General features: G+C 69.2%; 56 protein-coding genes (2 of these 56 cut by a window edge). 25 read left to right on the top strand and 31 right to left on the bottom strand.

The genetic code is table 11. The features are described from left to right. Positions 1–513, top strand: partial view of a GntR family transcriptional regulator gene (locus KHC23_RS06460; protein ID WP_213370643.1) — the 3' portion only. Its footprint begins 162 nt before the window's first position; the window shows 513 of its 675 coding nt (coding positions 163–675); the start codon falls outside the window, past its left edge; the stop codon is at positions 511–513. A 67-nt stretch (positions 514–580) separates the two neighbouring features. Here the strand turns inward: KHC23_RS06460 and KHC23_RS06455 are convergent, their stop codons facing one another. Beyond that, complete coding sequence (locus KHC23_RS06455; protein ID WP_213370641.1) at positions 581–1,384, bottom strand: gamma-glutamyl-gamma-aminobutyrate hydrolase family protein; 804 nt, start codon at positions 1,382–1,384, stop codon at positions 581–583. Between the two features lie 214 nt (positions 1,385–1,598). Here KHC23_RS06455 and KHC23_RS06450 point away from each other — a divergent pair, with 214 nt between their 5' ends. The 3 genes from KHC23_RS06450 (at position 1,599) to KHC23_RS06440 (ending at position 3,876) form a co-directional block, all read left to right on the top strand. Beyond that, positions 1,599–2,150 carry a prolyl-tRNA synthetase associated domain-containing protein gene (locus tag KHC23_RS06450; protein WP_213370639.1) on the top strand — a complete coding sequence of 184 codons (552 nt, stop codon included), beginning with the start codon at positions 1,599–1,601 and terminating at the stop codon, positions 2,148–2,150. A gap of 76 nt (positions 2,151–2,226) precedes the next feature. Further along, positions 2,227–3,138: a thioredoxin gene (gene trxA / locus KHC23_RS06445; protein WP_213370637.1), complete on the top strand. Its 912-nt coding sequence runs from the start codon at positions 2,227–2,229 to the stop codon at positions 3,136–3,138. Positions 3,139–3,198: 60 nt separating this feature from the next. Beyond that, complete coding sequence (locus KHC23_RS06440; RefSeq protein WP_213370635.1) at positions 3,199–3,876, top strand: LON peptidase substrate-binding domain-containing protein; 678 nt, start codon at positions 3,199–3,201, stop codon at positions 3,874–3,876. Positions 3,877–4,032: 156 nt separating this feature from the next. On the opposite strand, the gene KHC23_RS06435 is transcribed toward KHC23_RS06440, so the two are convergent. The 10 genes from KHC23_RS06435 to KHC23_RS06390 all read right to left on the bottom strand — a co-directional run bounded on the left by KHC23_RS06435 (position 4,033) and on the right by KHC23_RS06390 (position 15,451). Beyond that, entirely contained in the window at positions 4,033–7,227 is a 3,195-nt protein-coding gene (locus tag KHC23_RS06435) for an efflux RND transporter permease subunit (protein WP_213370633.1), read from the bottom strand. After that, complete coding sequence (locus KHC23_RS06430) at positions 7,227–8,489, bottom strand: efflux RND transporter periplasmic adaptor subunit (RefSeq protein ID WP_213370631.1); 1,263 nt, start codon at positions 8,487–8,489, stop codon at positions 7,227–7,229. The genes KHC23_RS06435 and KHC23_RS06430 overlap by 1 nt, the downstream gene beginning before the upstream one ends. After that, positions 8,486–9,223: a TetR/AcrR family transcriptional regulator gene (locus KHC23_RS06425; RefSeq protein ID WP_213370629.1), complete on the bottom strand. Its 738-nt coding sequence runs from the start codon at positions 9,221–9,223 to the stop codon at positions 8,486–8,488. Before KHC23_RS06425 ends, KHC23_RS06430 begins: the two co-directional genes overlap by 4 nt. Before the next feature lie 151 nt (positions 9,224–9,374). Then, positions 9,375–9,887, bottom strand: a complete 513-nt coding sequence (locus KHC23_RS06420) for an RNA pyrophosphohydrolase (RefSeq protein WP_213370627.1) — start codon at positions 9,885–9,887, stop codon at positions 9,375–9,377. Positions 9,888–9,976: 89 nt separating this feature from the next. Beyond that, a complete protein-coding gene (locus tag KHC23_RS06415; RefSeq protein ID WP_246544300.1) occupies positions 9,977–10,423 on the bottom strand; it encodes a hypothetical protein in 447 nt (148 codons plus the stop codon). A gap of 172 nt (positions 10,424–10,595) precedes the next feature. After that, positions 10,596–11,945, bottom strand: coding sequence for a S41 family peptidase (locus tag KHC23_RS06410; RefSeq protein ID WP_213370625.1), 1,350 nt, complete (start codon positions 11,943–11,945; stop codon positions 10,596–10,598). Next, positions 11,942–13,282 carry a murein hydrolase activator EnvC family protein gene (locus KHC23_RS06405; RefSeq protein ID WP_309299192.1) on the bottom strand — a complete coding sequence of 447 codons (1,341 nt, stop codon included), beginning with the start codon at positions 13,280–13,282 and terminating at the stop codon, positions 11,942–11,944. Before KHC23_RS06405 ends, KHC23_RS06410 begins: the two co-directional genes overlap by 4 nt. 51 nt (positions 13,283–13,333) lie before the next feature. Then, complete coding sequence (gene rlmH, locus KHC23_RS06400) at positions 13,334–13,816, bottom strand: 23S rRNA (pseudouridine(1915)-N(3))-methyltransferase RlmH (protein WP_213370623.1); 483 nt, start codon at positions 13,814–13,816, stop codon at positions 13,334–13,336. Between the two features lie 7 nt (positions 13,817–13,823). Next, a complete protein-coding gene (gene rsfS, locus KHC23_RS06395; RefSeq protein ID WP_213370621.1) occupies positions 13,824–14,237 on the bottom strand; it encodes a ribosome silencing factor in 414 nt (137 codons plus the stop codon). Between the two features lie 215 nt (positions 14,238–14,452). Then, on the bottom strand, positions 14,453–15,451 hold the full coding sequence (locus KHC23_RS06390; RefSeq protein WP_213370619.1) for a LysR family transcriptional regulator: 999 nt from the start codon (positions 15,449–15,451) through the stop codon (positions 14,453–14,455). A 101-nt stretch (positions 15,452–15,552) separates the two neighbouring features. Here KHC23_RS06390 and KHC23_RS06385 point away from each other — a divergent pair, with 101 nt between their 5' ends. Then, on the top strand, positions 15,553–16,224 hold the full coding sequence (locus KHC23_RS06385) for a L,D-transpeptidase (protein ID WP_213370617.1): 672 nt from the start codon (positions 15,553–15,555) through the stop codon (positions 16,222–16,224). 28 nt (positions 16,225–16,252) lie between these two features. Here the strand turns inward: KHC23_RS06385 and KHC23_RS06380 are convergent, their stop codons facing one another. Together KHC23_RS06380 and KHC23_RS06375 are read right to left on the bottom strand one after the other, a co-directional pair. Then, positions 16,253–16,876 (bottom strand): nicotinate-nucleotide adenylyltransferase, encoded by a 624-nt coding sequence (locus KHC23_RS06380; protein WP_213370763.1) that lies wholly within the window; start codon positions 16,874–16,876, stop codon positions 16,253–16,255. Between the two features lie 47 nt (positions 16,877–16,923). Further along, positions 16,924–18,282 carry a glutamate-5-semialdehyde dehydrogenase gene (locus tag KHC23_RS06375; RefSeq protein ID WP_213370615.1) on the bottom strand — a complete coding sequence of 453 codons (1,359 nt, stop codon included), beginning with the start codon at positions 18,280–18,282 and terminating at the stop codon, positions 16,924–16,926. 230 nt (positions 18,283–18,512) lie between these two features. Here KHC23_RS06375 and KHC23_RS06370 point away from each other — a divergent pair, with 230 nt between their 5' ends. The 10 genes from KHC23_RS06370 to KHC23_RS06325 all read left to right on the top strand — a co-directional run bounded on the left by KHC23_RS06370 (position 18,513) and on the right by KHC23_RS06325 (position 26,037). Beyond that, a complete protein-coding gene (locus KHC23_RS06370; RefSeq protein ID WP_213370613.1) occupies positions 18,513–19,346 on the top strand; it encodes a YihY/virulence factor BrkB family protein in 834 nt (277 codons plus the stop codon). A gap of 121 nt (positions 19,347–19,467) precedes the next feature. After that, positions 19,468–19,926, top strand: a complete 459-nt coding sequence (locus tag KHC23_RS06365) for a baeRF12 domain-containing protein (RefSeq protein ID WP_213370611.1) — start codon at positions 19,468–19,470, stop codon at positions 19,924–19,926. A 116-nt stretch (positions 19,927–20,042) separates the two neighbouring features. Continuing rightward, the gene (locus tag KHC23_RS06360) at positions 20,043–21,005 is read left to right on the top strand and encodes a hypothetical protein (RefSeq protein WP_213370603.1); all 963 of its coding nucleotides are present in this window, start codon (positions 20,043–20,045) and stop codon (positions 21,003–21,005) included. A gap of 88 nt (positions 21,006–21,093) precedes the next feature. After that, on the top strand, positions 21,094–21,570 hold the full coding sequence (locus tag KHC23_RS06355; protein WP_213370601.1) for a TspO/MBR family protein: 477 nt from the start codon (positions 21,094–21,096) through the stop codon (positions 21,568–21,570). A gap of 48 nt (positions 21,571–21,618) precedes the next feature. Next, on the top strand, positions 21,619–21,822 hold the full coding sequence (locus tag KHC23_RS06350) for a twin transmembrane helix small protein (protein WP_213370600.1): 204 nt from the start codon (positions 21,619–21,621) through the stop codon (positions 21,820–21,822). A gap of 10 nt (positions 21,823–21,832) precedes the next feature. Continuing rightward, positions 21,833–22,450, top strand: coding sequence for a cob(I)yrinic acid a,c-diamide adenosyltransferase (locus KHC23_RS06345; protein ID WP_213370598.1), 618 nt, complete (start codon positions 21,833–21,835; stop codon positions 22,448–22,450). A 9-nt stretch (positions 22,451–22,459) separates the two neighbouring features. Further along, positions 22,460–23,179: a rhomboid family intramembrane serine protease gene (locus tag KHC23_RS06340; protein WP_213370596.1), complete on the top strand. Its 720-nt coding sequence runs from the start codon at positions 22,460–22,462 to the stop codon at positions 23,177–23,179. Positions 23,180–23,388: 209 nt separating this feature from the next. After that, a complete protein-coding gene (locus tag KHC23_RS06335; RefSeq protein WP_213370594.1) occupies positions 23,389–24,150 on the top strand; it encodes an electron transfer flavoprotein subunit beta/FixA family protein in 762 nt (253 codons plus the stop codon). A 14-nt stretch (positions 24,151–24,164) separates the two neighbouring features. Beyond that, positions 24,165–25,109 (top strand): electron transfer flavoprotein subunit alpha/FixB family protein, encoded by a 945-nt coding sequence (locus KHC23_RS06330; protein ID WP_213370762.1) that lies wholly within the window; start codon positions 24,165–24,167, stop codon positions 25,107–25,109. A 46-nt stretch (positions 25,110–25,155) separates the two neighbouring features. Then, positions 25,156–26,037, top strand: coding sequence for a 3-hydroxybutyryl-CoA dehydrogenase (locus tag KHC23_RS06325; protein ID WP_213370592.1), 882 nt, complete (start codon positions 25,156–25,158; stop codon positions 26,035–26,037). A 255-nt stretch (positions 26,038–26,292) separates the two neighbouring features. Here KHC23_RS06325 and KHC23_RS06320 read toward each other — a convergent pair whose 3' ends face one another. Together KHC23_RS06320 and tlpA are read right to left on the bottom strand one after the other, a co-directional pair. Next, entirely contained in the window at positions 26,293–27,255 is a 963-nt protein-coding gene (locus KHC23_RS06320) for a DMT family transporter (RefSeq protein ID WP_213370590.1), read from the bottom strand. 106 nt (positions 27,256–27,361) lie between these two features. Further along, positions 27,362–28,156, bottom strand: a complete 795-nt coding sequence (tlpA, locus tag KHC23_RS06315; RefSeq protein WP_246544297.1) for a thiol:disulfide interchange protein TlpA — start codon at positions 28,154–28,156, stop codon at positions 27,362–27,364. A gap of 26 nt (positions 28,157–28,182) precedes the next feature. Here tlpA and argH point away from each other — a divergent pair, with 26 nt between their 5' ends. Continuing rightward, positions 28,183–29,565 (top strand): argininosuccinate lyase, encoded by a 1,383-nt coding sequence (gene argH / locus KHC23_RS06310; RefSeq protein ID WP_213370588.1) that lies wholly within the window; start codon positions 28,183–28,185, stop codon positions 29,563–29,565. 220 nt (positions 29,566–29,785) lie between these two features. On the opposite strand, the gene KHC23_RS06305 is transcribed toward argH, so the two are convergent. The 4 genes from KHC23_RS06305 to KHC23_RS06290 all read right to left on the bottom strand — a co-directional run bounded on the left by KHC23_RS06305 (position 29,786) and on the right by KHC23_RS06290 (position 32,855). Then, positions 29,786–30,457, bottom strand: a complete 672-nt coding sequence (locus KHC23_RS06305; RefSeq protein WP_213370587.1) for an amino acid ABC transporter permease — start codon at positions 30,455–30,457, stop codon at positions 29,786–29,788. A gap of 13 nt (positions 30,458–30,470) precedes the next feature. Next, positions 30,471–31,142 carry an amino acid ABC transporter permease gene (locus KHC23_RS06300; protein ID WP_213370585.1) on the bottom strand — a complete coding sequence of 224 codons (672 nt, stop codon included), beginning with the start codon at positions 31,140–31,142 and terminating at the stop codon, positions 30,471–30,473. Positions 31,143–31,154: 12 nt separating this feature from the next. Further along, positions 31,155–31,931, bottom strand: coding sequence for an amino acid ABC transporter ATP-binding protein (locus tag KHC23_RS06295; RefSeq protein WP_213370583.1), 777 nt, complete (start codon positions 31,929–31,931; stop codon positions 31,155–31,157). A gap of 72 nt (positions 31,932–32,003) precedes the next feature. Continuing rightward, a complete protein-coding gene (locus tag KHC23_RS06290; RefSeq protein WP_213370581.1) occupies positions 32,004–32,855 on the bottom strand; it encodes a substrate-binding periplasmic protein in 852 nt (283 codons plus the stop codon). 301 nt (positions 32,856–33,156) lie between these two features. On the opposite strand from KHC23_RS06290, the gene KHC23_RS06285 reads away from it, so the two are divergent. From KHC23_RS06285 to KHC23_RS06275, 3 genes are all read left to right on the top strand, one after another. Continuing rightward, positions 33,157–33,939 (top strand): SDR family NAD(P)-dependent oxidoreductase, encoded by a 783-nt coding sequence (locus tag KHC23_RS06285; protein ID WP_213370579.1) that lies wholly within the window; start codon positions 33,157–33,159, stop codon positions 33,937–33,939. Between the two features lie 63 nt (positions 33,940–34,002). Beyond that, entirely contained in the window at positions 34,003–34,392 is a 390-nt protein-coding gene (locus KHC23_RS06280; protein WP_213370577.1) for a Rid family hydrolase, read from the top strand. A gap of 27 nt (positions 34,393–34,419) precedes the next feature. Then, entirely contained in the window at positions 34,420–34,944 is a 525-nt protein-coding gene (locus KHC23_RS06275) for a hypothetical protein (protein WP_213370575.1), read from the top strand. A 73-nt stretch (positions 34,945–35,017) separates the two neighbouring features. Here the strand turns inward: KHC23_RS06275 and KHC23_RS06270 are convergent, their stop codons facing one another. The 9 genes from KHC23_RS06270 to KHC23_RS06230 all read right to left on the bottom strand — a co-directional run bounded on the left by KHC23_RS06270 (position 35,018) and on the right by KHC23_RS06230 (position 43,845). Further along, a complete protein-coding gene (locus KHC23_RS06270; RefSeq protein ID WP_213370573.1) occupies positions 35,018–35,902 on the bottom strand; it encodes a hypothetical protein in 885 nt (294 codons plus the stop codon). Positions 35,903–35,908: 6 nt separating this feature from the next. Continuing rightward, positions 35,909–36,622: an SDR family oxidoreductase gene (locus tag KHC23_RS06265; protein ID WP_213370571.1), complete on the bottom strand. Its 714-nt coding sequence runs from the start codon at positions 36,620–36,622 to the stop codon at positions 35,909–35,911. 17 nt (positions 36,623–36,639) lie between these two features. Continuing rightward, positions 36,640–37,920, bottom strand: a complete 1,281-nt coding sequence (locus tag KHC23_RS06260) for an acetoin dehydrogenase dihydrolipoyllysine-residue acetyltransferase subunit (protein ID WP_213370569.1) — start codon at positions 37,918–37,920, stop codon at positions 36,640–36,642. A gap of 30 nt (positions 37,921–37,950) precedes the next feature. Further along, positions 37,951–38,925, bottom strand: a complete 975-nt coding sequence (locus KHC23_RS06255) for an alpha-ketoacid dehydrogenase subunit beta (RefSeq protein WP_213370567.1) — start codon at positions 38,923–38,925, stop codon at positions 37,951–37,953. 1 nt (position 38,926) lies between these two features. After that, positions 38,927–39,907 carry a thiamine pyrophosphate-dependent dehydrogenase E1 component subunit alpha gene (locus KHC23_RS06250; protein ID WP_213370565.1) on the bottom strand — a complete coding sequence of 327 codons (981 nt, stop codon included), beginning with the start codon at positions 39,905–39,907 and terminating at the stop codon, positions 38,927–38,929. Between the two features lie 95 nt (positions 39,908–40,002). After that, on the bottom strand, positions 40,003–40,899 hold the full coding sequence (locus KHC23_RS06245; protein WP_213370563.1) for an ornithine cyclodeaminase family protein: 897 nt from the start codon (positions 40,897–40,899) through the stop codon (positions 40,003–40,005). 8 nt (positions 40,900–40,907) lie between these two features. Next, on the bottom strand, positions 40,908–42,155 hold the full coding sequence (locus tag KHC23_RS06240) for an NAD(P)/FAD-dependent oxidoreductase (RefSeq protein WP_213370561.1): 1,248 nt from the start codon (positions 42,153–42,155) through the stop codon (positions 40,908–40,910). Between the two features lie 31 nt (positions 42,156–42,186). After that, the gene (locus KHC23_RS06235; RefSeq protein WP_213370559.1) at positions 42,187–42,924 is read right to left on the bottom strand and encodes an SDR family oxidoreductase; all 738 of its coding nucleotides are present in this window, start codon (positions 42,922–42,924) and stop codon (positions 42,187–42,189) included. A gap of 240 nt (positions 42,925–43,164) precedes the next feature. Next, a complete protein-coding gene (locus KHC23_RS06230; RefSeq protein ID WP_213370557.1) occupies positions 43,165–43,845 on the bottom strand; it encodes a GntR family transcriptional regulator in 681 nt (226 codons plus the stop codon). Positions 43,846–44,081: 236 nt separating this feature from the next. Between KHC23_RS06230 and KHC23_RS06225 the strand changes: the two genes are divergently transcribed. The 4 genes from KHC23_RS06225 to KHC23_RS06210 all read left to right on the top strand — a co-directional run bounded on the left by KHC23_RS06225 (position 44,082) and on the right by KHC23_RS06210 (position 48,921). Beyond that, a complete protein-coding gene (locus KHC23_RS06225; protein WP_213370555.1) occupies positions 44,082–44,870 on the top strand; it encodes an aspartate/glutamate racemase family protein in 789 nt (262 codons plus the stop codon). 41 nt (positions 44,871–44,911) lie between these two features. Then, positions 44,912–46,234 (top strand): NAD(P)/FAD-dependent oxidoreductase, encoded by a 1,323-nt coding sequence (locus tag KHC23_RS06220; RefSeq protein WP_213370554.1) that lies wholly within the window; start codon positions 44,912–44,914, stop codon positions 46,232–46,234. Positions 46,235–46,319: 85 nt separating this feature from the next. Then, positions 46,320–48,365, top strand: a complete 2,046-nt coding sequence (locus KHC23_RS06215; RefSeq protein WP_213370552.1) for an oxidoreductase — start codon at positions 46,320–46,322, stop codon at positions 48,363–48,365. A gap of 13 nt (positions 48,366–48,378) precedes the next feature. Beyond that, entirely contained in the window at positions 48,379–48,921 is a 543-nt protein-coding gene (locus KHC23_RS06210; protein ID WP_213370550.1) for a hypothetical protein, read from the top strand. A 95-nt stretch (positions 48,922–49,016) separates the two neighbouring features. Here the strand turns inward: KHC23_RS06210 and proC are convergent, their stop codons facing one another. Beyond that, complete coding sequence (gene proC / locus KHC23_RS06205) at positions 49,017–49,841, bottom strand: pyrroline-5-carboxylate reductase (RefSeq protein WP_213370548.1); 825 nt, start codon at positions 49,839–49,841, stop codon at positions 49,017–49,019. A gap of 139 nt (positions 49,842–49,980) precedes the next feature. After that, on the bottom strand, positions 49,981–52,233 hold the full coding sequence (locus tag KHC23_RS06200; protein ID WP_213370547.1) for a heavy metal translocating P-type ATPase: 2,253 nt from the start codon (positions 52,231–52,233) through the stop codon (positions 49,981–49,983). A gap of 78 nt (positions 52,234–52,311) precedes the next feature. Between KHC23_RS06200 and KHC23_RS06195 the strand changes: the two genes are divergently transcribed. After that, positions 52,312–52,746: a MerR family transcriptional regulator gene (locus tag KHC23_RS06195; protein ID WP_213370545.1), complete on the top strand. Its 435-nt coding sequence runs from the start codon at positions 52,312–52,314 to the stop codon at positions 52,744–52,746. A 24-nt stretch (positions 52,747–52,770) separates the two neighbouring features. Here the strand turns inward: KHC23_RS06195 and KHC23_RS06190 are convergent, their stop codons facing one another. Continuing rightward, the gene (locus KHC23_RS06190) at positions 52,771–53,694 is read right to left on the bottom strand and encodes a LysR family transcriptional regulator (RefSeq protein ID WP_213370543.1); all 924 of its coding nucleotides are present in this window, start codon (positions 53,692–53,694) and stop codon (positions 52,771–52,773) included. 115 nt (positions 53,695–53,809) lie between these two features. On the opposite strand from KHC23_RS06190, the gene KHC23_RS06185 reads away from it, so the two are divergent. Continuing rightward, a protein-coding gene (locus KHC23_RS06185; RefSeq protein WP_213370541.1) for a CoA-acylating methylmalonate-semialdehyde dehydrogenase crosses the window boundary here: on the top strand, positions 53,810–55,285 show its 5' portion. 15 nt of this gene lie beyond the right edge of the window; only the first 1,476 of its 1,491 coding nucleotides appear in the window; the start codon lies at positions 53,810–53,812; its stop codon lies beyond the right edge, outside the window.

The raw sequence follows: 55,285 nt of genomic DNA, 5'->3' as shown, positions 1-55,285 counted from the left end.
TCCATGCCGGTGCGCGAGGCGCTGCGCCGGCTGGTGGCCGAGCGGGCGCTGGTGCTGCTCGACAATCGCCGCGTCCGGGTGCCGGAAATGACCGCCCGTCGCTTCGAGGAGTTGATGGCGGCGCGCACCCTGCTGGAATGCGAGGCCGCCGCGCGCGCGCTCGCCGGGGCGAACGACGCCTTCATCGCCCGGCTCGACGCGCTCAACGCCGAGTCCGACGCGGCGGTGGAAGCCGGCGACACCGAGGCGATGATCGAGACCAACCTCGCCTTCCATGCCGCGCTCTATGGTGGGCGGGCGGACAATGTGCTGCTGCCGCTGATCGAATCGGTGTGGCTGCAGATCGGCCCGTTCATGCGCATGGCGCTGGCCGACCTGGAGACCCATTACCCCGTGGACCGCCACGCCCAGGCCCTCACGGCGCTGCGGGCGCGCGACGAGCCGGCGCTGCGCCGCGCCATCGAGGCCGACATCCGCGACGGCATCGGCCATCTCCTGGCGCAGTTGGGGTAGGCGGCGCGCCTCCCCCAACGTCATCCACGGGTCAGGCCCGGCGATGACGTCGGGTGAAAACCCGGCCTCAGCCCGTCGCCTTCAGCCGGGCCCCGCCGCGCCGGCGCTCGGCCGCCAGCCGCGCCGCCGCGCCGAAGGCGGTGAAGATGCCGCTGGACAGCTTGTCCTGCCAGAAGCGCCATTCCGGGTGCCACTGGATCGCCATGTTGAAGCCCGGCGCGTCCGGCACCCGGAACGCCTCGATGGTGCCGTCGGCCGCCTGCGCCTCCACCACCACGTCCGGCGCCAGCCTCGCCACGCCCTGGCCGTGCAGCGAGTTCACCCGCCAGCTTGTCGCCCCGGCGAGGCTCGCCAGCAGCCCGTCGGCGGCCAGCATCACCTCGTGCGCCGGGGCGTACTGGCCCTCGATGTCGAGGCCGGAATCCTCCCGGTGGTCGAAGCGGCCGGGCTGCTCGTAAAGCTTCTGGAACAGCGTGCCGCCCAGCGCCACGTTCATTTCCTGGAACCCCCGGCACACCCCGAACAGCGGCACGCCGCGCTCCAGCGCCGCGCGGATCAGCGGCAGCGAAATGTCGTCGCGGTGCGGGTCGGCCGGCAGCGGCGGGTCGTGCGGCAGATCGCCATAATGCTGTGGCCCGACATTGGAGGGGCTGCCCGGCAGGAACAGCGCGTCGACCGTATCGAGGATCTCCTCCACCACCGCGCGCTCGGGCGCCATGTCGGCATCCACCGCCGAGACAGTGCCGGGAAGGAGCACCGGCATCGCCTGCGCGCCGCGCGCGACGGCGTAGATGTATTTCTCCGTGACGCCATGGACGATGTGGCCGCCGAGGGCCTTCACGTCGCTGATCACACCGATGACTGGACGCATGATGTCTCCCGCACTGTGCCCGCCAGATGTGGGCCCGCGCCCCGGCGGCTGTCAACGGCGGTTCCGCGCGCGCCCGCCCTGCATCCGGCGCGGGGGCCGGCGGCGCCGGCCCGCGCCGTGCCGTCGACAGCACGGCGTCGACGCTTGCGGTCGCCCCTCCGCCCGCATTAGAACGCGCGGGCTCCCTTCCTCCCGCACCGGCCGCGACCGTCCCATGACAGCCCACACCTCTGCCCCGCTTTCGCGCGACGACCTCCTCGCCCGGCTGGACGAACTCGGCATCGCCACACGCACGGTCGAGCACCCGCCGCTGTTCACGGTGGAGGATTCGCAGGCGCTGCGCGGCGACATCGCCGGCGGCCACACCAAGAACCTGTTCCTCAAGGACAAGAAGGGCAATCTCTTCCTCGTCGTGGTCGAGGAGGAGACGCGGGTCGATCTCAAGAGCCTGCACGGCCCGCTCGACGCCGCCGGCAAGCTCTCCTTCGGCAGCGCCGAGCTGCTGGAAGAGGTGCTCGGGGTGAAGCCCGGCGCGGTCACCGCCTTCGGCCCGGTCAACGATGTCGCGGGCCGCGTCACCGTCGTGCTCGACGCCGGGCTGATGGCCCATGACGAGATCAACTGCCACCCGCTGGTCAACACCGCCACCACCACCATCCGCCGCGACGACCTGGTGCGCTTCCTGCGCGCCACCGGCCACGAGCCGCTGATCCTGCCGGTGCCCCGCCGCGGCGAGGCGGGCGAGGCGCCGGCGCCCGCGGGGTGAGCGCCGCCCCGTTGCATTCACGACGGCACGGACCATCTTAGAGCGCGAGTACGCGCACCCATTGCGAGGACGACAGATGTTGCTGAACCAGCCCTCCTCTCCCGCCGCCAATGGCGACGATGTGGTGATCGACGTCACCACCCAGAGCTTCATGAAGGAGGTCGTCGAGGAATCGCGCCTGCGTCCGGTGCTGGTCGATTTCTGGGCTCCGTGGTGCGGCCCCTGCCGCCAGCTCACCCCGGTCATCGAGAAGGTGGTGCGCGCCGCCAAGGGCAAGGTCCGCCTCGCCAAGATGAATACCGACGATCACCCCGCCGTGGCCCAGCAGCTCGGCATCCAGTCGCTGCCCACCGTCTATGCCTTCGTCAACGGCCAGCCGGTCGACGGCTTCATGGGCGCGCAGCCGGAGACCCAGGTCAAGGCGCTGGTGGACAAGCTGGTCGCGGCCTCCGGCGGCGGCAACGACACCGCCGACATCCTCGCCAGCGGCGAGGCGGCGCTGGCCGAGGGCGACCTCGTCGGGGCGGCGGAGATCTTTGCCGCCGTGCTGGGCGAGGAGCCGGCCAATCTCGCCGCCATCGCCGGCCTCGCCCGCACCGAGCTGGCCGCCGGCAACCTCGAACAGGCCAAGGCCACCCTCGCTCTGGCGCCCGAGGCCGGCGCCACCGACAGCGCCCTCGCCGCCGTCCGCGCCGCCATCGAGCTGGAAGAGGCCGCGGCCGCGCTGGGCGACGTGAAGGAACTGGAGGCGAAGGTCGCCGCCAATCCGCTCGACCATCAGGCCCGCTTCGACCTCGCGGTGGCGCTCAGCGCCCGCGGCAAGCGCGAGGAGGCGCTGGACCATCTGCTGTCCATCGTGCGCAAGGACCGCACCTGGAACGATGACGGCGCGCGCAAGCAATTGGTGCAGTTCTTCGAGGCGTGGGGCCCGACCGACGAGCACACCCTTGCCGGCCGCCGCCGGCTGTCCTCTCTGCTGTTTGCCTGAGCCTCCGCCCCGCGCGGGCGCGAGACCTGTTGCAACGCGCCACCCCCCGCAAGGAACGCAATGGCGATCAACAATCCCTACACGGCCCCGTCCGAGCTGGCGTCCATCATCCCGCTCTTCCCGCTCGAGGGGGCGCTGCTGCTGCCGCGCTGCCAGCTGCCGCTCAACGTGTTCGAGCCGCGCTATGTCGCCATGATCGACGCCGCGCTGGCCGGTAACCGGCTGATCGGCATCATCCAGACCGCCCCGGAGCCGGCGGCCCTCTCCGTGCCGGGCGCGCCGGAGATCGTCGGCGTCGGCTGCGTCGGCCGCATCACCGAGATCGCCGAGAGCGGCGACGGGCGCTACCTGCTCAACCTCAGCGGCATCGCCCGCTTCAGGGTGGTGGCAGAAGTCGATTCCGGCACCCCGTTCCGGCAGGCCCGGGTCGATTACGAGCCGTTCCGCGACGATTTCACCCCCAATGCCGGCGCCGAGGGGGTCGACCGCGGCACGCTGCTGCGCACGCTGGCCGACTATCTCGACGCCAACCGGCTGGAAGCCGACTGGAAGAGCATCAAGGACGCGCCCAACGAGGCGCTGGTCAACGCCCTCGCCATGATGGCCCCCTTCGGCCCGCGCGAGAAGCAGGCGCTGCTGGAGGCGCCGAGCCTCGCCTCGCGCGCCGAGATGCTGATCGCCGTCACCCAGATGACCATGGCCCGCACCGGCGGCGAAGGCGACGGCACGCTGCAATAGCCCCCGTGTCCCGGACGCCTGAAGCGAAGCGGAAGGCGAGCCGGGACCCCGCGCAAGACGCTTCGGCGTAAACCTCTTCGCAGCCACGACGGTTCCCGGCCCCCTGTGCCCCGGGACAGCACCGGGGGGATGAGGGTGGATGTGGGGAAACGCCCCCTATTCCGCCGCCAGGGGCGGGCGCGGGGTCGAGTGCGGGCCGGCATCGACAGCGTGGAGGCCGGGCCGCGCCACCGGGGCCTGCTCGTCCGGTTCGTCCCGCGCGCCGATGAAGCGGCCGAAGATCCGCACCATCAGCCGGCCCAGATCGTCCATCAGCGTGAACACCGCCGGCACGAACACCAGCGAGAGCACGGTGGAGGCGATCAGCCCGCCGATCACCGCGATCGCCATGGGCGAGCGGAAATCGGCGCCTTCGCCAAGGCCGATGGCGGAAGGCATCATGCCGGCGACCATGGCGATGGTGGTCATCACGATCGGCTGGGCGCGCTTGCGGCCGGCCTCGATCAGCGCGGTGGTGCGGTCGACCCCCGCATGCACCGCCTCGATGGCGAAGTCGACCAGCAGGATCGCGTTCTTGGTGACGATGCCCATCAGCATCAGGAAGCCGATCACCACCGGCAGCGTCATCGCGTTGTTGGTCAGCAGCAGGGCGATGAAGGCGCCGCCCACCGACAGCGGCAGCGCGATCAGGATGGTGATCGGCTGCAGCACATTGGCAAACAGCAGCACCAGCACCGCTAGCACCATCATCACGCCGGCGCCCATGGCGGTGGCGAAGCCGCCAAACACCTCGCCCATGATCTCGGCATCGCCGGATTCCGTCAGCACCACGCTGGCCGGCAGGTTCTTGGCGCCGGGAAGCGCATAGACCTCCGCCAGCGCCTCGCCGAGCTGGGTGTCGCCGGCGAGGTCGGCCTCGATGGCGACGCGGCGGGCGCGGTCGTAGCGGTCGAGGCTGGAAGGCCCGGTGCCGAACGAGATGTCCGCCACCGCCGAGAGCGGCACCGAGGCGCCGGCGGCGGTGCGCACCTTCAGCGTCTCGAAGGTGGAGAGGTCGCCGCGCGCCGCTTCGTCGAGCTGCACCCGGATCGGCACCTGGCGGTCGCCGGCGGAGAACTTGGCAAGGTTCTGCGACACGTCGCCGAGAGTGGCGATGCGCACCGTCTGGGCGATGTCGGACACCGAGACGCCGAGTTCCGCCGCCTCGGCCAGCTTCGGCACCACCCGCAGCTCCGGGCGCTCCAGCGCCGCCGAGGTCTGCACGTTGGACAGGCCCTTCACCTGCTCGCGGATCTCGCGTTCCAGCTCCAGCGCCGTCGCCTCCACCTGGGCGCCGTCGGAGCCGGAGAGGATGACGGTGAATTCGCGCCCGCCCGGGCCGGCGCCGCCGGAGGCGCCGAAATTGAAGCGCAGGTCGGGAATCCGCGCGATCTCCTCGCGCAGCCGCATCTCGAACTGCTTCTGCGTCTCCTCGCGCTCGGCGCGCGGCACCAGATTGACGATGACCGTCGCCTTGCGCACCTCGCCGGCGCCGTCGGCCGGGCCACCGGTGGAGCCGGAACCGGCGGTGGCGAAGACGCTGGCGACCTCGGGCTGCGCCTTCAGCTTCGCCGTCACCTCGTCCACCACCCGCCGCGTCGCCTCCAGCGTCGCCCCCGGCGGCAGTTCCAGCGCGATCACCGAGCGCGACACGTCGGAATTGGGAATGAAGCCGGAGGGCAGCAGCGTGGACAGCCACATCGAGCCGATGAACAGCAGGATGCCGGCCGCGACGGTGAGGAAGCGGTGGCGGATCGAGCGGTGCAGCAGCCCGACATAGAACCGCATCAGCAGGCTGTCGGGCGTCTCGCGATGGCCGTGGTCGCGCAGGAAATAGGCCGCCAGCATCGGGGTGAGCAGCCGCGCCACCAGCAGCGAGAACAGCACCGCCACCGCCACCGTGATGCCGAACTGGCGGAAATACTGGCCGGCGATCCCGCCCATGAAGCTGACCGGCAGGAACACCGCCACGATGGTCAGCGTGGTCGCCACCACGGCGAGGCCGATCTCGTCGGCGGCGTCGATGGCGGCGCGGTAGGGCGACTTGCCCATGCGCATGTGGCGCACGATGTTCTCGATCTCGACGATGGCGTCGTCGACCAGGATGCCGGTCACCAGCGTGACGGCGAGCAGGCTCACCCCGTTCAGCGAGAAACCGAGCATGTCCATCACCCAGAAGGTGGGCAGGATGGAGAGCGGTATCGCCGTCGCCGAGATGACGGTCGCCCGCCAGTCGCGCAGGAACAGCATCACCACGATCACCGCCAGCACCGCGCCTTCGATCAGCGTGTGCATGGCGGAGGTGTAGTCCGCCTGCGTGTACTTCACGGTGGAATCGATCATGGTGATCGCGACGTCGGGGTGGCGCGCCTCCAGCGCGCGCAGCGCCGCCTCCGCCGCGTCCGCCACCACCACATCGGAGAAGCCCTTGGCGCGGTAGACGCCGAAGGCCACCACCGGCTTGCCGTCGAGCCGGGCGAAGATGCGCGGCTCGGCCGCCCCGTCGGTCACCGAGGCGAGATCGGCGAGGCGCACGTGACGAGACGATCCGCCCTCGCTTGCGGGCAGCGCGATGCGGGTCTCGGCGAGGTCGGCCACCGTGGTGGCGCCGCCCAGCGTGCGCACGGATTGCTCCTGCGTGCCGATCTCGCCGCGGCCGCCGGCAAGGTCGACATTGGTGGCGGCGAGCTGGCGGTTGACGTCCGCCGCCGTCACGCCCAGCGCCGCCAGCTTGTCGGGGTCGAGCGAGATGCGGATCTCGCGGTCGACGCCGCCCTCGCGCTTCACCTGCGCCACGCCGCGCACGCCCTGCAAGGCGCGGATCACCGTGTCGTCGACGAACCAGGAGAGCTCCTCCGGCGTCATCGCCGGCGCCGAGGCGGCATAGGTGACGATGGCCATGCCCTCGACATCGACGCGCTGCACCAGCGGTTCCTCGATATCCTGCGGCAGGTCGGTGCGCACCTTGGTCACCGCGTCGCGCACGTCGTTCACCGCGCGGTCGACCTGCGTCTCGAGCTGGAACTCGACCACGGTGAGCGAGGTGCCCTCGGTGATGGCGGAGCTGATGTGCTTCACCCCCTGCACGCCCGCCACCGAGGTCTCGATGATCTTGGTCACCTGCGATTCGAGCTCGCTCGGCGCCGCCCCCGGCTGGGTGATGGTGACGGAGACGATCGGCACGTCGATGTTCGGCATGCGGGTGATCGGCAGCCGGTCGAAGGTGTAGAGGCCGATCGCGGTCAGCACCACGAACAGCACGATCGAGGGCACCGGCTTGCGGATCGCCCAGGCGGAGATGTTGAGAGCCATCAGACGCCGCCCTTCGCGGTCTCGGTCGGCAGCGGCACCGGCGTCACCCGGTCGCCGTCGCGCAGGAAGCCGGCGGCGCGGGCGACGACGCTCTCGCCCTCGCGCACCCCTTCGGCGATCTCGACGAAGCCATCGCCCTTGAGCCCGATGGACACCGGGCGGTGCCGCACCGTGTCGCCCTCGACCACCAGCACGAACGCGCCTTCGGGCGCGAACTGCACCGCCGATTGCGGCAGCGCGACGCCGTCATGGCGGGCGATCTCGATGACGCCGCGCGCATAGGCGCCGGGGCGCAGGCCCGGATCGTCCGGCAGCGCCACCGCGACGCGGGCGAGGCGCGTGGCCGGGTCCACCTTGGCGCCCACCAGCCGCACCGAGCCGTCGAGCGGTGCGTCGAAGCCGGCCGGCGTCACCGCCACCTTCAGCCCGGGCGTCACCCGCGGCAGCGCGGATTCGGGCACTTCGGCGTCGAGGTCGATGGCGCCGTCCTTGACGATGCGGAACAGCGGCTCGGCATTGGCGGACAGGACGATGGCGCCGATGCGGGCCGAACGCGCCGAGACGATGCCGGCCTGCGGCGCCTTGATCTCGGTACGGGCGAGCCGCACCTCGATCTCGTCGCGGGTGGCCTTGATCTGCGCCGCCTCGGCCTCGGCGGCCGTCACCATCTCCTGCGCCGCCGTCACCTGCGCGCTGGAGACCTTCACCGCGCGCTCGCGCTGGTCCAGCACCTCCTGCGAGGTGGCGCCGGTCTTGATCAGGGTGCGCGCGCGCTCCACCGCGGCTTCCGCCTCGGTCAGCTGCGCCAGCATCTGCTGCAGCTGCGCCTTCTGCTGGGCGATGGAGGCCTGCGCCTTGGCGGCGTTGGCGGTGTTCTGGGCGAGCAGCGTCTCCAGCATGTCGCGCGACAGCCGGGCCAGCACCTGGCCCTGCTCCACCCGGTCGCCCTCTTCGACCAATATGTCGGTGATCTGGTAGCCGTCGATCTGCGGCCCGACCATGATCTCCTCGCGCGCCACCAGCGTGCCGGTGACGGGCAGGTTCTCCACCACCTCGCGGCGCGCGGCCGGCACCACGGTGATGGTGATGCCCTTGACCTCGTTCGGCGACGGCAGCGCGACCTCCGCCTGCGCCGGCTCCGACAGGCTCAGCCCGGCGGCGATGCGGTCGCGGAAGGCATAGCCGGCAAGGCCCACGACCACGGCGGTCATGGTGAGGGCGAGCGTCACGCGCCCGCGCAGGGATGGCGGCTTCACGGTCATGGTGTGCGGTCCGGGGAAAGAGGGGGCGTCGCGGCGGGCGCCAGCATGCGGGCGATGAGGCCGGCCAGCGCCGGCATCATCTGGACCAGCGGCAGGCCGGGCTCGAAGCTGTTGCGCAGCACCAGCCCGTCGCCGATGGCATTGAGCATCAGCATGGCGATGTCGGGGTCGATCGAGGCGTCGATCTCGCCCCGCGCCTGCGCGGCGACGAAATGGGCGCGGATCGCCGCGTTCATCTCGTCCTCGACGGCATCGAAGGTCGGCTTCAGCGCCGGGTTGCGCGCCGCCTCGGCGTAGATCTCCGGCCCGAGTTCCAGGCACACCATCGGCGTCTGGCCGCCGAACATCACTTCGGCCATGCGGGCCAGCCCGTCGACGAAACTGGGCGCGCTCTCCAGCAGTGCGAGGCAGTTCATCCGCATCGCCCGCTCCTCGTCCACGATGGCGATGATGATCGCCTCCTTGGACGGGAAATAGCGGTACAGCGCGCCCGGGCTCATGCCGGCTTCGGCGCAGATCTGCTGCATCGAGGTGCCGTGGAAACCGGCGCGGGTGAAGCAGGCAATGGCGGCGTCCAGCACCCGCCGGCGCGGATCGCGGCGCGCCCCGACGGCCGGCTCGGCGCCCGAATCCGGCACGGCTTCGGCCGGACCGGCACGGCGCGGCGACGCCGGCTTTGCGGCCGGTTTGGCAGGCGGCTTGGCCGATTGGAAGCGGGGGGTGAGCGCGGGCATGCACTTTCCATCTCTGGAGCGAACGTTCGTTCGCATTTAGACACGCGCCGAGAACGAGTCAAGAACGAACGTTCGTTCTCAACGTGTCCAAAGGTCATATACGTGGGGAGGTCCGTGGCGACCGGGCGGCCGGGCGACCGGCGGTTCGACCTTATTCCGCCATCGCCACCAGTGGCTGGAACTCGCGCACCACCTGTTCATAGACCGGGCGCTTGAACGGGATGATCAGTTCCGGGGTACGCTCCAGCAATTCCCAGCGCCAGGCGACGAATTCCGGCTTGTGATGGCCCCCGCCGGGATGGTGGACATCGATCTCGTCGTCCGCGCCGGTAAAGCGCAGCGCGATCCATTTCTGCTTCTGCCCGCGATAGCGCCCCTTCCAGGCCTGCCGCGCCAGCGGCTCGGGCAGGTCGTAGCCGAACCAGTCGGCGGCGGCGGCCAGCGGCTCCACCGAGGAGACGTTGGTCTCCTCATAGAGTTCGCGCAGCGCCGCCTCTTCCGGGTTCTCGCCCTCGTCGATGCCACCCTGCGGCATCTGCCAGGAATGCTGCCCGTCGACCTGCTCCGGGCCGCCGACACGCTGGCCGAGGAAGACCAGCCCCTCGGAATTGACGAGCACCACACCCACGCAGGGACGGTAGGGAAGCTGGTCGAAAGGGATCATGAAGCCACCGTCGGAGTTGGAACGCACGCGTCGGCACGATCATAGGCGAGGATGGCATCCCTGCGTAGGCCGCCGTGGCGGTCACCCGCTCACGGGGTTAACGTGGTCGCCTCGCCCTCGCCCCCGCCGGCGAAATGCGCCGCGTCGGCGGTGTCGAGCGGGCTGGTCCGCGACATCACCTCGCGGCGCCCGGTGGCGCCGTCGAAGACGGTGATGCTGTCGTCATCGTCGGGCCCGAGGCTCGGCCGCAGCGTCGGCATGTCGGCGGCGACGCCCATGGTCGGGAACCCGTCATCCCCATGCGCGAAGGGCGCGGCCTGCGGGGCGAGCGGCTCGCCGGGCCGGAAGGCGTAGGCGGCCACGGCGAGGCTGACGACCGACAGCGCCACCACTCCGAAGAAACCGACCGCCGCGTAATGGCGCGCGCTGTCGCGTCCGTCGTCATGGCCGGGCAGCGTCGCGCCGGACGGGAGTGGCTCCGGCGAACCGGAAGTCAGCCCGGAGGAAGCGTTGCGGGATTCGGTCACGCTGTTCATGGCCGCCTTTGTCGCCGCCGACCAAGGCGGGATCGCGGCAGAAACGGGCAGACGCGGCGGCAGTGCGAAAAAGCGAGGGCCCGCTCTCGTCGAGAGCGGGCCCTGTTGCCTCGATGACACAGGCAGCGGCAAACCCGCCGCCGTGCCTGGTCGCTGCGGTGCCCGGTCGCCGTCAGTTCGGGACGGCGGCCTTGGGGTCGGCCGGGTAGGCGGCGTTCTTCTGCACGCCCTCGATCAGGTCGATCGCCAGCTTGAGCTGGGTGTCGTCCTTCGGCTCCGGCGGCACATAGGCCGGCGAGCCGGTCTGCTCGTCGTCGCCATTCTTCAGATGGCCCTTCAGCGAGGCCTCGCCGCGCGTGGTCTCGACGCCGGCGGCCTCGGCCTTCTCCTTCACGTCCTGCGGCACGTCCTGCACCAGCTCGATATCGGGCTTGATGCCCTTGGCCTGGATCGAGCGGCCGGACGGCGTGTAGTAGCGCGCCGTGGTCAGCTTGATCGCGGCATTGCCGGAAACCGGAATCACCGTCTGCACCGAGCCCTTGCCGAAGGAGAGCGAGCCGAGCACGGTGGCGCGCTTGTGGTCCTGCAGGGCGCCGGCGACGATTTCCGAGGCCGAGGCCGAGCCGCCATTGACCAGCACGATGATTGGCTTGCCCTCGGCGAGGTCGCCCGGCCGCGCGTTGCGCCGCTCGGTCTGCTCGGGGTCGCGCCCGCGGGTGGAGACGATCTCGCCACGGTCGAGGAAGGTGTCGGAGACGTCGATCGCCTGGTCCAGCAGCCCGCCCGGATTGTTGCGCAGGTCGATGATGAAGCCCTTGAGCTTGTCCTCGCCGATCTGCTTGGTCAGGTCGGCCACCGCCTTCTTCAGGCCTTCGCCGGTCTGCTCGCTGAACGAGGTGATGCGGATATAGCCGATATTGTCGTTCTCGACCCGGGCGCGCACCGACTTGATGTTGATGATGTCGCGGGTGATCGACAGTTCGATCGGCTTGTCCTGGCCCTTGCGGACGATGGTCAGCTTGATCGGGGTGTTGACGGCGCCGCGCATCTTGTCGACGGCCTGGTTCAGGGTCATGCCCTTCACCTCCTCGCCGTCGAGCTTGGCGATGAGATCGCCGGCCTGCACGCCGGCCTTCGCCGCCGGGGTGTCGTCGATCGGGGCGACCACCTTGACCAGCCCGTCCTCCATCGTCACCTCGATGCCGAGCCCGCCGAACTGGCCGCGGGTCTGCACCTGCATGTCGCGGAAATCCTTCGCGTCCATGTAGGTCGAGTGCGGATCGAGCGAGGACAGCATGCCGTTGATGGCGGCCTCGACCAGCTTCGAATCCTCCGGCTTCTCGACGTAGTCGGCGCGCACGCGCTCGAACACGTCGCCGAACAGGTTCAGCTGGCGATAGGTGTCCGAGGCGGCCGCCATCGCCTGGGTCGGCTGAAGCAGCAGCCGCGGCTGGGTGGCACCGACCGCGATCAGGGCGCCGGCCGCCGCACCGAAGAGAAATACTGACGTCCTACGCATCATCCGCGTACCTTCTCGCTTTCGCTCGTCGCCCACCATGGCGTTGGATCGATCGAGTTTCCATCCTTGCGGAACTCGACGTAGAGAATGGGTTGGGCGGTTCCAAGGCCGGCCGACGACACGAGCTGGGGACCGCGCCCCATCACCCCCACCGGCTCGCCGGACAGCACGAACTGACCCAATTCCACAGTGATCTTATCCATTCCTGCCAAGAGAATATGGTATCCGCCGCCGGCATTGATGATCAATAGTTGTCCGTAGGAGCGGAAAGGCCCGGCATAGACCACCCAGCCATCGCTCGGCGAGGCTACCTGGGCCTCGATGCGGGTGCCCAGCGACATGCCTTTTTCCTGGCCGCCATAGCCGTCCTCGGCGCCGAATGCCTTCAGCACCGCCCCGCCGACCGGCATCGGCAGCAGCCCCTTGGCGTCCTCGAACGGCACGCCGGGGGCCAGCCGGCCGGGGTTCTGCAAGGCCGCCAGCCGGTCGGCCGGCCCTTGCCCGGCTTGCGTTTGCGCCGCATCCTGGGCCGCCTTGCGGGCGGCCGAGACCTCGGTCTCCATGCGTTCCATCAGCTCGCGCACATTGCCCGCCTCGGCGGCCAGCGCGGCGGCACGGGTCTTCTCCTCCTGCAGCGCCGCCTCGCCCTGCCGCAGCGACTTCTTCTTCTCCTCGATCAGCGCCGCGGTGCGCTGGCGCTCACCGGCGAGGGAGAGTTTCAATTCTGCGAGAGCGTCGCGTTCGCGGGCGCTGTCCTGCCTCACCCGCTCCTGCGCGGCGAGTTCGCTGGCCAGCAGGTCGGTCTCGGCCTTCAGCTCCGGCAGCACGGCGCCGAGCAGCATGGCGGAGCGGATCGACTGCAGCGCGTCGTCCGGGCGCACCAGCAGCGCCGGCGGCGGCCGGCGGCCGAGCCGCACCAGCCCGCCCAGCACCTCGGCCAGCACGGCGCGGCGGGCGTCGAGCGATTCCCGGATGTCGTCCGCCTCGCGGCCGAGCTGGAGCAGGCGCTGCTCGCTGACGTCGAGCTTGGCCTCGGTCTCGCGCACCCGTATCGCGGTGTCGAGCAGGGCCTCGTTCAGCTTGGCGCGGTCGCCCTCCAGCGCCTTCACCTCGGAGGCGAGGCGCTGCTGGGCGGCGGTCGACTGCTTCAGCTCGGCGTCGAGCTGTTCGATGCGCTGTTTCGGCGCCGGCTGGTTCCCGGCATCTGCGGGCGCGGGCGTCTGGGCGCGGGCGGGCGCCGCCCCGAGCCCCGCCATCCACAGCGCGGCGGCCAGCAGCGCGGCGCCGGCGCGGAGGCGCAGGTGTCGGCGGGTCGGCGAAGCGGTGCGGCGCGCGGGCATCGGACTAGGAGGGGCCGGCATGGTTAAGGTGAGGTTAGCGCCGGGCGCCCCTCAGGCCTTGTGATAGGGGTGGCCTGCGAGGATCGTCGTCGCGCGGTAGATCTGCTCGGCCATCATGACGCGGACCAGCTGGTGGGGAAAGGTGGCGCGGCCGAAGGCGATCAGGCGGTCGGCGCGCCCGCGCACCGCCTCGCTCAGCCCGTCCGCCCCGCCGATGACGAAGGTGAGCTGGCGCGCGCCGTAGTCGCGCAGCGCGGCGAGATCGGCGGCGATCTGCTCGCTGGTCATCTCCGCCCCGCGCGGGTCGAGCGCCAACACCGCCCCGGCCTCGGGCAGCGCGGCGATCAGGCCCGCGCCCTCGTCGGCCATGCGGTCCTCGGGGCGGCGGGCGGCGCTCTCATGGATCTCGATCACATCGGGGCCGGAGAGGCCGAGCGACCTTCCGCCCTTGCCGGCGCGGTCGAGATAGCGCGCGCACAATTCTCTCTCGGGACCGGCCTTGAGCCGGCCCACGGCAACGATCAGCAGACGCAAGACGCTGTCAGCCGCGCGTCATCTTCGCCGGACCGCCGGGCACGGCGGCCGACCACATCTTCTCGATGTTGTAGAACCCGCGCACTTCCGGCTGGAAGACGTGGACGATGACATCGCTCGCATCGATCAGCACCCAGTCGCAGGCCGGCAGGCCCTCGACGCGCACGCCCTTGGCGCCAAGGCCCTTGAGCGCCTCGACGAGGTGCTCGGCGATGGCGCCGACATGGCGCTGGGAGCGGCCGGAGGCGACGACCATATAGTCGGCGATGGTCGTCTTGCCGCGCAGTTCGATGGACACGACGTCCTCGGCCTGGTCATCATCGAGACGGGCGAGAACGAGGGCGAGCATCTCCTCGGCGTCGAAGCGCGCGTCGGAGACAGGTGCAGTCGCCGGGCTGGTGTCGGCCGCTGCAAGCGCCATGATGGACAGGGGTCCTGATCCTCTCGTCATATCCGCACAGGCGGACCTTCCGCCCCGTGCCTGGGCGTTAAGGATAATGCGGATGGGGCCGATCTTCAACCGGGGGGTGGAGAGGGGAAGCAGGATGGCGGGTCGCCCGCCTGGGGCAAGACGCGCAGTGGGCGAGACGCTGGCGCTCCGCGTCACCGGCCCCCATGGCCGCCGGTGCGCGCCGGCTATCCCATGGAGGGCGTCATCGGCGTGCTCGGCTCGGGCGCGACACGGTGCTCGCTCGAAGCGGTGGGCGCGGATTGCTCCGCCTCGTGCCGGACGGCGAGGCCGTCGATCGAACGAAGCGCCGGCACGGCGAAGTCGGTGAAGGCCCGCACCACCGGGCGCATGAAGCGGACAGAGGGATAGGCGAGGAACGCCTCCGTCGGCCGGACCTCGTAATCGGGCAGAATGCGGACGAGGCGGCCCTCGGCCAGTTCGTCGGCAACCAGCAGCCGCTGCACCGGGCCGGCGGCATGGCCGGACACCAGCGTGGAGGCGATGACCTCGGCGCTGTTGGTGCGCAGCACCGGGGTAACCGGGACATCCACCATCGCGCCCGTGCTGTGGCGCAGGGAGAGCAGGTCGCGCGGCGCCGGCAGCCGCGCACCGATGACGACGCCGGCCTGCGAAAGCTGGCCCAGATCCTCGATCGGACCGCGCCGCGCCAGATAGGACGGCGCGGCGACAAGGATGCGCTCGATCCAGCCGAGATGGCGAATGATGAGATTCTGGCCGGAGGGCCGGCCATAACGTAGCGCCAGGTCGAAATTCTCGTAGATCAGGTCGATGTCGCGATTTTCCAGGATCAGGTCCACCGCCACCGCCGGGTGCTGGCGCTGAAACGCCATCACGAGGCCATGGACATGCTTGGCGCCGATGCAGGTGGGCGCATGAATGCGCAAATGGCCCTCGATCGCGCCCATGTCGCGCCGCACGCCCTCGAGCGCCGCATCGATGGTGATCAGCGCCTCGTGGCTGCCCTCATAGAGCGCCTGCCCCTGCGCGGTTGGCCGCACGACACGGGAGGATCGCTCCAGCAGCCGGGCGCCGACATGGCGTTCGAGATTGCGCAGGTGCTTGGTCACCGCGGGTTGCGAAATGCCGAGATCGCGCGCGGCGGCGGTGACGGAGCCACGCTCGACGGTGCGGACGAAGGCGCGCAGGGCGATGGCAAGGTCCATTCCATATCCAACGGCTATGATGTGTATTCCACTATAACCAATAGACGTAGTGCTTGCCAGCTGGCTTGATCCCCGCCGCTTCGGGCAGGATGGGAAGACAGATGAGACTCACGAGACGGGCGGCCCTGGCGGGACTGCCCTTTGCGCTGGCGGCGTGCACAAGGCCGGATAGGCCACGCCTGGACAACGCCGCGTCGCAGTTCGGCTCGCCCTTTTTGTCGATGTACGCGCCCATCGACACCGAACCCTTTCCCATTCCGGCGATCGAGCCGGATCAGGTCGCGCCCGAGTTCCTGCGTCGCGAAGTGAGCTACCGCACCCGCGAGCAGCCGGGCACCATCGTCGTCGACCCGGCGGAGCGCTATGCCTATCTCGTCCTCGAACACGGACGGGCGCTGCGCTACGGCATCGGCGTCGGCAAGGAGGAAGGCTTCAACTTCCGCGGCGAGGCGATCATCGCGCGCAAGGCGGAATGGCCGGGCTGGCGCCCCACGCCGGACATGATCAAGCGCGAACCGGAACGTTACGGCCCGTTGCGCGAAGGGCTTCCCGGCGGCAGCGGCAACCCGCTGGGCCCGCGCGCGCTCTATCTCTACCGCAACGGCCGCGACACCTATTACCGGCTGCACGGAACGGTGGAGCCCTGGACCATCGGAACCATGGTCTCCTCCGGCTGCGTCCGGCTGCTCAACCAGGACATCATCGATCTCTACCGGCGCGTTCCCGTCGGAACCCGCGTCGTGGTGCTGCCGGCGGGCGCGGCCCCGGCGTGAGGCGCGGTCCGGCCTCACGCGTTCCCCCTCACCCCCCTTCCCTCAACCGCGTCGACGACAGCGGCGATTTCAGCCCGTGCAGAAAAACCCAGGCCGGCGGGCGCATCGTTGCCAGCGCGCCGGCCTCGCTCTCGCGCACCCGCCGGCGGGCCAGCGCGGTGGCGGCGGGGCTGGCCATGGCGGGGAAGGTGCAGCCGGGGCGGTCGATCACCGCGATCGGCACACGCGCGGCGATGTCGCGCCAGTGCTGCCAGCGGTGGAACGAGGCGAGGTTGTCCGCCCCCATCAGCCAGACGAAATGCACGCGGGGAAAGCGCCGCACCAGCGCGTCCACGGTGTCGTAGCTGAAGCGGGTGCCGAGCCCGGCCTCCAGCCCGGTCGGCAGCAGCGCCGGGTGGGCCGCCACCGCGCGCGCCTGCGCCAGCCGCGCGGCCAGCGGGGGCAGAGCGCGGTTGTCCTTCAGGGGGTTGCCGGGCGTCACCAGCCACCACACACGGTCGAGCCGCAGCTTTTTCAGCGCCAGCAGGCTGGCGGCGCGGTGCGCCTCATGCGCCGGGTTGAAACTGCCGCCATAGAGCCCGATGCGCATGCCCGGCGCCAGCGGGGGAATGCGGGCGAAGGGCGCGGGCGGTGCCGCGCCGGAGCCCCGCACCCCGGCCCTCTCCCCGGCGGGGAGAGGGGGAGCGTCGGCGCCCTCGCTCACGGCCGGATCTGGCCGGTGCCGCGCACGCGGTATTTGAACGAGGTGAGCTGCTCCGCGCCCACCGGGCCGCGCGCGTGCATGCGCCCGGTGGCGATGCCGATCTCGCCGCCGAAGCCGAATTCGCCGCCATCGGCGAACTGGGTCGAGGCGTTGTGCACCACGATGGCGGAATCGACCTCATTGAGGAACCGCTCGGCCACCGCCGCATCCTCGGTCAGGATGGCGTCGGTGTGGTGCGAGCCATGGGCCTCGATATGGTCGATGGCGGCGCCCACCCCGTCCACCAGCTTCACCGCGATGACGGCGTCGAGATATTCGGTGCGCCAGTCCTCGTCGGTGGCCGGCGTCACCCGCTTGTCCACCGCCTGGGTGGCGGCGTCGCCGCGCACCGCGCAGCCGCCGTCGAGCAGCATGGTCACCAGCGGGGCGAGCAGGCGGGCGGCATCGGCGCGGTCGACCAGCAGCGTCTCGGCCGCCCCGCACACGCTGGTGCGGCGCAATTTGGCGTTCTTGACGATGGCGAGCGCCTTGTCGAGGTCGGCGCCCTTGTCGACATAGACATGCACCAGCCCTTCCAGATGCGCGAACACCGGCACCCGCGCCTCCGCCTGCACCCGGGCCACCAGGCTCTTGCCGCCGCGCGGCACGATCACGTCGAGATGGCCGTCGAGCCCGGCCAGCATCGCGCCCACCGCCGCGCGGTCGCGGGTGGGAACGAGCTGGATGGCGTCTTCGGGCAGGCCGGCGCTCGCCAGCCCCTCCACCATGGCGGCATGGATGGCGCGCGAGGAATTGAAGCTGTCCGAGCCGCCGCGCAGGATCACCGCATTGCCCGCCTTCAGGCACAGGCCGCCGGCATCGGCCGTCACATTGGGCCGGCTCTCATAGATCACGCCGATGACGCCGAGCGGGGTGCGCACGCGCTCCAGGCGCAGCCCGTTGGGCCGCTCCCAGCTCTCGGTGACCTTGCCCACCGGGTCGGGCAGCGCGGCGATCTCCTCCACCGCGCGGGCGGTGCCCTCCAGCCGGGCCGCGCTCAGCGTCAGCCGGTCGAGCATGGAAGGGCTGATGCCGGCGGCCTGCGCGGCCGCCACGTCCTGCGCGTTGGCGGCGAGGATGGCGGGGGCGTGGGTGCGTATGGCGCGCGCGGCGGCCATCAGCCCGGCTTCCTTCACCGCCGCCGGGGCCAGCGCCAGCGTGCGGGCGGCGGCACGGGCGCGGGCGCCGATCTGCGCCATCACCGCCGCCACGTCCTGCGCCGACACGTCCTGCGGCCCCTCCCCCGGACGCGGCGCCGGCGCGCCGAGAGTGATCTCGGTGGCGGTGGCGGCGCGCAGCGGCGTGGAGGCGGTCATGGCTTCACCCAGCAAGGTTCATCGGGGGGTCATCAAACGGGCGCCCTGTCTAGCACAGCCGGGCCGATGAGCGCCAAAGCGAAAATGGCGGTCGCCGCCGGTCTTTGCCAGAGCGCGGCGGCGGGGATTGCGGGCGCGGTTCGCATTTGCGACTTGCCATTTGCCCCTTGGCGTCCGATGTCACCACTGAACCCGCCCACCGATCCGCATCCGCGAGGAGACCGGAGCCCTTGTTTCGCGCCTTCGACATCGCCTGGGACGCCTTCTGGCGCTTCGTCGAGGACGACGGCTGGGCCATTGCCAGCCACATCGCGCTCTCCGCGCTGATGTCGCTGTTTCCATTCCTCATCTTCGTCACCGCGCTGGCGGCGTTCTTCGATTTCAAGAACCTCGCCGACGAGACGGTGCAGCTGATGCTGGAGGCCTGGCCCGCCCAGGTGGCCGACCCGATCGGCCGCGAGATCCGCAACGTGCTGACCCAGGTGCGCACCGACGTGCTGACCATCGGCGTGGTGCTGGCGATCTACTTCTCCTCCAACGGCATCGAGAGCCTGCGCATTGGCCTCAACCGCGCCTATGGCATGCGCGAGGCCCGCTCCTGGTACTGGCTGCGCCTCGAATCGATCGGCTATGTCGTGGTCGGCGCGGCGGGGCTGCTGGCGCTGTCCTTCCTGGTGGTGCTGGGCCCGGTGCTGTGGCTCGCCGCCGTGCGCTACGTGCCGGCGCTGGAGCCGTTCGGCTGGGTCATCACCTTCCTGCGCTACGCCGCCACCTCGGCGATCCTGATCGTGGCGCTGGTGGTGGCGCATATGTGGCTGCCGGCGGGAAGGCGCACGCTGGCCGAGGTGGCGCCCGGCATTCTGGTGACGCTCGGCCTCTGGCTCGCCGCCGGCGCCGCCTTCGGGCGCTACCTCTCCGAATTCGCCGGCAATTACGTCACCACCTATGCCGGCCTCGCCTCGGTGATGATCGCGCTGGTCTTCCTCTACACCACCGCCTCGATCTTCGTGTATGGCGGCGAACTCAACGCCGCCATCCGCCGCGCGCGGGAAGGCCGGCTCTAGGCCGCCCTCGCCGGGCCCGGGGGAACCTCCCCGCCCTCCCGCCACTTGACCAAGGTCAAGGCGCCCGGGCGCGATCCCGGTGCCCTATGGCGCGGTGAGTTGAGACGGCAAGGAGGCTCGCATGAGCACCAGCTACGACAAGATCAGGATCGAACAGGGCGCGTGGGTCGTCGTCTGCGACGGGCGCAAGGCGCTGATCCTGTGCAACAAGGGAGACGCCACCTTCCCCAATCTGCGCACCCATGAGGTGCACGAGCAGGAAAACCCGCCGACCCGCGAACAGGGCACCGACACGCCCGGCCGCGTGCACCAGTCCGTCGGCGCGGCGCGCTCCTCGGTGGAGCCGACCGACTGGCAGGAGGAGGGCGAACGCGCCTTCATGCGCCTTCTCGCCGAGAAGCTGGACGCCGCGGTGACCGCGGGCGAGGTGAAAGCGCTGGTCATCGTCGCCGCCCCGCGCGCGCTCGGCGCGCTGCGCCCGCATCTGTCGAAGGGCGTGCAGGACATCATCGCCGCCGAGGTCGACCGCGACATGGTCAAGCTGCCGGTCTACGAGATCGAGAAGCATCTGGCCGCCTGAACCGGCGCCGATTCCCTCGCGGGTGAAAGAAGAATACCATTCCCCGCCGCCGGCATATCCGGCGGCGGGTTTCGTTTGGCGGGGCCATCGCGGAGGCAGGGACAGCGGGGCGGGGCATGTGGGATTTCTCGATCGCGACCACGCTCTCGCTGGTGCTGCGCACCTGGCCGTTCGTGTTGCTGCGCCTTGTCGTCTATGCCGCCATTGCCGGGGGCTTCGTGGCCGGCACCGGGCTCGGGGCCGGCACCGGCTTCGCCATCGGCCTCGCCTTCGCCGGTGACGGCCCGGCCACCGGCGGGCTGATCGGCGCGCTCGCCGGCTTCGGCCTGGCCTGCGGCGTGCTGTGGTGGGTGCGGCAATATCTGGTCTATCTGGTCAAGGCCGGCCATGTGGCGGCGATGGACGCGCTGCTGCACGGCCGGGTGCTCCCCGGCGGCCGGGCGCAGATCGACTACGCGCTCGCCATGGTGAAGGCGCGCTTCGTCGCGGTGAACGTGCTGTTCGCCATCGACCTGCTGATTCGCGGCGTGGTGCGGGCGCTGGTCGGGCTGCTCAACCTGCTCACCTTCTGGATACCCGGCTTCCGCGCGCTCAACGCCTTTCTCGACGCGGTGCTGAAAGTGGCGCTCGGCCTGGTCGACGAGATCATCCTCGCCCTCATCATCCGCCGCGCCGACGCCCCGCCGGCGCAGGCGGCGCGGGACGGGCTGGTGCTCTACGCCCAGAATGCCGGCCCGCTGGTCCGCAATGCGGTGTTCATCGCGCTGTTCGAATATGTGGCGGCGGCGCTCATCTTCGTGTTCCTGCTCGGCCCGGCGATCGGCCTCGCCTATGCGCTGCCGGGCCCGCTGTCGGGCTTCGGCGTCGTGTTCGCCTTCATCGCCGCCTGGGCGCTGAAGGCGGCGCTGCTCGAACCCCTGTCGATCGCCGCCCTGCTGCAGGCCTATGACAGCGTCACCGCCGGGCAGAGCCCGGACCCGGAATGGACCGCCCGGCTCGACGGCGCCTCCCGGGCCTTCCGCGACCTTGCCGCCACCGCGCCGGCGGCGAACCCGCGCGCCCCCGGCCGGCCGGGGTGAACCGATGGCACCCGCGCACGTAATGTCGATGGAAGTCCCCGCGCACCGCCGCCACCCGCACGGCCGGCCGCTGCCCTGAAGGAGCGCCATGAAGACCCTGTCCTTCTTCCGCCTCGTCCTCGCGGTCGGCCTCTGCCTCGCCGTCGGCGCGGTCGGCTCGCTCGCCACCGCGCCGAAGATTCCGACCTGGTACGCGGCGCTGGCCAAGCCCGCCTGGACCCCGCCCGACGCCGCCTTCCCCGTCGCCTGGACCATCCTCTACGTTCTGATGGCGGTGGCGCTCTGGCGGCTGTGGCAGTTGCATACCCCCTCGCCGGCGCGGCGCGCCGCCATCGGCCTGTGGTTCGCGCAACTGGCGCTCAACGCGGTCTGGTCGCCGGTCTTCTTCGGCATGGAAGCGCCGGGCGCGGCGCTTGTCGTCGTGGTCGCGCTGTGGCTCGCCATCGCCGCCACGATCTGGGCCTGCGCGCGCATCGACCGCATGGCGGCGGTGCTGCTGGTTCCCTATCTGGCGTGGGTGTCCTATGCCACCGCGCTGAATGCTGCCATTGTCACCCTGAACTGAGGCGCCCTCCCGAATGTAGCCCGGGCCCGGGCGCCGCTGGAGAATTCGATGGAACTCGTCACCATCGCCAAGTTCATCGTCCTGCCCATCGCGCTCGGCGCGGTCGCGCTGGTGCTCGTGCTCGGCCTCGCCAACATGGCGCGCGGCGGCTCGCCGCTGGTGTCGCAGAAGCTGATGCAGTGGCGCGTGCTGCTGCAGGCGGTGGCGCTGTGCTTCGTGCTGCTCACCATCGTCCTGATGAACCAGAGCTGAGCCGGGCATCATGGTCGTCCTCAACCGCATCTACACCCGCACCGGCGACGACGGCACCACCGCGCTCGGCACCGGCGAGCGGCGGCCGAAATACGATCTGCGGGTCGCCGCCTACGGCACGGTGGACGAGACCAACGCGGTGATCGGCGTGGCGCGCCTGCACACCGGCGCCGCGCCGGTGCTGGCCGACATGGAGGCGATGCTCGCCCGCGTCCAGAACGACCTGTTCGACCTTGGTGCCGACCTCGCCACGCCCGAGACCGGCGAGGATCTCGGTTATGAGCCGCTGCGCATCGTCGCCTCGCAGGTCGACCGGCTGGAGCGCGACATCGACACGCTCAATGCCGGCCTCAAGCCGCTGCGCTCCTTCGTGCTGCCGGCCGGCACCCCGGCGGCGGCGCATCTGCATGTCGCCCGCACCGTCTGCCGCCGCGCCGAGCGGCTGGCGGTGGAGCTTTCCGGCACGCTGGGCGAGTTCGTCGCCCCGGAGGCGATGAAATACCTCAACCGGCTGTCCGACCTGCTGTTCGTCATGAGCCGCGTCGCCAATGCCCGCGCGGCAGGCGAGGCCGGCGGGGAAATCGCCGGCGACGTGCTCTGGGTCCCGGCGGCGGGGCGGGGCGACTGAGCGCGGACCATGCTCATCCCCTTCAACGACGACAACCCGCTGGAGGGCATCGCCCACGCCTATGTCACCTGGGCGCTGATCGCGGTGAACGTGCTGGTGTTCGTGCTGGTGCAGCATGGCTACCGCGCCGAGATCGACATTCCCTCCGCCTTCGGCTTCGGCGCCATTCCCGCCGTGGTGACGCATGCGGCGGTGCTGCCGGACGAATATGTCCGCCTGCCGGCCGAGCTGACCCTCGTCACCTATATGTTCCTGCATGGCGGCTGGCTGCATCTGGGCGGCAACATGGCCTTCCTCTGGGTGTTCGGCGACAATGTCGAGGACGCGCTCGGCCATGCCCGCTTCCTGCTGTTCTATGTGCTGTGCGGCGTCGCTGGCGGGCTGGCACATTCCCTCGCGGTGCCTGATTCGGCCTCGCCGCTGGTCGGCGCCTCGGCGGGCATTTCCGGGCTGGTCGGCGCCTATCTCATGCTGCACCCCAATGTGCGCCTCTGGGTGCTGATGTTCCTGCGCGTGCCGCTGCGGGTGCCCGCCATCTGGCCGCTCGGGGCGTGGATCGGCTTCCAGCTCTGGAGCCTCATCATGTCCGGCGACGAGGAGACGGCGTGGTGGGCCCATGTCGCCGGGCTGCTCGCCGGCGCGGTGCTGATCGTGTTCCTGCGCCGGCCGGGCGTGCCGCTCTGGGTGACGACGCGCGACGGCACGCCGGACGGACGCCCGCCGGTCTGAATCGGGCCGGGCGGGGGTGCGCCGGCGTTGACAGTGCCCGGGCCGAAACCTAGTTTGCCGGCGCTTTTCGCAGGCCGCTCCCGCCGCCCAGGCTCCGCCCCCAAGCGCCTTTTCCCGGCTTCTTGCGCGGCCTTGGCAAGCGGCGCCGCCTGCCCCAACGCGGCTGCCAGAGGCGGGGTCACGACCCGCGCCCGAGGGGGAGACAGGTGATGAAGATCCTCGTGCCCGTGAAGCGGGTGGTCGACTACAACGTCAAGATCCGGGTCAAGGCCGACGGCTCCGGCGTCGAGCTGGCCAACATCAAGATGTCGATGAACCCGTTCGACGAGATCGCCGTCGAGGAGGCGCTGCGCCTGCGCGAGGCCGGCACCGCCAGCGAGGTCATCGCCGTCTCCATCGGCCCGGCAAAGACCGACGAGACCATCCGCACGGCGCTGGCCATGGGTGCCGATCGCGGCATCTGGGTGAAGACCGAGGAGGCCGGCCAGGGCAACACCGTCGAGCCGCTCACCGTCGCCAAGCTGCTCAAGGCCATCGTCGAGGCCGAGGGCCCCTCGCTCGTCATCCTCGGCAAGCAGGCGATCGACGACGATAGCAACCAGACCGGCCAGATGCTCGCCGCCCTGCTCGGCTGGCCGCAGGCGACCTTCGCCTCCAAGGTGGTGGTCGGCGACGGCACGCTCGACGTCACCCGCGAGATCGACGGCGGGCTGCAGACGCTAAGGCTCGACCTGCCGGCGGTGCTGACCACCGATCTGCGCCTCAACGAGCCGCGCTACGCCTCGCTGCCCAACATCATGAAGGCGAAGAAGAAGCCGATCGAGCAGAAGAACGCCGCCGAACTCGGCGTCGACCTCGCCCCCCGGCTGGAAATCCTCTCCACCACCGAGCCCTCGGGCCGCACCGCCGGCATCAAGGTGGCGTCCGCGGCCGAGCTGGTCGGTCATCTCAAGCAGGCCGGAGTGCTCTGACCATGGCCGACATTCTGCCGACCCTCCTGTTCGCCGAACATGACGATGCCAGCCTGAACCCGGTCACCGCCCGCGCGCTCACCGCCGCGCTGGCGCTCGGCGCCCCGGTGCATGTGCTGGTGGCGGGCGAGAACGCCCAGGCCGCCGCGCAGGCCGCCGCCCGGCTCGACGGCGTCGCCGAGGTGCTGCTCGCCGACGGCCCGGCCTTCGCCCACCGCCTCGCCGAGCCGGTGGCGGCGCTGGGCGTGGCGCTGGCCCCGGCCTATGGCGCGCTCATCGCCCCCTCCACCGCCGTCGGCAAGAGCGTGATGCCGCGCATCGCCGCGCTGATCGACGTGATGCAGGTCTCGGACGTGATCGCGGTCGTCGCCCCCGACACCTTCGACCGGCCGATCTATGCCGGCAACGCCATCCAGCGCGTGCGCGCCACCGACGCCACCCGGGTGCTGACCATCCGCACCGCCGCCTTCGCCGCCGCCGGCGAGGGAAATGCCGCCCCCCTGCGCACCCTCGACCTCGCCGAGCCCTCCGCGCATTCGCACTTCGTCGGCGAAGACATCGCCGCCAGCGCCCGCCCCGAGCTCACCGCCGCCCGCATCATCGTCTCCGGCGGCCGGGCGCTCGGCTCGGCGGAGAAGTTCCACGAGATCGTCGAGCCGCTGGCCGATGCGCTGGGCGCGGCGGTCGGCGCCTCGCGCGCCGCGGTGGATGCCGGCTACGCCCCCAATGACTGGCAGGTCGGCCAGACCGGCAAGGTGGTGGCGCCCGATCTCTATGTCGCGCTCGGCATTTCCGGCGCCATCCAGCACCTCGCCGGCATGAAGGATTCGAAGGTCATCGTCGCCATCAACAAGGACGAGGACGCGCCGATCTTCCAGGTGGCGGATTACGGCCTGGTCGGCGATCTGTTCGAGATCGTACCCGAGCTGAAGGCCGAAATAGCTAAGGCAAAAGCCTGACGGGACACTATACTGCCGCCTCCGCAGGGGCAGAACGGACGCAGCAATGGCTTTCGAGATCAAGCGCATCGGCATCATCGGCGCCGGCCAGATGGGCAACGGCATCGCGCATGTGTGCGCGCTCGCCGGCTATGACGTGGTGCTGAACGACCTCGAGGCGGACCGCATCAAGTCCGGCCTCGCCACCATCAATGGCAACATGTCGCGGCAGGTCTCCAAGGGCCTCTATGCCGAGGACGAGAAGAAGGCCGCGCTCGCCCGCATCCACGGCACCGACCAGACCGCCGACCTCGCCGATGTCGACCTCGTCATCGAGGCGGCGGTGGAGAAGGAGGAGATCAAGCGCCGCATCTTCAACTCGATCTGCCCGTTCCTGAAGCCGGAGGCGATCCTCGCCACCAACACCTCGTCCATCTCCATCACCCGCCTCGCCGCCTCCACCGACCGGCCGGAGCGCTTCATCGGCATTCACTTCATGAATCCGGTGCCGCTGATGCAGCTGGTGGAGCTGGTGCGCGGCATCGCCACCGAGGACGAGACCTTCGAGCTGTCCAAGGGCTTCATCACCCGGCTGGGAAAGACCTATGCGGTGGCGGAGGATTTCCCCGCCTTCATGGTCAACCGCATCCTGCTGCCGATGATCAACGAGGCGATCTACACGCTCTATGAGGGCGTCGGCTCGGTGGACGCCATCGACACCGCCATGCGCCTCGGCGCCAACCACCCGATGGGCCCGCTGCAGCTCGCCGATTTCATCGGGCTGGATACCTGCCTGTCCATCATGCAGGTGCTGCATGAGGGGCTGGCCGACAGCAAATACCGCCCCTGCCCGCTGCTGGTGAAATATGTCGAGGCCGGCTGGCTGGGCCGCAAAACCCAGCGCGGCTTCTACGATTATCGCGGCGAAAAGCCGGTGCCGACCCGCTAGAGGCGGGGCACGCCGGCACGGTGAGAGAGCCCGTCACGGGGCGCGAGACGCTTTCGTGCAACTGTGCGCGCGCCCCGTCATCCTGAGGCGCCCGGCATCGCCGGGCCTCGAAGGATGCAGAGGGGTGCAGCCTGTGGGCCTCAGCCAGACAGCGGCACGGCTCTGCGTGCTTCGAGGCCGGCCTTTGGCCGGCACCTCAGCATGACGGGGGGACAGCGCTCACGGCGCGACCCGTTGTGGCGGAAATACCGCCCCCTACCCCATCTTCCCCCTCACCCACCGCGCCGGCCTTCCGTCGATCGCCGCCAGCCCCAGCGCGATGATGGCGAAGCCGGCGAATTCGCGCGGCTCCAGCGCCTCGTCCAGCACCAGCGCGCCGAGCAGGATCGCGCTCACCGGCACCAGAAACGTCACCAGCGAGATGTTGGTCGCGCCATTGCGCCCGACGATGCGGAAATAGAGGATATAGGCGAGGCCGGTAGAGAGCACGCCGAGGCCGAGCAGCGCGCCGATCACCGGCAGCGAGGGCGCCGGCAGCAGCCAGGGCCGGTCGATCAGCGCCACCGCCGGCAGCAGCAGCAGGCTGGAGCTGGCGAGTTGCGCCATGGCGATGCCCAGCGGCGGCAGATGGCGGAAGCGCCGGGAATAGACGGCGGCGAAACCATAGGACACCGTCGCGCCGATGGCGGCGAGCTGCGCCGGCAATTGGTGGCCGCCGAGCTGGCCGAGCAGCGCCGGCCCCATCATGACGGCGACGCCGAGAAAGCCCAGGCTCACCCCGACGAGCTTGCCGACGGTGAATTTCTCGTCATGGGTGAAGGCCTGCGCCACCAGCACGGTGAACAGCGGCGTGGCGGCGTTGAGAATGGAGGAAAGCCCGCTCGGCAGGTGCTGCTGCGACCAGGCGATCAGCCCGAACGGGATGATGTTGGCGATCACCGCCAGCACCATGAACTCAGCCATCAACCGCCGGTTCAGCGGCAGGTGGACGCCGCGCGCGCGGGCGATGACCCACAGCGCCAGCGCGCCGATGGCGACGCGCGTCAGCACCATGGTGAGCGGGGGAATTTCCGCGATCGCCACCTTGCCGAAGAAGAAGGAGCCGCCCCAGATCAGCCCCAGCAGCGCCAGCGCGCCCCAGTCGGACGGCGCCATCGGCAGGGGGCCGGCGAGCGAGGTGGCGAGCCCGGTGCGGTGGACGGGGCTCGACGCGGTCATGGCACGCTCCTGCGGGTGGGAGCGGCCTTTTAGTCCTTCCCGAGCGCCGGCGCCACCCGATTCGGACGCGCGCCCGCGGCGCCGTGGCGCCGTCCTCGCGGCGCTCTCATCGCGGCGGCGTCGTCGCCGCCTCGGCCAGCGCCGCCTGCACCAGCGCCTTGGCGTCGGGGCTCGCCCATTCCGCCGGGCCGGCGATATGGCCGATCTCGCAGCCCTGCGCATCGATCAGCATCGTGGTGGGCAGGCCGAAGCCGCGCCCGACCACGCGCAGATCCTGGAACGCCTGCGCCTTCGGGTCGGTGTAGAGGGTCAGCGTCTTCAGCCCGGTCTCCTCGAAGAAGGCCTTCGGCTTGGCGGCGTCGCGGGTGTCGATGTTCACCGTCACCACCTCGAAGCCGGGCGCGTCCGGGCCGCCCTCGCGGCCGAGCGCGGCCTGCAATTCGTCCAGCGCCGGCATCTCCTTGCGGCACGGCACGCACCAGGTCGCCCAGATGTTCACCAGCTTCAGCCCGTCGCCGCCGACCTGCGACAGCCGGGTCGGCTGGCCGTCCGGGCCGAGAAAGGCGAGGTCGGGGATACGGGTCGGCCTCTCAGTCGGGGTGAAGGCGGCGAGTTCGCCGGTGGCGAGCGAGGCGAGGCGCTTGCCGGTCTCACTGGCCACACGACACTCATCGTCCACCTTGCCGGGCTCATCGGCCACATCGGCCACGCCGGCGGGCGGGGACGCGCCGGGTCCGGTGGCAATGGCGTTGCGCGCCCCGCCCCCGATCCCGTATACGCCTGCAAGCCCGGCAGCGGCGCCCGCCACCAAGGCGGCCGCCAGGATGAGGGCGAAGCGGCCGGTGCGGCGCGGCGAACCTTCGCCCGTCGGTCCGCTCGCGTCCTCAGGTCGTTCGGTCATGGCCGTCCTCGCGGAGAAAGTTAAGCATGAGCAACAAGATGTGGGGCGGCCGTTTCGAGACCGGACCCGACGCGATCATGGAGGAGATAAACGCCTCCATCGGTTTCGACCAGCGCCTGTACGCGCAGGACATCGCGGGTTCGAAGGCGCATGCCTCGATGCTGGCGGCCCAGGGGATCATCGACAAGGCTGATGCCGAAAAGATCGTCGCCGGTCTAGACACGATCCTGTCAGAGATCGATTCGGGCGATTTCACCTTCCAGCGGGCGCTGGAGGACATCCACATGAACGTGGAATCCCGCCTCGCCACCCTGCTCGGCCCCGCCGCCGGCCGCCTCCACACCGCCCGCTCGCGCAACGACCAGGTGGCGACCGATTTCCGGCTTTATGTGCGCGACACCATCGACACCCTCGAAGCGCAGATTCTTGATCTGCAGCAAGCACTTGCCGAGAAGGCGCTGCTGCATTCCGGCACCGTGATGCCCGGTTTCACCCATCTGCAGACCGCGCAGCCGGTTACCTTCGGCCACCATCTGCTGGCCTATGTCGAGATGCTCGGGCGCGACCGCGGGCGCTTCAACGACGCGAGGGCGCGGCTCAACGAGTGCCCGCTCGGCGCCGCCGCGCTGGCCGGCACCTCGTTCCCGATCGACCGCTTCGCCACCGCCAGGGCGCTCGGCTTCGACCGGCCGACGGCGAATTCGCTCGATTCCGTGTCCGACCGCGATTTCGTGCTGGAAACGCTGGCGGCCGCCTCGATCTGCGCCATGCACCTCTCCCGCTTCGCCGAGGAGATCGTGATCTGGACCTCGCCACTCACCGGCCTGATGAAACTCAGCGACCGCTTCACCTCCGGCTCCTCGATCATGCCGCAGAAGCGCAATCCGGACGCGGCCGAGCTGGTGCGTGCCAAGATCGGCCGAATCGCCGGTGCTTTCAATGGCTTGCTGATGGTGATGAAGGGCCTGGCGCTGGCCTATGCCAAGGATATGCAGGAGGATAAGGAGGGCACGTTCGACGCCCTCTCCACACTCTCGCTGATGATCGCGGCGACCAGCGGCATGGTCCGCGACATGGTGCCGGACGAGAAGCGGATGAAGGCGGCGGCGGGTTCCGGCTATTCCACCGCCACCGACCTTGCCGACTGGCTGGTGCGGGTGCTCGGCCTGCCCTTCCGCGAGGCCCATCACGCCACCGGTCGCATCGTCGCTCTCGCCGCCGCCAAGGACGCACCGCTGCACAAGCTCAGCCTCGCCGAGATGCAATCGGTCGAGCCGCGCATCACCAAGGACGTGTTCGGCGTGCTGTCGGTGTCGAAGTCGGTGGCGAGCCGCGTCTCCTATGGTGGCACGGCGCCGAAGAACGTGCGCAGCCAAGCCAAGCGCTGGCTCAAGCAACTGGCGAAGTAGCCGGGCTCCGGCCTCCATTTCCTGAGGAAATGGGCCGGGAGCCTTTATGCACCCGCGTCGTCCCGGAGCGGCCGCAGGCCACGTCCGGGACCGTGACGATGATGTCGAGGGCCATCCCGGCCCGCCGCTTCCGATGGCGGCCGGGAGAGCCATCTTCCGGGGAGCTTGTCGAACGGGGGCCAGCCATTTTCGAGCAAACTGGGTCCCCCTCCGCCTTGGCCTACAGCCGCATGCGGCTGAGATAGCTGCGTTCATAGAAGGTGACGGTGCGCGTCACCGAAAAGGCAATCACGAAATAGATCAGCGCCGTGGCGGTGAGTATCTCGATCGGACGGGCGGTAGCGTCGGCGATCATCTGGCCCTGATACATCAGGTCCGCCATGCCGACCGCCGAAACCAACGCACTCTCCTTGAACAACGTCACGCAGTTGGAAAGCAGCGTGGGCACGGCGCGCATCACCGTCTGCGGCAGGATCACATAGGGCACGCTCACCCGCGCGGGCAGGCCGAGAGCGACGCAGGCATCGCGCTGCTCGGAGCCGATCGCCTTGAGCGCCGCGCGAAAGCTCTCGCTGGAGATGGCTCCCATATAGAGCGACAGGGTCAGCACGGTGGAGAAGACGTTGCCGAGTTCCATCCCGAGGAGCGCCGGAAGGCAGAAGAAGAACCAGAACAGCTGGATCAGCACCGGTGTGCCGCGGAATATCTCCACATAGACGGTAGCGATCACTTTCAAGACCGGGTGGCCCACCTGCCGCACCACGCTGACCAGGAAGCCCAGCGCGAGGCCGAAAGCAAGACCGACCGCCGTGAAGTACAACGTGTTGCCGAGGCCGATGAACAGCGCCAGGCGGTAGTCCCATAAGAAGCCGAGGGCGGCGGTGATGTTCATGTCGTCCTTCCCCTCAGGCCAGGCGCGAGCGCAGGCGCCGCTCGCACAGGCCGACGACCTGCGAGAGGGGGACCGAAAGCGCGAAGTAGATGAAGGCGACCGTCGTGTAGATTTCGATCGGGCGGTAGGTCTGGGTGGCCAGCGTCTTGCCTTCATACATGAGATCGGCAATGGCCACGATCGCGACCAGCGAGGTCTGCTGCAGCAGGCCGATGGTGTTGGTGAGCAGCACCGGAATCGCCATCAGCACCGCCTGCGGCAGGATCACGTAGATCGTCTTTTTCAGTGGAGACATGCCGAGCGCGGTGCAGGCGTCGTAATGCGATGAGGGAATGGACTGGATGGCAGCGCGATAGGCCTCCGCGTTGAAGGCGGTAATGTTCATGCCAAGCGCCAGTATGGCCATGTAGAACGGATCGTAGAAGACGCCGAAGAAGAACGGAACGCAGTAGAATATCCAGATGATCTGCACCAACGCCGGCGTGCAGCGAAACAGTTCGATGAACGCGACGGCCACCCAGCGCAGCGGCGCGATCCGGCTCATCACCATCTGGCAGACCACAAACCCGCCGACGAGGCCGATAACGGCGCAGATCGCGGTGAGCTGGAGCGTGACCGAAAGCCCGGCCATCAGCGGGTCCCAGTTCGCGGTGATGACCGAGAAGTCCCAGGTATAGCGGCCCATCGTCTCGACTCCTCAGGAAATGGTCTCGACGTGAAGAACCTTCTTCAGGAAATCCGCCGTCCGCGGTTCGCGAGGATTGGTGAACATCGTCGAGGGCGGCGCGTCCTCGATGATCCGGCCATCGGCGGAAAAGATGACCCGCGTGGCGATGCGTTTGGCGAACCACATATCGTGGGTGACGATCATCATCGACATCTTCTGCTCGGCGAGCTCGAGCATCAGGCCCTCCACCTCGGTGACCAGCTCGGGGTCGAGGGCGGAGGTCACCTCGTCGAACAGCATGATCTTCGGATCGAGCAGCAGGGCGCGGGCAATGGCGACGCGCTGCTTCTGCCCGCCGGAGAGCATTCCCGGAAAGGCCCCGGCCTTGCTCTCCAGGCCAAGCCGCCCCAGCAGCTGCATGGCGCGCTGCGTCGCGCTCGACCGGCTCTCGCCGCGTGCGCGCATCGGCGCCAGGATGAGGTTGCCGAGCACGGTGAGGTGCGGGAAAAGGGTATAGTGCTGAAACACCATCCCGACCTTGTTGCGGACCGGGATGTCGACGAAATTGTCCTTGTGGGATTTCGGGTTGGCTTCGATGTAGCGCACGCCTTCGAGTTCGATACGGCCATGGTCGATCTTCTCCAGGCCCATCACGCAGCGCAGCAGCGTGCTCTTGCCGCTGCCGCTCGGGCCGATGACGACCACACGCTCACCGGCTTCCATCTGGAAATTGATGTCGTCGAGGACGACCAGATGCCCGCCGAACGACTTGCGCAGGCCTTGCACGTTCAGGAAGCTGGACGACATGCCGACCCCTCTTTCTCATGTTGAGAGACGGACGGCACCTCCGGGCGCCGTCCGCTCCAAAAGCACTTCAGTTCACTTCGCGCCGGCGAGATACACTTCGCTCCAGTGCTTCAGCGATTCGTCGACGACACCGAGCGACACCTTCTCTTCCAGGAAGATGTTGAGCACCTGGATGTCATGATAGGTCAACTGCGGCGGCAGGCCGAAGGAGATGCCCTGCTTCATCAGCGCGGGGTGGGCCTCGAGAAGACCGACCTTGTCCGAATTGGCGGTCTGCAGCAGCAGGTTGGTGGTCGAGTCGGCGCCAGCGACGTCGACGCGGCCGGAGAGCAGCGCGAGGTTGAGGCCGTTGGCGTCCGGCAAGCGAACGATCTGCGCCTTCTTGAAGCGCTCGGTGACCTTGTGGTCCTGCGCCGAGCCGGACATGACGCCGATGCGCATGCCGGGCACATCGAAGGTCGAGAGATCGGCGGCCGGGTTCTTGGTCTTCTCGCTCGCCAGCAGATAGGCGAAGTTCATCTCGTCATAGCCGGCGATGCCGCTGTAGTTGATGACGAGGGCGCGGGCCGGGGTCCGGTTCAGCGCCGGGGACATGTCCCACTTGCCCGCCTGCAGGCCGGCGACGATGTTGTCCCAGGTGGTATCGACAAACTCGACCTTCACCTTGAGCACGTCGGCGAACTGCTTGCACAGGTCGAGATAGGCGCCGCCATACTCGCCGGTCTTCAGGTCCTTCATGACATAGGGCGGGGAGATCGCCGAGGCGCAGCGCAGCACGCCGCGCTTCTGCACCTCCGACCAGTAGCCATTGGCATGGGCGGGCGCCGCCTGCAGCCCGGCGACGATGGCCAGGCCGAGGGCGGCCGCGCCGATGCCACGCGTGCCGAGCCGTGCAAACTTCTTCCAAACGCGAGCTAAAGTCATTTGTGTTCCCCTTTGTGGATGCCGAAATGCGCGCGTGATGTCCGTTGCAGGCGGACGATCAGGTTTCGATGCTCTTTTTGTTATATCGTATAAATCTTACGCGCCCTGTCAAACAGAGATTTGGCGACAAGACGGCACTTCGGAAACATCCATCTAACCATTTGATAAATATGAAATATAATGAACTTCATTGCGTCAACACACGTTCCCTTCGGCCGGGCGCCGCCGGGGAATGTCTCGGTTTGCCCTTGCCTCCATCGGCACTTATGTAATTTGTTATATAATCATGGAGGATCCAGACATGCAGCGTCACAAAGGCCGGCGGGTGTTGATCACCGGAGCCGGGAACGGCATCGGCGCGGCGACGGCCCGCTTCTTCGCCGGCGAGGGCGCCCGTCTCTATCTGATTGATAGCGACGCTGAGGCTCTCGCCGCCGGCCTTGCCGGCCTGCCGGGGGGAACCGAGGCCTTGAGCCGTGCCGCCTCCGTCACCGACGAGGTGGCGATGGCCGCCGCGGCCGACGAGATGGCGGCGGCGTTCGGCGGCATCGACGCGGTGGTGAACTCGGCCGGCGTGGTGGTGGTCGAACCGGCGCTGGAAGCGCGAACCGACACCTTCCGTAAAGTACTCGACGTCAACCTCGTCGGCACCTGGATTGTCTGCCAGGCCGCGGCGCGCCACATGGCCAGGGCCGGAAGCGGTTCCATCGTCAACATAAGCTCCGTCTACGGTTTCCAGGGCGCCCCCAACCGCACCGCCTATTGTGCGTCCAAGGGGGGCGTGGTCAATCTCACCAACTCACTGGCGGTGGAATGGGGCCCGCTCGGCATCCGGGTCAACAGCGTGGCGCCCACCGGCACCCGCACCCCCATGGTTCAGGACCTGATCGACCGCGGCATCTACGATGTCGACGCCGTCTCGCGCCGCACGCCGCTGCGCCGCATCGCCGAGCCGGAGGAGATCGCCGCCGCCTGCGGGTTCCTCGTCAGCGACGAGGCGCGCATGACCACCGGCCATCACCTCGGGGTCGATGGCGGCTGGCTCGCCAATGGCTTCCTAACGGCACCCAGCGCGGCCGTCTGATCGTTCGGCAAATTCTTCCACGGGTCCTCGCCTGAGGGCCACCTTCTCCATGGAGAACCCCAAATGGTAAAGCGTCAGAACATCTCCTCCGGCTCGCAATTCGAGCAGCTTTACGGCTATTCCCGCGCCGTGAAGGCCGGCGACACGCTGTATATTTCCGGCACCATCGGCATGGACTATGCCGCCGGGAAGATGCCCGAGGATGCGGTCGGCCAGGTGCGCCAGATCATCAAGAATTTCGAGCTTCCGCTGGCGGCCGCCGGGGGATCGCTGAAGGACATCGTGCAGATCACCACCTATGTGTCGGCGCCGGAGATCTTCAAGGAGGTCGGCCCGGAACTCGGCGTGATCTTCAAGGACGTGCTGCCGACCAACGCCGCGCTGGTGGTGGCCTTTCCGGTCCCGGGCGTGCTGGTCGAGATCGCGGCGACCGCCGTGATCGGCTGCGAGTGATCGGCTGGGAACGGACGGAGACGGATCATGTGTCAGTCCTGCCATTCGGGCCTGCCTTTGCGTTTCGAGGTCGTCGACGAGGCCGGCATCGTCGCCGCGGCGACCGCCGCCCATGAGAGCGGGCAGGCCTGGCACTTTCACGTGCTGGCGCCCGGCTGCACCTTCAGCCCGAAGCCCGGTGCCTACACCTTCCTGCTGGAGCTGACGGACGCGAAGCGGGCGCTCTGCGCCTATTATGACGACAGGCCGACGGCGGTGAACAAGCAGTTGCTGCCGCTGCTGCATGGCGTCGACGCGCTGGCCGAGAAGAAGGCCGGCGCCGGCCTCTCCGACGAGGACGAGGCGCTGCTGGCGACCATCGAGGCGGCGGCCAAGGCCGGCACCGGCTGGCACCACCATATGATGTTCCCGGCCTGCGGACTGAACACCTCGGACGGCAAGTGGCGGCTCTTCGTGGAGATCGCCGGCAGCGAACCGAAGCTGCGCGACTATGCCGAGGAGCCCTCGCTTGTGCTCAACCGCATCGAGCGCCTCTATTTCGGCCTCACCTGACCGCGCGCCACGAATTGAAAACGGGCGCCTCCCATAGGGAAGCGCCCGTTCTCGCCCGCAGGAGCGCGTGGGCTCAGCGCAGATCCTGCCGGGCAAGCGCCGCAAGGGTCGCCTCGTTGAGGGCGTTCCAGGGAATGAAGGTGTCGAGCCAGGCGGCTGCGCGGCCGGTGAACAGCACCAGTTCCTCGATCAGATCGTCGATATCCTCCTCGCCGAGCAGCGCCTTGGCGTCGTCGAGCACCTTGCCGATGGCGTGCAGGGCGCAGAATCCGTCGATCCGGGCGTTGAAGGCATCGATGAGGAAGGCCAGCACGCCGGCGCGCTCGCCCGGGCCGATGCCGCAAGCCGGGCTGCGCAGGCGCCAGATCAGCTCGTGCAGCTTGCGCAACTCGCCTTCCGCCATGGCAAGCGGGCCGTAGGGGATCATCATGCCCTGCCGGCGCAGCAGCCCGAGAATCTCCTCCGGCGGCGCCTGCCACATCGCCTTGCGCGCCGTGCGCAATGCGTTCAGCCCGGGCGAGGCGAAGGGCTTTTCCGGCAAGGCCAGCGCCAGCGCCGCCGCGTCGGCGGTGAGTTCGGCGCGGAGCGGCTGCTGGCCATGGTTTTCGACCACGCGGCGGCCGTAAGCCTTCAGCCAGCCGATATCGCCGGTGAGCCGGCCGAGCACCGACACCTGCGCTTTCTCAGCCTGCAGATCGCCATAGATCAGCTCCAGGAACTGGCGTTCCGGCCAATAGAGGAAGGTGCCGGCCGGCAGGGTGAGGATATCGGCCGGCTTCTCGATGTCGGCCACGACAGGCGCGTGCCAGAAGATGTGCTGGCCGGCGATCTTGGCGCAGTGGATGTCGAGCGTGGCCGGCAGATGGGCGATGACCTTGCCGATCGTCACCGGTGCGAACTCGGGATAGAGCTCGATCTCGTGCGCGACCCCGTCGAGGGTGAAATAGAGCGAAGACATGTGAAATTACCCCTTGGAGAAATGCGCGCCGCCGACGACCTGCCGGGTCGGCATCATCTCGATGGTGCTGAGGTCGACGCCCGCCGGGCTGTCCAGAATGTGCAGGATGGTCGCGGCGACATTGTCCGGCTCAAGACATTGATAGCCGTCGTAGAACTCCGCGTCCGCGCCCAGCTGTTCATGGATGCCGGTCCGCACCCGGCCGAGCAGAATCTCGCTGACGCGGATGTGGTTGTCGCGCAGATCCACCCGCAGATTGGCGGACATCGCGTGCATCGCCGCCTTGGTGGCGCTGTACAGCGCCGGGCCGGTGCCGGCAACCGTGCCGCAGATCGAGCCCAGCAGCACGATGGTGCCGGCATCGGCCGCCTTCATCGCCGGCACCACGGCGCGCAGCACGTTGACGGTGCCGAGAATGTTGGTGACGACCAGCTTCTCGGCGACCTCGATCGGGGTCTCGTGCAGCGCAAGCTGCGGGCCGAGCAGGCCGGCGCCATGGACCAGCACGTCGGCTTTTTCCACGGACAGCGCCGCGAGGGTCGCCGCCGCATCGCAGATGTCGAGCGTGCGGGTGCGGCAGCCGGTGCGGGCGGCAAGCTCGGCGAGGGTGCCCGCATTGGTGCCGAGGGCGAGCGTGTCATAGCCGGCCTCGCAGAGCCGCGCGACGATGACGCGGCCGATGCCGCCGGTCGCGCCGGTCACAATCGCTGTCGCTCGCATGTCGCCTCCGCTCGGCTTCACCCCGCGCTGCGGGCGTTCTGTAGGACCAGCCGCGCGACCGTCGCGGCAGCTTCGACATGGGGCATGTGCCCGACATTCGGAAGCAGGTGGATTCCCGCCTGCGGGCCGGTGCCGAGAGCATGGCGCATCGGAATGATGCGATCGCCTTCGCCCCAGATGATCTTCTGCGGCACCGCGACCCGGCGCAGGGCGCAGCGCATCTCCACCGCCTGCGTGCCGTCCGGGAAGATGCGGCCGGCCAGAGCCGCCTGCGCCTGCCGAAGCGCGTCGCCGCGCCCGTTCAGCGCGGCCTGCACATAACCGGGGGTCACGATGGTCGGGTCGGCGAAGAGGCGCAGCAGCCACGGCTTGAGGCTTTCCGCCCGCGTGGCACGGCAGAAGCCGCTGATGAAGTCACCGTCGATGTCGGGGCCGAGGCCCGCCGGCGCGATCAGGGTGAGCGAAAGCGGGGCCAGCCGGCCCGCCTCCGCCAGGGCGATGGCAACCGCCCCGCCGAGGGAATGACCGACGAGATGGCATTGCTCGATGCCCGCCCCGGCGAGTGCCCGCGCCACCGCAAAGGCGAGGCCCTCCAGACTGCCCGCCCCGTCCATCGCCGGCGAACGGCCGTGACCGGGCAGGTCCACCAGCACGGCGGGAACCTCGACGCCAAGGGTCGCCAGCAAGGGCTGCCAGGAAAAGCTGTCGGCGCCGAAGCCGTGCAGGAACACGAACGGCGTGCCCTCCCCGCTGCCGCGGCGGGTGAGGCTGACGCCGGCGCTCACGGAGGCGCTCGCGGTCGTGCCGGCTACTGGCCTCTCGGCAGGCACAGCGACGACGGCGTCGACGTCGCGCAGCTTGATCCGGCCTGAGGGGCTCGAAGCGACAAGGCCGGCGAGGTCGATGCCCCGGCTGGCCGCGACGCGGCGGGCAAGCGGGGACGCGTTGATCCGCTCCCCCCCCGCCGCGGCGACGTACGCCTCAGCGGGCACCGCAGCAGGGGGAGCGGCAGGAGGAGCGGTCTGCGCAGCGCTCACCGCCGGGGCCGCCGTGTCCGCGCCGTCCTCGCTCAGGGTGCCGAGCACCGTGCCGATGGCGACCTCCTCGCCGATCTGCGCCCGGATGTCGCTGAGAATGCCGGAGACCGGGGCCTCGATCTCGGTGGCCGCCTTGGCGGTCTCCACAGTGACGACGAGTTCGCCTGCCTTGACGCTCTCGCCCTTCTTCTTGTGCCAGGCCACCACGACGACGGATTCCATATATTCGCCGCCAGCACCGACGACGGTGATATCGGTCACGGCAAGATCCTCCCCTTCAAGACCGCCCCCTCATTTCAGCGTGGCGCGGGCGGCATCGGCGATGCGCGCGGCGTTCGGCAGGACGGCGAGTTCGAGCGGCTCGCTGTAAGGCACCGGCATGTCCGGCAGGGTCACCCGCGCCACCGGCGCATCGAGGTCGTCGAAGGCGAAGTCCATGATGGTGGCGGAGAGTTCGGCGGCATAGCCGCAGAAGCGCCAGCCCTCATTGACCACCACCGCATGATGGGTCTTGGCGATGGAGGCGGTGATGGCGTCGAGATCGAGCGGGCGCAGGGTGCGCAGGTCGATCACCTCGGCGGAAATGCCGTCCTGCGCCAGCAATTCAGCCGCCTTCTGGCTCTCCAGCACCATGCGCGAGGTGGCGAAGATGGAGATGTCGGCCCCCTCGCGCACCGTCTTCGCCTTGCCGATCGGCACGGTGAAATCAGCGTCGTCGGGCACCTCGTCGCGCAGATTGTAGAGCAGCTTGTGTTCAAGGAAGACCACCGGCTGGCTGTCGCGAATGGCCGATTTCAGCAGCCCCTTGGCGTCGGCGGGGGTCACCGGCGCCACCACCTTGATGCCGGGAATGTGGGCAACCAGGGAATCGAGGCTCTTGGAGTGCTGGGCGCCCGCCCCCGCGCCGCCGCCGCCCTGGGTGCGCAGCACGAAAGGCATGGTCACGTTCGGCCAGAGATACTCGTAGATCGACGCCTGGTTGATCAGCGCATCGAGCACCAGCGGCATGAAATCGGCATACATGATCTCCAGCACCGGGCGGGTGCCGGTCATGGAAGCGGTCACCGCCATCGCAGCCAGCGTCTGTTCGGAAATCGGCGTGTCGCGCACCCGGCTTTCGCCGAATTCCTCCATCAGGCCCTTGGTGACCTTGAACACCCCGCCATAGCGGGCGATGTCCTCGCCGAACAGGAAGACGTTGGAATCGCGCTGCATTTCCTCGCGCAGCGCCCGGTTCAGCGCCTCGGCATATCGCATCATCGCCATGTCAGACAGCCTCCGGCGCGGTGGCATAGGGGGAGCTGCGGGTGAACAGCTCGAAGCTCGGCAGCGGGGCGGCGAGGGCCTCCTCGACGGCGGCGTCGACCTCGCCGGCGGCCCCGGCCTCGACCGCGTCGAGGCGTTCGGCCCCGACCGCGTCGAGAAGCGCCCGGCGGCTCACCGCTAGGGGATCGCGCCGGCTCCATTCGGCAAGGTCGGCCGCGCTCTGGTAGCCGCCCATGTCGGAGGTGGAGAAGCCCTGCATGCGGTAGGTCTTGGCCTCGATCAGGCTCGGCCCCTCGCCGCGGCGGGCGCGCTCCACCGCCCGCGCTGCGGCCCGGTACATCGCCACCGTGTCGTTGCCGTCGACAATCTCGGCCGGCATCGCATAGCCGGCGGCGCGAATGCTCAGATCCGCCACCGGCGACTGGACGCTGTGGTGGACGGTGAGACCGAACTGGTTGTGCTCGAGGATGAAGATGACGGGCAGCTTCCACAGACCGGCAATGTTCATCGATTCATGGCAGATACCGGTCTGGGCGGCGCCGTCGCCGAAGAAGCACATGGCGACATCGGCCGTTCGGCGGACCTGGATCGACAGCGCCATGCCGGTGGCGGCCGGGATGGAGCCGCCGACGATGGCGTTGCCGCCGATCATCCCCTTGTCCCTGTCACCGATCAGCATGTGGCCGGCGCGCCCGCCGCAGGTGCCGGTGGCGCGGCCGAGAATCTCGGCGGCCACGCCGCGAATGTCGACGCCCTTGCCGATGTAGTGGGCATGGCCGCGATGGGTGCTGGTGACGAAATCGCCGGCGCCCAGCACCGCGGTCGCGCCGACGCCGACGGCTTCCTGCCCGTCGCAGCGGTGGATCGGCCCGCGCGTTTTGCCAGCCTTGTGGAGTTCGCCGAGCCGCTCCTCCAGCCGGCGCACGACGGCCATCTTGCGATGCATCTCAAGCTGTTCGTCGGTGGATGGCGAATTCTTCATCTGCGAACCTCCGATGCCGTCCTGACATCGTTACACGATATATGTTGTAACATTTTTACTGACAAGTCGACGCCCTTGCAGCGGACATCCCCCGATCAGCCGTTGAGGGCGCCGAGCACGAGGTCGGCCGCGACGGCGTCCTCAGTGGCGATGCCGACGGAGATGAACACCGTCGTCCTGGCGATATCGACCTCGGCCGTGCCGGCGAGCACCTCGCCGAGCTCGGCATGGATGCTGGCGCCGGACAGCAGGATGTTGCCAGATTCCTGGCTTGCCGCGTCCCGCGATTCCACCAGCACGACATTGTTCATCACGGCGTCGTCGAGTTCACGCCCGTCGAGGCCATTCCAGCCGACCGCGCTCACATGGGCGCCGGGCTTGAGCCATTCGCCCTTCACCACCGGCTCGCGGGCGGAGGTGGTGGTGGCGATCACGTCGGCGCCGCGCACCGCGTCTTCGGCGCTCGCATAGGCGGTGGCGCCGATCTCGGCGGCAAACGCCTGCGCCTTCTGGAAGTCGCGCGCCCAGACGCGGACCTCATCGAACGCGCGCACCCGCCGCATGGTCTCATAGTGGCCGCGGGCCTGGATGCCACTGCCGATGATGGTGAGCACCCGCGCCTGCGGGGCGGCGAGGCGCCGCGCCGCCATGGCCGAGACGGCGGAGGTGCGCATCTGGGTGATATAGGTGCCGTCGAGCACGGCCCGGGGCATGCCGGTCCAGCGGTCGAACACCACCACCACGGCATTGTGGCTCGGCAGGCCCCTGTCGTGATTGCCAGGATAGTTGCCGACCAGCTTGACGGCGAAGACGTCGGTCACCGCCGGCATCAGGCACATGTCGCCGCCGGCCTTCTCGTCGATCACCCGCATCCGCACAGGCTGGATCGAGGCGCCGGTGGAAAAGGCGATGAGGGCCTTTTCCATGGCGTCGATCAGGGCGTCGATGTCGAGCACGGCGGCGATCTGGTCTCGGTCGTAATAGGGGAGCATCGCGTCCTCTAGAAGCGGGCGGGCGAGAAGGGTGTGATGTCGATCGGCGGCATGCGGCCGGCGGCGATATCGGCGACGATCGCGCCCGTTATGCAGCCGCTCGACATGCCGACATGCTGGTGGCCGAAGGCCAGGATGATGTTCGTTGTGCGGGTCGAGCGCCCGATCACCGGCAGCGCATCGGGCATGGAGGGGCGAAAACCCATCCAGGTCGATGACGGCGCCTCCCGGATATCCGGCAGGAAGCGTCTGGCGGTGCGGTCGAGATAGGCGTGGCAGGCCGGATTCGGCGGCTTGTCGAGGCCCGCCAGTTCCACCATGCCGGCGCAGCGCAGCCCATCGCTCATCGGCGTCATGGCGAAGCCGGCAGTGGCGCTGGAGCAGGTGCGGCTGATGATGCCGGCCTGCTTGCCGAACATGACATGGTAGCCCCGCTCGGTCTCCAGCGGCAGTTTCTCGACCGCGCCGCCGAACAGACGGCGCGCCTGCGCGCCGGCGGCGAGGACGGCCTGGTCGTAAATTCCGTCCTGCGTGCCGGCGACGCGGATCCTGCCGTCCGGGCGGGCGTCGAGCGTGCGCACCTCGTCGCGCAGGAAGCACCCGCCATTGGCGCGGAAATGGCGCACGAGCGTCGCGCAGACCTCGACCGTGCTGAGGTAGTGCAGGGCCGAATGGAAATACAAAGCCCGGACGAAGACGGGCGCCAGATTGGGCTCCAGCCGCCGGATTTCGGCGGCATCGATCTCCTCGACATCACCGGCGAGCCGCTTGTAGAGCGTGACCTCGCCGGCGCTGGAGTGGTACGCCGCCTCGCTCTCATAGAGATGCAGATAGCCGCCGCCGCGCATCAGGCGGTCGGCGCCGCTCTCGCGGAAAAGCGGCAGCGCATGGTCGAGATTGCGCGACAGCAGCGTGTGCATCGCCTGCGCGATGCGTGTCACTTCCGCAGGGCGGCAGTGGGACAGGAACGACAGCAGCCACGGCAGCATGCGCGGCGCGTAGCCCCAGTCGATGCTCAGCGGCGAGCCGGACGCGAACAGCAGCGGCAGCAGCCGGCGGGGGATGGACGGGCTGTTGATCGGCACGAAGGCGTGGGGCGCCAGCGCCGCCGCATTGCCGAAGGACGCGCCGTGGCCCGGCTCGTCGCGGTCGATCAGTGTCACGGCGAACCCGGCCCTCTGCAGGTAGAGAGCCGACGAAATGCCGACAATGCCCGCACCGATGACGGCTATCTTCTGCTCACCCGCTGCCGGCATGCGCGCCCCCGCCCTTCCGTTCCGCCGCGGCTCACTTGCCGAGCTGGCGGTTGAACATGCGGGTGCCGCCGACGACCTGATGGGTCGGCACCACCTCGATCTGCGAGACGCAGACATGCGGGGGCGTGCCGAGCACATATTCGATCGCGTCGGCGATGTCGGTCGCCTTCAGGCACTCGTAGGGGTCGTAGAGCAGGGCATCGGATTTGGAATGGTCGCCGTCGAACATCTCGGCATGCATGCCGGTGCGAACGCGGCCCGGACGGATTTCGGTCACCCGCACATCGGTGCCGAACAGTTCCATGCGCAGATTGGCGCTCATATTGTGCACCGCGCCCTTGGAGGCGCTGTACATCGGCTGGCCGGCGGAAGGATAAGGCCCGGCGAGCGAGCCGAAATTGACGATATGGCCGCGATTGCGCTCCACCATGCCGGGCACGGTGGCCGAGAGCGCGTTGTGGATGCCCATCACGTTGACGTCGAGGATGCGCTGGGCCGACGCGGTGGGCACCGAATAGAGCGTGCCGGTGACCCCGAGCACGCCGGCGGCGTTGATCAGTATGTCGATCGGCTGGCCGGAGAAGGTGCTCTTCATCCCCTCCGAGTCGGTCACGTCCATGAACACGGTCTCGACCTGGTCCAGGCCCTTGAGCGCATCCAGCCCGGCCTGGTCGTTCGACAGCGCGATGGTGTGGACGCCATGGCGAGCGAGCATGCGAACCATCGCCGACCCCAGACCGCCGCTGCCGCCCGTGACCAGAGCGCGCATTCCCTTCTCAAGCATGGAGAACGTCCCTTTCACGTGACCCGAACCCGCAACGATGTTATTTGTTATATCAATGCGTCGTCAAGCGTCGATTAGGGGCGCGCCACAGCCCGGGCCCGCCGTCAGATGGCGGATCGGCGCGAGCGAAGGCGTGCCTTCGCCGGCCCCGGGGCGGCGCCGCGTGTTCGGCTCGGCCAGATTTGCCAGAAGGGCGCGCGCGGCGATTCCATCGCGCGCCGCGCCTCATTCCTCGTCGCGCACGGCCCGATAGAAAGCCTGCGAGGAATACTCGATGTCATGTGCGATGGCGTCGGCCACTGCCTGCGGATTGCCCTCGCGCACCGCCCGAATAATGGCGATGTGATTGAGGATACCGTCATCGGTATTGGAGAACGCCGGATAGATCGATTTGATATAGGAGCCGGTCCGCAGCCAGCAGCTTTCGATCATCTTCACCAGAAGCGGCATTTTTGACGCTTCGTAAATGGTGAAATGGAATATCCAGTTGAGCTCTGTCAGCAACGTATAGTCTTTTTCGCGGTTTGCCTCGATAAGCCTATCGTTTATAGAGCTTATTTCGATGATCTCGTCGCGCGTTATGTTGGGCGTCGCCTCGCGGGCGGCCAGGCTTTCCAGGGAACAGCGGATCTTGACCAGTTCGCCGATCTTCTCCTTGTCGAGGCGGGGAATGTAGATCGAGCCATTCCCCCCCAATTCCAGCACCCCTTCGGCGGCCAGGTTGAACAGTGCTTCGCGCGCGGGCGTCAGGCTGACGCCGAGCGAGCCGGCCACCGCGCGCAGGGTCAGCTTCTCTCCCGGCTTGAACAGGCCGGCCATGATCGCGTGCCGCAACTGGTCACGCACACGCACGCCGAGTGTCTCGCTGCGCTGGAAAGGAGAGAAGTTCGCAAGAGCCTCAACCATCGGTGCGTCCCTGACCGGTTTCCTCGTTTGTTATGATATGCATCAAGCGCGTCAAACTCATACCCTTCGCTGCACATTCCGCGAACCGGGACACGGATTTTAGCCGCTGTCCTGCGGTTACTGTTGCAATAATTTTATAACATATTACACTTTACCGCAGTCGTTGCCAAGAACGGCGCGCGTCGCGCAGAATCGGTCGCGTCGCGGCCGTCGTCCCACATGAAGGGTGTGGTTGCATGAAACTCTGCTGGATACATCCCACCACCGCCAACGACGCCCTTGCCCCGCTGTGGGAAAAGCTGGACGCGGCCGTCCGCCCGGCGCTGGCTGCGGGCACCGAGCTTGAATTCCGCTTCCTGCCGAAAAGCGGCAACTTCGTGCGCTCCGCCTATGCCGAGCACATCAATTCGGTGCACATCGTCGAAGCGGCGCTGAAGGCGGAGGAGGACGGCTTCGACGGCGTCTTCCTCGGCTGCTGGAACGACCCGCTGTGGGAGGCCCGCGAGGTGCTCTCGGTGCCGGTCGGCTCGGTCAGCGAGCAGTCCATGCTGGCGGCTCTCGCCATGGGCAAGCGGCTCGCCGTCGTCACCGTCTCGCAGAAGACCACGATCGCGATCGAGAACGACCTGCTGGCCTATGGGCTGCGCGATCGCGCCATCGTGCGCCCGGTCCGCACCATCATGCCGGAATCCGACGCGGGGCTCCTGCTCGGCGCCGTCGCCGATCCCCATGCCGCGTTCATTCCGCGCCTCGAGGAAGTGGCGAGAGGCTGCATCGCCGATGGCGCCGACATCATCCTCGTCGGCTGCGCCTACTACGGCCCGCTGCTGCGCCTGAGCGGCTACACGGAAGTGCCGGGCACCGGCGTGCCGGTCATGGATTCCTCGACCGTGGCGCTCAAATATCTTGAGACCATGACCGACATCGCGATGAAGCTCGGCGCGGTCAAGAGCACCCGCCTGCAGTTGCGCGCCCCGCCGCGCGAGGCGCTGGACAATGCGCGCCGCAGCCTGTCGCTGATCTGAAACCCAAACTCCCGAACGTCCAAACCCAGGTGGGCCGTCTCATGACGCTGGCCAGTCCGATCGACAGCAAACTCAAGGGCGTCGTCTGGAAACGGACATTGAGGGAGACGGCGCTCACCTTTCCCGCGCTTGCCGGCGAGGAGAGCGCCGACCTCGTGGTGGTCGGCGCGGGATTCTGCGGCCTCAACGCGGCCCTCGCCGCCGCCCGGGCCGGGCAGAACGTCGTTCTGATCGAGGCCGGCGTCGTCGGCAGCGGCGCCTCCGGGCGTAATGGTGGCTACAATGTCCCCCATTTCCCCGGCGCCATGACCCCCTCGGCGGTGGAGGCGATGATCGGCCCGAGGAAGGGGCGCGCGCTGTCCGAGCTGGTGCTCGGCGGTGCCGAACAGGTGTTCCGGCAGATCGACAGCTACCAGATCGCCTGCTCGCCCGTGCAGCACGGATGGGTGCAGCCGGCGCATTCGGAAGCTTCGCTCGCCAGGGTCAGGAAGGCCCATGACGAGTGGAAGGCCTGGGGCGCGGACGTGACCTGGCTCACGCCTGGCGATCTTTCGGCCCGCCTCGGCGCCGCTGGCTATATCGGCGGCTGGTTCAACCCGAGCGGCGGCACGGTGAACCCCTACGGTCTGACCATCGGCCTGGGGCGGGCGGCGACGCAGGAGGGGGTGCGCATCTTCGAGCACAGCCCGGTCGACGGCATCGAGGAAGGCCCCGGCGGCATCACCGTCAAGGCCGGCGCCGGGCGGGTCCGGGCCCGGCGCGTCATCGTCGCCACCAATGCCTATACCGGCGATTTCCTTCCCGAGGTGCAGCGCGCCACCGTACCGGTTTATCTCTATCACGCCGCCACCCCGCCGCTGAGGGCGGAGCTGCGAGCCTCCATCCTGCCCGGCGGGGAATGCTTCACCGACCTGCGCAAATCCGGCGGCTTCGGTCGGCTCGACGATGACGGGCGGCTGATTTCCGGCGGTGCGGTGTTCGCCTTCGGCGACCGGCAGGCCTACGGGATCGCCCATGCGAGGAACCGCATGCGCCAGCTCTTCCCCCAGCTGACCGAGGCCGACACCGCGTTCGAGGATTATTGGGAAGGCTATTGCGCCGTCACCGAAAGCTACCTGCCGCACGTCCAGCGGCTCGGCAAGGAAGTGTTCGCGGTGGTCGGCTTTTCCACCCGCGGCGTCAATCTGGCGCAGAATCTGGGCCGTCTGGTCGGCGAGTTCGCCGCCGGCCGGCGCGGGCTGGACGAGGTGCCGGTCGCGGTGGTCGAGCAGCGCCGCGACATACCGATGTGGGCGCTGAAGGTCCGGGCCGCCCGCCTCGTCTTCCCCTTCTATCAAGCCAAGGACCGGCTCGGCCTGAGCTGAGGCGGTTCCTTCGGCTCCGCCCCGTCGGCGCCCGGGAGCGCGGACGATGGCGGGGTTCTCGTCTTCCGGCCGATCGGAGCGCACCATGGCCGCCTATGACGTGCTGTTTCAGCCGTTGCAGATCCGCAATCTGACGATCCGCAACCGCTTCCTCTCCACCAGCCACGAGCCGGGCTACGTGCTGGCCGGCGACATCACCGACCGCTACATCGCCTATCAGGCGGAAAAGGCGAAGGGCGGCATCGGCCTGACGCAGTTCGGCGGGGCGACCGCCGTCTCGGCCGAGAACTCGTTCTATTACGGCCAGATCAACGGCTCGGTGGACAAGGTCATCCCGCAGTTCCGCAAGATGGCGGCCGCGATCCACGCTCATGGCGCCCATTGCACCGTGCAGCTGACCCATGGCGGGCGGCGCGAGCGCTGGGACCTCACCAACTGGCTGCCCACCTTCTCGGCCTCGCCGCTGCGCGAGATTATCCACGGCACCTTTCCGGCGACCATGGAAGATCACGACATAAGGCGCACCATCGAGAACTATGTCGCGGCGGCGACGCGGGTGCGCGAGGGCGATGTCGACGGTGTCGAGATTTCCTGCCAGGCCGGCACGCTGATCGAGCAGTTCTGGTCGCCGGCGATGAACCACCGCACCGACGGCTATGGCGGCCCGCTGGAAAACCGCATGCGGTTCGGCCTCGACATCCTCGAAGCGGTGCGTCGCCGCCTCGGCGACGACTACGTGATCGGCATCCGCATGCCGGGCGACGAGATGCTGAAAGGCGGCCTCACGCAGGAGGACTGCCTCACCATCGCCTCCACCTATGCCGGCTCAGGCCTCATCGACTTCATCTCGGTGGTCGGCGGCCAGGCCTCCGACTACAAGTCGGAAGCGCGCATCTGGCCCACCATGTGGGTGCCTTCCGCCGCCTGGCTGCCGCTCGCCAGGGCGATCCGCGACGAGGTGCAGGGCAAGGTCAAGATCTTCCACGCCACCCGCATCACCGATGCCGCCACCGCCGAGCACGCGCTGAAGAGCGGCGCCGTGGATATGGTCGGCATGACCCGCGTCTTCATCGCCGACCCGCATTACGCCAACAAGCTCAGGGCCGGCGACGAGGAGAACATCCGCCCCTGCGTCGGCGTCGGCTACTGCGTCGACCGCGCCATTCGCGGCATCGACGCGCTGTGCGCCCACAATGTCGCGACCTCGCGCGAGGCGACCATCCCGCAAGAGGTGCGCCCCGCTGCGGTGCGGAAGAAGGTGGTGGTCGTCGGCGGCGGTCCGGCCGGCATGGAGGCGGCGCGGGTGAGCGCGCGGCGCGGCCACCAGGTGGTGCTGTTCGAGGCGGCAGGCGAGCTTGGCGGCCAGTTGCTGCTGGCGGCGCGGGCGACCTGGCGGCGCGAGATCGCCGGCATCACCGCCTGGCTCGCCCGCCAGCTGGAGCTCCTCAAGGTCGATCTGCGCCTCAACACCTATGCCGAGGCCGGGGACGTGCTGGCCGAGGCGCCGGACGCGGTCATCATCGCCACCGGCGGCCTGCCCAATCTCGGCCGCTTCGAGGGCCTGGAACTCGCCGTCTCCGCCTGGGACGTGCTCTCCGGCCAGGTGGCGGTGGGCGGCGCGGTGCTGATCGCGGACGAGAACGGCACCGCCTCGGTCGCCTCCACCGCCGAGTTCGCCGCGGCAAGGGGCGCGAAGGTGCGCATCGTCACCCCGGATCGCGAGTTCGGCCGCGAGATCGGCGGCACCAATCTCGGCGCCCATATGAGCGAGCTCTACAAGCACGACGTGGCGATCGAGACCGACACCCGCCTCATAGCCGTTCGCCGCCAGGGCAACGGGCTCGTCGCCACGGTGGAGAACACCTACAGCGAAAAGCGCCGCGAGATCCCGGTCGACCAGGTGATCGGCGACAATGGCACGCTGCCGAACGACGACGTCTATGTCGCGCTGAAGCCGCTCTCGCGCAATCTCGGCGAGGTGGACCTGCGGGCGCTCGCCGATGCCCGCGAGCAGTCGATTGTCAGCAACCCCGAGGGCCGCTTCGTGCTCTACAAGGTCGGCGACGCCTGGTCCTCGCGCAATCTCCACGCCGCGATACTCGACGCCGCGCGGCTCACCCACCCACTGTGAAAGGAGCGCCGCCATGAGCGAGACGCTGACACATGGCGACGTCACCTACCGCGTGATCGCGCTCGAACGCTGCCTGCCGCTGGTCGAGGGCCTTGTTGCCGCCGGCAGGAAGTGGCACTCGCACGTGCTCTCGCCCGGCTGCGCCTTCAACCCCTATGACCGGCGCTACGCCATCGTCGTCGAGGACGATGCCGGGCACATCGCCTATATCGCCCCGTCGGACGGTTTCCCGGAGGTCGACAAGACCTTCGTGAAGATGCTGCATGGCGACGACATTCTCGACGAGCACGCCGCACGGGCCGCCGACCCGGCGGAAGCCGCCGGATCGGCGCTGCTGGCACGGCTGCGCGGGATCGACGCGCAGGGCGTGCACTGGCATCACCACATGAACTTCCCCGCCTGCGCCCTCAACCCGCATCGCGGCCGCTGGGCGATCACGGTGGAGAGCGAGAACGGCACCTTCTCGGAGAGCTATGACGCCGAGCCCAAGGCGGTGCTGCGCGAGATCGAGGTGCTGTACTTCCGCAATCTCGCCGCCCGCACCGCCGCCGGCTGAAGCTGCGTCACGGCACTTGCGTCAGGCAATATCCTTCAGCGCGGCGTCCGCCTGCGGGTGCCGCGCCGGATGAACAATCGGTTGAGGCTGTACGGCTAGAAGCTGCCGAGTTCGATCGAGCGCCGGCGCGCGGCGGCGACCGCGCGGGCGACCACGCGATCGATGCCGGCCTCGCCCATCAGCTCGGCGAGCGCGGCGGCGGTGGTGCCGTTGGGGCTGGTCACCTGCCGGCGCAGCGTCGCCGGATCGGCCTCGCTCTCGCGCGCCAGCCGCCCGGCGCCATAGACCGTCTGCAGCGCCAGCTCGCGGGCGAGATCGGCCGGCAGCCCCTCGGCAATGGCGCTCCGCTCAAGGCAGTCGATCATGTGGAACACATAGGCCGGGCCCGACCCGGACACCGCGGTCACCGCGTCCATCAGCGCCTCGTCATCGACAAAGCGCACCCTCCCGCTGAAGCCGAGCAGGCGCTGTGCCCGCGCCCGCTGCTCCGCCGACGCCGCCTCGTTCGCCACGCACACCATCATGCCGGCGCCGATGGCAGCCGGGGTGTTGGGCATGCAGCGGACTACGGCCGCTCCGGCCCCGAGCGCTTCCTCCATCCGGCGCACGCCGACGCCGGCGGCGACCGACAGCACCAGCGCCCCGGCGGCGGCGAAGCGCGCGACCTCGGACAGAACGGCGTCCATCTGCTGCGGCTTCACCGCCAGCACCACGACATCGGGTGTTGGCGAGGCGGGAACCGACGCGATATCGGCCAAGGTCACGGCGCCGAGGCCGGCGAGGCGCCGGCGCAGCGGTTCGGCCGGCTCGACCAGCCGGACGCCGATGGCACTGCCCTGCGACAGCCAGCCCGAGGCCAGTGCATGGCCCATATTGCCCCCGCCGATGAGCAGAACATCGACCTTCGCCCGTACCGTCACCTTCGCCTCGTCGTTAAATTCGTTACATGACATTTGTTATAACAAATTGATGACATGTGCCAGCCCGATCGTCGGCCGATGTTGGCGCGCAGGGGCCGGCTGACAAAGAGGCATGATGGGGACCGGCTCGCGCCTTGGTTCAGGCCTTGCGCCCCAGCAGCCGCAGCGCATTGGCCGTCACCAGCACGGTGGCGCCGGTATCGGCGAGGATGGCGGGCCACAGCCCGGTGATGCCGGCAATGGTGGTGACGAGGAACACCGCCTTCAGCCCCAGCGCCAGGGCGATGTTCTGGTGGATGTTGCGCATGGTGGCGCGCGACAGCCCGATCATCGCCGCCACATCGCCCACCCGCCCGTGCAGCACGGCGGCGTCCGCGGTCTCCAGCGCGACATCGGTGCCCCCGCCCATGGCGATGCCGACATTGGCCGCCGCCAGCGCCGGCGCGTCGTTTATGCCGTCGCCGACCTTGGCGACCTTCAGCCCGTCGCGCTGCATCTCGCCGACGATACGCTGCTTGTCGGCCGGCATCAGCCCGGCCCGCACCTCGATGCCGAGATCGGCGCCGATCGCTCGTGCCGTGCGCTCATTGTCTCCGGTCAGCATCACCGTGCGGATGCCTGCCGCCCTCAGCGCGTCGAGCCCGGCCCGCGCATCCGGGCGCGGCTCGTCGCGCAGGGCGAGCAGCCCCTGCACCCGCCCATCCGCCAGCAGCACCGCCACCGTCTTGCCGGCCTCGTTGAGGGCGACGATGGCGGCCATCTGCGCCTCGGTCAGCGTCGCGCGCGCACCGGCCGCCCTGGGCGAGCCGAGGAACAGCGCCGCGCCATCCACCATGCCGCTCACGCCCTCGCCGCCGAGCGCCCCGGCCTCGCGCACCGCCGGCACTTTGAGCCCTCGCGCGCCCGCCTCGGCGAGGATGGCATTGGCAAGCGGATGGGTGGAGCCCGATTCCAGCGCCGCAGCGCGGGCGATGAGGCCCGCCTGGTCGCCCTCGAAGGCGAGCAGATCCGTCACCTTGGGCCTGCCCTCGGTCAGCGTGCCGGTCTTGTCGAGCGCCACGGCGTTGATGGTGCGCAGCACCTCCAGCACCGCCCCGCCCTTGATCAGCAGGCCGCGCCGCGCGCCGGCGGCGAGCCCGGCGGCAATGGCGGCCGGGGTGGAGATCACAAGCGCGCAGGGGCAGCCGATCAGCAGGATCGCGAGGCCCTTATAGACCCACTCGTCCCATCCCGCGCCGAAGAGCAGCGGCGGCACCACCGCCACCAGCGCGGCCAGCACCACGACGAAGGGAGTGTACCAGCGCGAGAAACGGTCGATGAAGCGCTCGGTCGGCGCCTTGCTCTCCTGCGCCTCCTCCACCAGCCGCACCACGCGGGCGATGGTGTTGTCGGAAGGCTCGGTGGTGGCGCGGATGGTAAGCGCCGCCTCGCCGTTCACCGTGCCAGCGAACACACCGTCGCCGGCCTGCTTGGCCACCGGCACGCTCTCCCCGGTCACCGGCGCCTCGTTCACCGAGCCGGCGCCCTCCAGCACCTCGCCATCGGCGGGAATGCGCTCGCCGGGGCGCACCAGTACGATGTCGCCGATTCTCAGGCTCGTGGCCGGCACCTCGCGGGTGGTGCCGCCCTCCACCCGCCGCGCCGTCTTCGGAACCAGCGCGGTGAGCGAGCGGATGGAATCGCGCGCCCGCCCGGCGGCGACGCCCTCCAGCAATTCGCCGACCAGGAACAGGAACACCACGGCCGCCGCCTCCTCCGACGCACCGATGATCACCGCGCCGACGGCGGCGATGGTCATCAGCGTCTCGATCGAGAAGGGCGTGCCGGACAGCGCCGCCATCAGCGCCCGCCGGGCGATCGGCACCAGGCCGAGCGACAGCGCGGCGATGAAGATCCACGGGTCGAGCATCGGGTAGAAATGGCCGAGCCCATAGGCAGCCGCCAGCGCCGCGCCGCAGACAAGGGTGAGCCGCGCCTTGCCGGTCTTCCACCACGGCATGCCGGCGGGCAGATGGCTGTGCCCGGTCGCCGCCGGGGACACGCCGCCGGCCTCGCCGGCGCCGGAGGCATGCTCCTCGGAGCCGTGATCGTGGCCGCAGCCCGGCCCATGTTTATGGACCTGACCATGGGCGTGGCCGGCGTGGTCATGTGAAGGATGCGGCGCGGCCACGGGCTTGGTCGACGCCGCCGAAATGCCGTAGCCGAGCCCCGAAACCCGCCGCTCCAGCAACGGCAGGTCGGCACCCTCATGCTCCACCGTCAGCGTGCCGGCGGTCACCGACACCGACGCACCCGCGACGCCGTCGACCCGGCGCACCGCGGTCTCGATCTTGGTGGCGCAGGAGGCGCAGTCCATGCCCTCGATGCGGTAGCGGGTCTTTACGGCCGACATGCCATCCCTCCTGCGCCACCCTTGTCGCGGCGGCAGGAGGAACCTACTTCCTCTAGCGACTAGAGGAGCAAGCACGAAATGACGGACATCTTCACCATTGGCGACGCGGCCCGCGAAAGCGGCGTCAAGGTGCCGACCATCCGCTATTACGAGGAGATCGGCCTGCTGCCGCCGCCGCCCCGCACCGAGGGCGGGCGCCGCGCCTATGGGGCGGAGGATCTGCGCCGGCTGGCCTTCATCCGCCATGCGCGCGAACTGGGCTTCGAGATCGAGGCCATCCGCACCCTGCTGCAATTGCAGGACGACCCGGCCCAGCCCTGTGCCGCCGCCGACGCCATCGCCCGCGACCACCTGGTCACGGTGGAGCGACGGATCGCCAGCCTCACCGCGCTGCGCGCCGAATTGCAGCGCATGGTCGAGGGCTGCTCGCACGGCCATGTCGCCACCTGCCGGGTGATCGAGATCCTCGCCGACCATGGCGCCTGCGTGCATCACGCCGGAGGTCGCGCCTGAGCGTCCGGGCGGCGGCGCCGGCCTTCAGGCCTCCGCCATCCCGCCGGCCTCCCGCGCCGCCGGCTCCTGGGTGAAGCCGGCCCGGGCCTCGCGCACCGCCCCGGCGATGAAGTCCTCCACCGTGCGGATGCGCCGGAGGTCGCGGATGTCGGCATGGGTCACCAGCCAGTAGGCGCGGCGGAAGCTCAGCTCGGGGAGCAGCCGCACCAGTTCGGGATGCGCCAGCGCGGCATAGTCGTGCAGGATGCCGATGCCGCCGCCGGCGCGCACCGCCTCCATCTGGCCGACCACGCTGGCGCATTCCAGCCGGCGTGCCTCCACCTCGCGAAACACCTCGAAATAGTCGAGCGCCGGCGAGTAGACGAGATCGGGCACATAGGTGACCAGCAGCCGGCCGGTGACATCGCGCAACGCGGCGATGGGCCCGGTGCGGGCGAGATAATCCCGCGCGGCATAGACGCCGAGCGTGTAGTCGGTGAGCTTGCGGGCCACCAGCCGCCCCTCGCTCGGCCGCTGCAGCGTCACCGCGATGTCCACCTCGCGCTTGGGCAGCGAGAAGCTGCGCGGCAGCGGCGCCAGCTGGATCGACAGGCCGGGATGCTCCTCGGCCAGCCGCCCGAGCCGCGGGGCGAGGAAATAGGTGCCGAAGCCGTCCGGCGCGCCGATCCGCACCGTCCCGGCGAGCGCGAGATCGACATTGCCGAGCGCCGCCTGCGCCTGCAGCATCTCGGTCTCGATGCGCTCGGCATGGGCCAGCAGCCGCTCGCCGGCGGGGGTCAGTTCGCTGCCCGTGGTGCGCCGCTCCAGCAGCTTCGAGCCGAGGCTCGCCTCCAGCGCGCCGAGCCGACGGCCGACGGTGGCATGGTCGAGGCCGAGTTGGCGCGCCGCCGCCAGCATCTGGCCGGCGCGGGCGACGGCGAGAAAGATCCGCAAATGGTCCCAATCCATGGAACCTTCCTAGCGAATTGTGCGCCTCTGCACAACGGATGCGAAAACATCGTCGTTGAAGTGACGAGTTTCGACAAGCACAACCGCAGGCAGGACAATCAGAGGGGAAATCGCCATGGCGGTCATCGGTCACTATATCGGCGGCAAGGTCGTCAATACCGCCGGCCGCAGCGCGCCGGTCTTCGATCCCTCCACCGGCGCGCAGTCGGGCGAGACCCTGCTCGCCTCGGTCGCCACGGTAGGCGAGGCGGTCGCCGCCGCCGCCAAGGCGTTCCCCGCCTGGGCCGACACCCCGCCGCTGACGCGCGCGCGCATCATGTTCAGGTTCAAGGCGCTGCTGGAGCGCGACATCGACGCGCTGGCCGCCGCCATCACCCGCGAGCACGGCAAGACCTTCGAGGACGCCAAGGGCGAAGTCACCCGCGGCATCGAGGTGGTCGAGTTCGCCTGCGGCATCCCGCACCTCCTGCGCGGCGACTTCACCGAGCAGGTGGCGCGCGGCGTCGACGTGTTCTCCGCCCGCCACCCGGTCGGCGTGGTGGCCGGCATCACGCCGTTCAACTTCCCGGTCATGGTGCCGATGTGGATGTTCCCGGTGGCGCTGGCCTGCGGCAACGCCTTCGTGCTCAAGCCCTCCGAGAAGGACCCCACCCCCTCGCTGATGCTGGCCGAACTGCTGGCCGAGGCCGGCCTGCCCGCCGGCGTGTTCAACGTGGTGCAGGGCGACAAGGAGGCGGTCGACGCCCTGCTCACCCACCCCGATGTCGCCGCGGTGAGCTTCGTCGGCTCCACCGCCATCGGCGAATATGTCTACAAGACCGCCGCCGCGTCGGGTAAGCGCGCGCAGGCGCTGTGCGGCGCCAAGAACCACCTCGTGGTGATGCCCGACGCCGATCTCGACAAGACCGTCGACGCGCTGATGGGCGCGGGCTACGGCTCGGCCGGCGAGCGCTGCATGGCGGTCTCGGTCGCCGTGGCGGTCGGCGGCGTCGGCGACGCGCTGATGGAGAAGCTGGTGCCGAAGGTGCGCGCGCTGAAGGTCGGCCCCGGCCTCGACCGCGACAGCGAGATGGGCCCGCTCGTCACCAAGGAGCACCTGGCCAAGGTCTCCGGCTATGTCGACACCGGCGTCGCCGAAGGGGCGGAACTGATCGTCGACGGACGCGGCCTCAAGCTGCAGGGCTATGAGGGCGGCTATTTCATCGGCGGCTGCCTGTTCGACAAGGTCACCCCCGAGATGAAGATCTACAAGGACGAGATCTTCGGCCCCGTGCTCTCCGTCGTGCGCGTCGACCGCTATGACGAGGCGCTCAAGCTGGTCAACGAGCATGAATATGGCAATGGCGCCGCCATCTTCACCCGCGACGGCGACAGCGCCCGCGCCTTCGACCGCGACGCCAAGGCCGGCATGATCGGCATCAACGTGCCGATCCCGGTGCCGGTGGCGTTCCATTCCTTCGGCGGCTGGAAGCGCTCGGTATTCGGCGACCGCAACGTCTACGGCATGGAGGGCGTGGGCTTCTACACCAAGATGAAAACCACCACCGCCCGCTGGCCGACCGGCATCCGCGAGGGCGCCCAGTTCGTCATG

Source organism: Ancylobacter dichloromethanicus, from assembly GCF_018390645.1.
GTDB classification, from domain to species: domain Bacteria; phylum Pseudomonadota; class Alphaproteobacteria; order Rhizobiales; family Xanthobacteraceae; genus Ancylobacter; species Ancylobacter dichloromethanicus.
Note: the sequence above shows the minus strand (reverse complement) of the source record. Positions and strands in the feature narration are given on the sequence as shown.

Coding starts and splice junctions, on each gene's coding strand:
- KHC23_RS06455 (WP_213370641.1), bottom strand. CDS start 1,384: ATGCGTCCAGTCATCGGTGTGATCAGCGACGTGAAGGCCCTCGGCGGC.
- KHC23_RS06450 (WP_213370639.1), top strand. CDS start 1,599: ATGACAGCCCACACCTCTGCCCCGCTTTCGCGCGACGACCTCCTCGCC.
- trxA (WP_213370637.1), top strand. CDS start 2,227: ATGTTGCTGAACCAGCCCTCCTCTCCCGCCGCCAATGGCGACGATGTG.
- KHC23_RS06440 (WP_213370635.1), top strand. CDS start 3,199: ATGGCGATCAACAATCCCTACACGGCCCCGTCCGAGCTGGCGTCCATC.
- KHC23_RS06435 (WP_213370633.1), bottom strand. CDS start 7,227: ATGGCTCTCAACATCTCCGCCTGGGCGATCCGCAAGCCGGTGCCCTCG.
- KHC23_RS06430 (WP_213370631.1), bottom strand. CDS start 8,489: ATGACCGTGAAGCCGCCATCCCTGCGCGGGCGCGTGACGCTCGCCCTC.
- KHC23_RS06425 (WP_213370629.1), bottom strand. CDS start 9,223: ATGCCCGCGCTCACCCCCCGCTTCCAATCGGCCAAGCCGCCTGCCAAA.
- KHC23_RS06420 (WP_213370627.1), bottom strand. CDS start 9,887: ATGATCCCTTTCGACCAGCTTCCCTACCGTCCCTGCGTGGGTGTGGTG.
- KHC23_RS06415 (WP_246544300.1), bottom strand. CDS start 10,423: ATGAACAGCGTGACCGAATCCCGCAACGCTTCCTCCGGGCTGACTTCC.
- KHC23_RS06410 (WP_213370625.1), bottom strand. CDS start 11,945: ATGATGCGTAGGACGTCAGTATTTCTCTTCGGTGCGGCGGCCGGCGCC.
- KHC23_RS06405 (WP_309299192.1), bottom strand. CDS start 13,282: ATGCCCGCGCGCCGCACCGCTTCGCCGACCCGCCGACACCTGCGCCTC.
- rsfS (WP_213370621.1), bottom strand. CDS start 14,237: ATGGCGCTTGCAGCGGCCGACACCAGCCCGGCGACTGCACCTGTCTCC.
- KHC23_RS06390 (WP_213370619.1), bottom strand. CDS start 15,451: ATGGACCTTGCCATCGCCCTGCGCGCCTTCGTCCGCACCGTCGAGCGT.
- KHC23_RS06385 (WP_213370617.1), top strand. CDS start 15,553: ATGAGACTCACGAGACGGGCGGCCCTGGCGGGACTGCCCTTTGCGCTG.
- KHC23_RS06375 (WP_213370615.1), bottom strand. CDS start 18,282: ATGACCGCCTCCACGCCGCTGCGCGCCGCCACCGCCACCGAGATCACT.
- KHC23_RS06365 (WP_213370611.1), top strand. CDS start 19,468: ATGAGCACCAGCTACGACAAGATCAGGATCGAACAGGGCGCGTGGGTC.
- KHC23_RS06360 (WP_213370603.1), top strand. CDS start 20,043: ATGTGGGATTTCTCGATCGCGACCACGCTCTCGCTGGTGCTGCGCACC.
- KHC23_RS06355 (WP_213370601.1), top strand. CDS start 21,094: ATGAAGACCCTGTCCTTCTTCCGCCTCGTCCTCGCGGTCGGCCTCTGC.
- KHC23_RS06350 (WP_213370600.1), top strand. CDS start 21,619: ATGGAACTCGTCACCATCGCCAAGTTCATCGTCCTGCCCATCGCGCTC.
- KHC23_RS06345 (WP_213370598.1), top strand. CDS start 21,833: ATGGTCGTCCTCAACCGCATCTACACCCGCACCGGCGACGACGGCACC.
- KHC23_RS06340 (WP_213370596.1), top strand. CDS start 22,460: ATGCTCATCCCCTTCAACGACGACAACCCGCTGGAGGGCATCGCCCAC.
- KHC23_RS06335 (WP_213370594.1), top strand. CDS start 23,389: ATGAAGATCCTCGTGCCCGTGAAGCGGGTGGTCGACTACAACGTCAAG.
- KHC23_RS06325 (WP_213370592.1), top strand. CDS start 25,156: ATGGCTTTCGAGATCAAGCGCATCGGCATCATCGGCGCCGGCCAGATG.
- KHC23_RS06320 (WP_213370590.1), bottom strand. CDS start 27,255: ATGACCGCGTCGAGCCCCGTCCACCGCACCGGGCTCGCCACCTCGCTC.
- tlpA (WP_246544297.1), bottom strand. CDS start 28,156: ATGACCGAACGACCTGAGGACGCGAGCGGACCGACGGGCGAAGGTTCG.
- argH (WP_213370588.1), top strand. CDS start 28,183: ATGAGCAACAAGATGTGGGGCGGCCGTTTCGAGACCGGACCCGACGCG.
- KHC23_RS06305 (WP_213370587.1), bottom strand. CDS start 30,457: ATGAACATCACCGCCGCCCTCGGCTTCTTATGGGACTACCGCCTGGCG.
- KHC23_RS06300 (WP_213370585.1), bottom strand. CDS start 31,142: ATGGGCCGCTATACCTGGGACTTCTCGGTCATCACCGCGAACTGGGAC.
- KHC23_RS06295 (WP_213370583.1), bottom strand. CDS start 31,931: ATGTCGTCCAGCTTCCTGAACGTGCAAGGCCTGCGCAAGTCGTTCGGC.
- KHC23_RS06290 (WP_213370581.1), bottom strand. CDS start 32,855: ATGACTTTAGCTCGCGTTTGGAAGAAGTTTGCACGGCTCGGCACGCGT.
- KHC23_RS06285 (WP_213370579.1), top strand. CDS start 33,157: ATGCAGCGTCACAAAGGCCGGCGGGTGTTGATCACCGGAGCCGGGAAC.
- KHC23_RS06280 (WP_213370577.1), top strand. CDS start 34,003: ATGGTAAAGCGTCAGAACATCTCCTCCGGCTCGCAATTCGAGCAGCTT.
- KHC23_RS06275 (WP_213370575.1), top strand. CDS start 34,420: ATGTGTCAGTCCTGCCATTCGGGCCTGCCTTTGCGTTTCGAGGTCGTC.
- KHC23_RS06270 (WP_213370573.1), bottom strand. CDS start 35,902: ATGTCTTCGCTCTATTTCACCCTCGACGGGGTCGCGCACGAGATCGAG.
- KHC23_RS06265 (WP_213370571.1), bottom strand. CDS start 36,622: ATGCGAGCGACAGCGATTGTGACCGGCGCGACCGGCGGCATCGGCCGC.
- KHC23_RS06255 (WP_213370567.1), bottom strand. CDS start 38,925: ATGGCGATGATGCGATATGCCGAGGCGCTGAACCGGGCGCTGCGCGAG.
- KHC23_RS06250 (WP_213370565.1), bottom strand. CDS start 39,907: ATGAAGAATTCGCCATCCACCGACGAACAGCTTGAGATGCATCGCAAG.
- KHC23_RS06245 (WP_213370563.1), bottom strand. CDS start 40,899: ATGCTCCCCTATTACGACCGAGACCAGATCGCCGCCGTGCTCGACATC.
- KHC23_RS06240 (WP_213370561.1), bottom strand. CDS start 42,155: ATGCCGGCAGCGGGTGAGCAGAAGATAGCCGTCATCGGTGCGGGCATT.
- KHC23_RS06235 (WP_213370559.1), bottom strand. CDS start 42,924: ATGCGCGCTCTGGTCACGGGCGGCAGCGGCGGTCTGGGGTCGGCGATG.
- KHC23_RS06230 (WP_213370557.1), bottom strand. CDS start 43,845: ATGGTTGAGGCTCTTGCGAACTTCTCTCCTTTCCAGCGCAGCGAGACA.
- KHC23_RS06225 (WP_213370555.1), top strand. CDS start 44,082: ATGAAACTCTGCTGGATACATCCCACCACCGCCAACGACGCCCTTGCC.
- KHC23_RS06220 (WP_213370554.1), top strand. CDS start 44,912: ATGACGCTGGCCAGTCCGATCGACAGCAAACTCAAGGGCGTCGTCTGG.
- KHC23_RS06215 (WP_213370552.1), top strand. CDS start 46,320: ATGGCCGCCTATGACGTGCTGTTTCAGCCGTTGCAGATCCGCAATCTG.
- KHC23_RS06210 (WP_213370550.1), top strand. CDS start 48,379: ATGAGCGAGACGCTGACACATGGCGACGTCACCTACCGCGTGATCGCG.
- KHC23_RS06200 (WP_213370547.1), bottom strand. CDS start 52,233: ATGTCGGCCGTAAAGACCCGCTACCGCATCGAGGGCATGGACTGCGCC.
- KHC23_RS06195 (WP_213370545.1), top strand. CDS start 52,312: ATGACGGACATCTTCACCATTGGCGACGCGGCCCGCGAAAGCGGCGTC.
- KHC23_RS06190 (WP_213370543.1), bottom strand. CDS start 53,694: ATGGATTGGGACCATTTGCGGATCTTTCTCGCCGTCGCCCGCGCCGGC.